This is a genomic window from Proteus sp. PR00208 (assembly GCF_016238545.1).
Lineage (GTDB): Bacteria > Pseudomonadota > Gammaproteobacteria > Enterobacterales > Enterobacteriaceae > Proteus.
The window spans coordinates 56,012-113,682 of sequence record NZ_JAEHQE010000009.1; the positions used below are offsets into that span (position 1 = coordinate 56,012).

The window sequence follows — 57,671 nt, forward strand, 5'->3', positions numbered from 1 at the left end:
GCAGAGTCAGGTGTCTAGCGACACTCATGACAGTTGGCAACAACAAAATATGTCAGATTCCTCTCAATTTAGTGGAGATGGTGCCGATAATCATCAAGGAAGCGAGGGTAATTCTCTGCAATTAGCCTCTGAAACGGCACTACAAAAGATAACCCTTACGCCTCAAGAATTAGCATCTGCTCGTGGTGGTGTTGATATTTTTGCCTAATACAAATGTATTGGGAGGACACCCTATGTCAATAAACGTAAGAGTTAATGGTTTTTTCCCTATCTGTTTCTGCAATTAAAAAACAGAAATAGCGGGATAATTAAGGTTGATTTAGATGGATATGGAAGTCCACAACAGTGAACACGTATCCACTACAAAACAGGAATTTAACTGTCCATGTCTAATTACAGCAATGAACGTAAAAGCTATAGCTTAATTCTGATCATCGTATTATTGGTGATCGCCATTATTGCAGCGGCATTCGGTGGATATAGTTGGTGGGCATTGAAGCATGCTAAATCAGGTTCAGCGGGCACAAATCAGGAAAAAGTTATACCAGCACCCGTTTTTATGTCATTAGAACCCTTTACGGTAAATTTAATTGATGACGAAGAACACTTAGACAGAGTGCTCTACATAGGGATCACATTAAGATTACATAATGAAGAAACTCGTAAACGTCTACATGATTATTTACCTGAGGTTCGTAGCCGCTTGTTATTACTGCTTTCTCGTCAACAGGCTAATAAGCTCGCGACAGACAATGGAAAACTCCAGCTAATGACGGATGTAAAAGAAACGCTGAGACCGACTCTCGTACCGGGAGAATCTGAACAGATCCTCTCCGATGTACTGTTTACCACGTTTATTCTGCGATAATCATTATGAGCGATAATATCCTTTCACAGGCAGAGATTGATGCTCTGCTGAATGATGACACATCAGGTGACGACGCCAAAAAAAGCGCGAACAGGGAACCTGCGATAGCGAAGGATCCGAATGAACCGGATATTCAGCCTTATGACCCCAACACGCAACGTCGTGTGGTTCGAGAACGTTTACAGTCGTTAGAAATTATTAACGAACGCTTTGCACGTCAATTCCGTATGGGGCTGTTTAACATGCTCCGTCGGAGTCCTGACATTACTGTTGGTGGCGTTAAAATTCACCCTTATCACGACTTTGCTCGTAACTTACCTGTGCCAACAAACCTTAACTTGGTGCATTTAAAGCCTTTACGAGGAACAGCATTATTTACCTTTGAACCCAATCTGGTTTATATCGCGGTAGATAACCTGTTCGGTGGTGATGGCCGTTTTCCAATCCCTGTGGAAGGACGTGAATTTACCAACACAGAGCAGCGGATCATCAACAAAATGTTGAAACTGGCACTTGATGCCTACCGTGATGCTTGGGATTCCATATTCAAAATTCAGGTGGAATATGTTCGTTCTGAAATGCAGGTGAAATTTACCAATATCACCTCATCACCGAATGACATTGTTGTTACAACACCTTTTCAGGTGGAAATTGGTTCAATGGTTGGGGAATTTAGTATTTGTATTCCATTTGCCATGATTGAACCATTACGTGAACGACTGATTAATCCACCAATTGAAAATGTTCGTCAAGAAGATGGGGTTTGGTTAGATAGTTTAGTCAACCAAGTTCAGCATTCAGAGCTAGAACTGGTCGCAAACTTTGCTGACATCCCACTGCGTTTATCAAAAGTGCTAACACTTAAAGCTGGGGATGTTATCCCAATTGATAGACCAGAAAGATTGATTGCACATGTTGATGGTGTGCCCGTATTAACAAGCCAATACGGTACAGTAAATGGGCAATATGCCCTTCGTGTTGAACACCTAATTAACCCTGTTTTAAACGCTCTGGATGAGGAACAAACCAATGAGTGATGCAAATCGCCCAACTGATAATTCACAATCGGCTGAGGATATGTGGGCTGATGCAATGGAACAGCAAACTGGGAAAAGCCAGGATAATAGTTCCGATCTATTTGAACATCTTTTACCTGAAGACGATACGCTGAACCATCTATCTGATATCAATTTGATTATGGATATTCCAGTCAAATTAACAGTAGAGTTAGGCCGTACCAAAATGACCATTAAAAAATTACTGAGCCTGTCACAAGGTTCTGTCGTTTCACTGGATGGTTTAGCTGGTGAGCCTCTTGATATTCTTATCAATGGCTATTTAATCGCTCAAGGTGAAGTTGTTGTTGTTTCTGATAAATACGGTATTCGCATTACCGATATCATTACGCCATCAGAACGTATGCGTCGTCTGAGCCGTTAATCTATGGAACAGCTTCCTTCCTTTTCCAGCCAAGGTGCGGTAAATACTACCGCACCCGCTACAACACAAACTGTTCAAACACCTACACAGCCGTTGCCTGTAGGTCAAAGTCTTGCTCAAGTTAGCACGGCACTTGCAGGCATTATCGTTCTTATTATTGTTGCTATGTGGTTATTTCGCCGTTTTGGCTTTACCCGTGGTTCATTTAAAGGAACGACAGCACAACTTAGCGTTAAAGCAAGTTGTTCATTAGGTGCAAAAGAACGTGTGGTGGTGGTTGAAGTAGAACAGGAATGGCTCGTATTAGGTGTAACTGCATCGCAGGTAAATCTGCTGCATAAATTACCCGTCCCTGATAAAGCCTCGCAGGAAGCGAACTCATCACCAACATCGCCATTGTTTACTCAAATATTACAAAAAACGCTAAAGCGAGATAAAGGCAACTCATAATGCATCAGTGTGTCACTTTTTTTAACGCATTAAAGCGTTGGCGTCTCTTCGCTAGTGTGCTGGTTTTAATCTTGTTACCTACCAGTGCGTTTGCCCAATTTCCGAGTGTTATTACACAGCCTTTACCGGGTGGTGGTCAAAGTTGGTCATTACCAGTACAAACATTAATCTTCATTACAGCGTTGGGGTTTATTCCTGCTATTTTGCTGATGATGACAAGTTTTACCCGCATTATTATTGTCCTTGGATTACTACGTAATGCTTTAGGTACACCTTCTGCACCACCAAACCAAGTGGTTCTTGGTTTGGCGTTATTTATGACCTTTTTCATTATGGCACCGGTTTTTGATAAAATTTATCAAGATGCCTATATGCCATTTACTGAAGATCAAATTACCTTCGAGCAAGCCTTAGAGAATGGCTCTAAACCTTTGCGTCAGTTTATGATGCAACAAACGCGTGAAACTGACTTAGCTCTGTTTGCTCGTCTTGCCGATGCGCCTGCGTTTGAAACTCGCGAAAGTGTACCAATGCGTATTTTGGTGCCTGCTTATATTACGAGTGAGTTAAAAACCGCCTTCCAAATCGGTTTTATGATTTTTATTCCTTTTCTTATTATCGACTTAGTTGTTGCCAGTGTATTAATGGCGCTAGGTATGATGATGGTGCCACCTGCCACAGTCTCATTGCCATTTAAACTCATGCTTTTTGTTTTAGTAGATGGTTGGCAATTAATACTAGGCTCGCTTGCACAAAGCTTTTTCAATTAGCGCAGAGGTAACCCCATGACACCAGAATCCGTCTTAGCACTAGGTACTGAAGCGATGAAAATCGCTTTATCACTAGCTGGCCCTCTTTTATTGTCCGCCCTAGTGACGGGTCTTGTGATCAGTATGCTTCAAGCTGCAACGCAGATAAACGAAATGACATTGTCGTTTATTCCAAAAATTCTTGCTGTATTAGCTGCTATTTTAGTTGCTGGTCCTTGGATGTTAAGTTTACTTGTCGATTATATGCATAACTTATTTACTGGCATTCCTGGGATGATTGGTTAATAGCAATGATAACCCTGACCAGTGAAATGCTTAACGGCTACATTAGTGATTTTTTCTGGCCATTTGTGCGTATACTCGCCCTTTTTAGCACTGCACCGCTATTTAGTGAAAAGCAGACACCTAAAAAATTTCGCATTGCGCTCGCCTTTTTAATTACCGCATTAGTTGCACCAGGCTTACCGCAAAGTAATGTCCCTTTATTCTCGCTTATTGCCTTTTGGGTACTGTTGCAACAAATTCTAATTGGCACAATTCTAGGGTTATCAATGCAGTTGGCGTTCGCTTCTGTTCGTCATGCAGGTGAAGTGATTGGTTTACAGATGGGGCTTTCATTCGCCACCTTCGTCGATCCATCAGGTGGCCCTAATATGCCTATTCTGGCACGTATTTTTAATATGCTAACAATGCTATTATTTATGGTATTTGATGGACATTTATGGCTATTGTCTATATTAGTTGATACGTTCTATGTTGTTCCTATTGGAAATCAGACGTTTAACTCATTAGGTATTCTCACTTTAGTTCAAAGTGGTGGCACAATCTTTATTAACGGTATGATGTTAGCCATGCCATTAATCACTCTACTTTTAGTACTCAACCTTTCATTAGGTATTCTAAACCGAATGACACCACAACTTTCAGTCTTTGTGGTTGGCTTCCCTCTTACGCTGACTATCGGTATGTTAGCATTATCCATGATTATGCCTGCATTACCTGTGTTTACAGAGCGTGTCTTTAGCGATACGTTTAATCGTATTACATTGATATTGCAACAGTTGGTTTCTTGAGATTTCGGATTATTAACTTTTAATTAGTTATTTTTCATCTCACTCATTAAAATTAATCTGTTTTCACTCTAGCCATCAATGGTCATTTATTCCACAATCCTTGTATATCATTATACCTGTCATCATTTTAGCGAAAAACGCCGTAAACCCTCGGTCAATGCGGGCGTTCAAACGATTATGGTTCATGCTCTTACAGAAAATGCAAAACAGTTTTATCTTCATAATGGTTTTAAAGCCTCTTCAATACAAAAAGACACTTTATTTCTAGCATTAAAGAAATGAACTCATCTGTTGTATTCAATAAAAAAAAACCCCTGATAAATAAATACCAGGGGTGATATCAAAATGTCTTAGAACCGAACTAAATAATTAGCGATACATTTTGAACATCGACATATCTTTCATGTCGTTAAAGACTTTATAAGAAGCTTGTAATACAGACTCTTCTTGGTAATAATCTGAAATTGCTTGTGTCCAGTCTAAATCACGCAATTCGCTTAAACGTTTTGCATTTCTTAAAGACGTATCCGCACCTAAATCATCTAAATTATCAAGCTCTTGAAGTTGTAAGCCTAATTTAGCTTCAACACTAGAAATATTATTTAGCGTTGCACGGTTAATACGGTTTGCCGCATCAATTTTATCTAATGCAGCATCACGCTCAGCTTGTGATTTACCTGTTAAAGGGTCACGCAATGCTGTAATCGCATCATCAAGGGCATTAAAAATGTCTGGCTCTGTCCCTTTACTACCTGAAGATTGTAATGTTTCGATCCCTGTAAAGTTAGTGACCATTTCAATATTACTATCTACTTTTTGGGTAATTTGCTTATCACCGCCTTGATAGGTGATTTTGCCTGTTGCATCAGCGACAAAAGGAGGTTTGTCTGATTGGAAGCCTGCAAAAATATAACGCCCCACACCATCTTTTGTATTACCAATACCCACTAGCTGGTCTTTTAAACCAGCTAATTGTTCAGCTAAAGACGAACGGTCTTCATCACTTAATGTTGCATCATTACCTGCTGCAACCAGTGTTTCTTGAATTTTGGTTGTAATATTCACCATTTGGCTTGCTAAGCTCATTTGCAAAGACATACTGTTTTTTGCAAATCCACGAGCTGTCGCATACTGCTGATTACGCGATTCAGATTGTTTAACCATCACCGCTTGAGAAGCCGCCATTGGATCATCTGATGGTTTTTCAACGCGACGACCACTGGAGATTTTATTTCCTTCAGTCATCCATTTGCTTTGCGAACTGGTGATATTGTCCACTCGCTGACTAAAAATTTGATTTGAACTTAAACGCACCGTGTTATTCCTTATTCTGATGAAGGCTTAGAGAACTTGCATAATCGCATCAAACATACTGTTTGCTGTTTGAATAACTTTCGCATTTGCCATGTAATATTCTTGAATGCGATACATCTCGCCATACTCTTCATCCAAGTTCACGCCAGAAACAGACTGTTGTTGTTCTACAATACTTTTAGTGATAGAAACCTGAGCATCAAAGTCAACTTGAGCGGTATTCACTTTATTACCGACCATACTGATCAATGAGCCATAACCACCAGCAATTGTTGTTTTACCATCAATAATTTTTTCATCGGGTAACTCAAACAGTTTTTTCATGTTTTCGTTATCGCTTGGGCCAGTATCTTTAGAACCTGCTGCCGCAATTTTGCTAGGATCAGTCAAAGCAACTTTCATACCAGCAATCACGTTACCCACAGATTGAACGACAATGGAATCGTCTTTTTGTGGTGTACCATTGACTTTGATACTCATCCCTTCGAATTCTAATTCGCCCGTTGCACCAACTTTAGATGCAACTTTACGACCACCCGGCTCTACCGTCACATTCCAATTGCTGCCGTCATATTTAACCGTATAATCAGCCGCTTTTACTTCTTTAGTGTCAGTATATTTCACATCAAAGGTGGCATTACCTTTGTTTTTGCCGTTTGGCATAACATGAGCGCCACCAAGGTCAAAGAATTTTCCACCTTTGTCGCCATTTAAATCAAAACCTTGCTCATGCTGTTTATTAAATTGATCGCCCAACACTAACGCTAATTGGTTTAATTGATTACGGCTTGGATCTAACACTTCTTCACGGCTACGATAAGCACCGCCGAGTTCGCCACCTTTAATACGTTTTGCATCCACTTCACGAACTTCATCAATACCGTTGCTATAACCAATAACAAGGCGTTCGCTGTTTTTATTAGATGGAATAGCAGAAACTTCATAAGCACGAGTACCAGACACTAATGGCAAACCATTAGCAAATGTGACGTTAACAAAACCACCGTCTTGTTGAGTCACTTGTACATCAACCAGTGTGTTTAGCTCTTGAACTAAACGGTCACGTTGGTCTAATAAATCATTAGGTTCAGCGCCATTAAAGCCTTTAGCACGACTGATTTCATTATTTAATTTTGCGATCTGTTTTGTATATTCATTGATATTTTTAGAGGTGTTAGTGACCTGACTATTAATATCTTTTTCTAGATCGCGCAATGATTGGTCTGCTTTAGCAAACATATTAACCATCGCTTCCGCTTTACCAATAACGGTTGTACGCGCAGGATTATCTTCTGCGTTATTGGTAACGTTAGGTAAGCTTGTAAAAAATTCGTCAATTGCGCTCGAAACGTCATTCCCTTTATCTGCTAACAAATCATTAATTTGTGAGATATTTTTGGTATAACTGTTTAAAGCACTTTGTTTTGCCATTGCACGGTTCATTTGGCCAGCAAGGAATTCGTTATATTCTCGATGAATACGGCTAACATTAACACCATTACCGATATAACCATTACCGGTCATTGTGCCACTGTTTTCATTAAAAACAGTCATTTGACGGTTGTACCATTTCACATTTTGGTTAGCGATATTATTACTCACAGTGCTCATCGCAGCTTGTGCCGCATTAAGTCCGCTCATCGCTGTATTAATTAAACTGTTGGACATTTGTCTATCCTTTTACGTTTAGTCATCACCCGTATGCACGGAGCATAGCTGGCAAGTTAAATGGATGCTCTGGTCTTTATTATCGGTTCTTCCCCTCTAAACTTGAGGGGAAAATGATTAAAATAGGTCGCTTAAATCGTGAGTATAAGTTTTAGCAACTTGCTCACCACTTCCTTTTAATTGACCAATAATTGAAACCAGTTTTTTGGCATAACCCGGATCGGTAGCATAGCCTGCTTCTTGGATACGGTAAGCCGCTTGTTCAGGAGTTTGAGCTTGAGGTACTTTAGCGTAGCGAGGACTTTCAGTGATCAATCTAAGGTAATCTTGAATAGCTTCAACATATGAGCCATAAACACGGAAATTGTCACGCATTTTAATCGAGTTACCATCGATCACTTCAGTTGTCATGATATTCGTAACAGGCCCTTTCCAGCTACTTCCTGCTTTAATACCAAACAGGTTATAACTCGGTTTACCGTCACCTGTTAGAATTTCACGCTTACCCCAACCTGATTCAAGTGCAGCCTGAGCAACAACTAAAAGATGGTGTACACCAGTACCTTCTGTGGCTTGTTTTGCAGGCCCTAACAGTTTTGAAGCAAAAGAAGCACTGCTTTCAGATAAGCCCTTAAGCTTGCCAATCGTACTTTCAACTGCATTTTGATAGGGCTGCATCGCACGATAAATTTGCCCCAATGCTTGCGTTGGCATGGATTGAAATATATCACTACCATCTAATGGCATAGGTGTTTTGCCCGCCATTTCACTTGGGTCTAGCGTGACTTTGGCAGAAAGTTGTTTTTCTATCATGTCAGCAAAGCCCAAGCCTTTTTGTGATAAGTCTTGAGCGATTTGTTGATCATAAAGAGAGGTGTACATCTTGGTACTTTCTGAGTTGAACATGCTTTCTTGAGGAATAGCATCACGCATGCTCTTTAACATCATTTGAACAAAAACACCTTCAAGTTGCTGCGCCACTTGGCGCAGCCCTTGCTGATCAGCATTTTGCCCAACCTGATATTTAAGTTTATTCAATGCATTACTGTCATATGCCGGCGCAGACATCGTCGGCATTGAAGAAAGCAGAGATAAATCTTTCATCAGATAATCTCCAGTCTCGCACGTAAGCAACCCGCGCTTTCCATTGCTTGCAAAATTGACATTAAATCTGTTGGTGTTGCACCAAGTGCATTTAATGTGCGGATCACTTCGTTTAAGCTTGCGCTTGCATTCACTTGTTGTAATGAACCACCTTGTTCACTCATATTTACGCTAGTATTACGCGTTACAACAGTGCTACCCCCTGCAAACGGAGTATTAGGTTGGCTTACATTAACTTGGCTATCAACCGTAACGGAAAGGTTGCCTTGAGCAATAGCACAGCTTCCTAATGTCACATCACGATTCATAACAACAGAACCTGTTCTTGCATTAATGATCACTTTCGCATCTGCAACAACACGTTTAATTTCAAGGTTTTGAACTTCAGCCAGAAAACGTACTTGTTCACTTTTACCAATAGGAACACGCAATTGAACTGTACGGGCATCTAAAGGAATAGCTGTACCTACACCGCGCAATTTATTAACGGTATCAGAGATGTGTTGTGCCAAAGTGAAGTTTTCTTCATTCAGTTGTAGGTTCAGCAGACCTGTTTGACCAAATTGCGAAGGCAGTTCACGTTCAATGATAGCTCCGCTGCTAATGCGTCCACCCGCTAACTGGTTCACTTTAACGCTATTACCACCCGCAGATGCCCCTGCTCCTCCGACAACAATATTGCCTTGTGCTAAAGCATAAATCTGATTATCGACACCTTTTAATGGTGTCATCAGCAACGTACCACCACGTAAGCTTTTGGCATTACCTAAGGATGAAACAACGACGTCGATTGATTGCCCTGTACGACCAAAAGGCGGTAATTTTGCAGTTACCATTACCGCTGCAACGTTTTTCAATTGCATATTGGTGCCAGGTGGTACTGTGATCCCCAATTGTGAGAGCATGTTATTCAGACTTTGCGTGGTAAACGGGGTTTGCATTGTTTGGTCACCCGTTCCATCTAATCCCACAACCAAACCATAACCAATCAGCGCATTTTCTCTTACCCCTTCAACAGAGGTGAGATCTCTGATCCGTTCGGCATGAGCGGAAAAACCGACACATGTCATCACGATAAAGAAAAGGCTCATCGCTATTTTTTTCATCTGGACCCTACTCATTAAAAAGGTGATACATTTAAGAAGAAGCGTTGTAGCCATCCCATAGACTGTGCTTCATTGATATAACCGTCTCCGATATATTCAATACGAGCATCAGCAACTTGGGTTGAATTTACGGTATTAGCACCACTGATTGTTCTTGGGTTCACAACACCTGAAAAACGGATAAATTCAGTACCTTGATTGATAGCAATTTGCTTTTCACCGATAACGTGCAGGTTTCCATTGGCAAGAAGCTGATCGACGGTAACAGTGATGGTGCCTTTAAAGGTATTGTTTGCATTTGCGCCACCTTTACCGCCAAAGTCACTGTTTCCCTCCATTCCCATATCAGCACGGCTATTACCAAACAATCCTTCCAAAAATCTTGGCGTGATCGAAGCAACGAATCCTGCTTTGCCATTACGGCTCGCATTTGCGGATGAGTTTTTGCTTGCACTCACGTTTTCTTGCAATGTAATCGTTAGCGTATCGCCAATATTTCGAGGACGTCTGTCTTCAAATAGAGGTTGATAGCCAAAATAAACAGGCTGAGCTGACTGAAAAATAGAGCCATTAGGTGCAGGTGCTGTTGGTGCCGTTGGAACCGCCGTTGTGTTACCTTCTACTAACGGTTTTTTGGGTATATGTGCGCATCCCGCCAGTGTCAGTACCAACAGGGCGGTACCTAAACGTTGATGACGACGCCATCTGACACTAAGCTTTCTTGCCCCAGAATTGTCAGTAATGACCTTTGTATCCATCTTCGATACTCTTTTAGTAATACGCCTGACAGGAACCCCTGTCAGGCTAATAAACAAACGAAATTAGAGTTGCGTTAGTTTCTGTAACATCTGATCAGATGTTGAAATCGCTTTACTGTTAATTTCATAAGCACGTTGAGTCTGGATCATATTGACCAGCTCTTCAGCTACGTTAACGTTAGAGGTTTCAACATATCCCTGATACAACAAGCCTGCGCCGTTGATACCTGGGGCATTCTCAGTAGGTGCGCCAGAACTTGCGGTTTCTAAGTACAAGTTTTCACCAACACTTTCTAATCCGCTGTCATTAATGAAGGTTGTTAGCGTCAATTGACCCACTTGTTGTGGTGCAGGTGAGCCTTCAATTTCAACACTGACAGTACCATCACGACCAATCATCACTTTTTTGGCGGTATCAGGTAAAATAATGGCTGGAACAACTTGGAAACCGCTAGTTGTCACTAATTGCCCATTTTGATCCATTTGAAAAGAACCATCACGAGTATAAGCATCTGTACCATCAGGTAACTGAACATGGAAAAAACCTTGTCCTTTAATCGCCACATCACGAGTACCGTTTGTTTGAGCCAAGTTACCTTGACTATGTAAACGCTCAGTAGCAACAGGACGAACACCTGTACCAATTTGTAAACCTGACGGTGCATTCGTCTGTTCTGATGTCATTGCACCCGGCTGGCGGATCGTTTGATACAGTAAATCTTCGAAAACCGCACGTTGGCGTTTAAAGCCATTGGTGCTGACGTTTGCGAGGTTGTTGGAAATCACATCCATGTTAGTTTGTTGTGCATCCAACCCAGTTTTAGCAATCCATAAAGAACGGATCATGGTTTTCCCCTTACACTATTTAACTCAGTGATAGCAATTGGTTAGCCTTTTGCGCATTTTCATCAGCGCTATGGATAACCTTCATTTGCATTTCGAAACGTCTTGCGTTTGCTATCATATCGACCATGGCTTCTGCTGGATTAACATTACTGCCTTCTAAAACACCAGCTAGCACCTTCACGCTATCATCCGCAGGTAATTCCTCACCGGCACGCGCAGCCCCTTTAGGGGATAAATGGAATAAACCATCATCGCCACGAACTAAGTCGTTTTGCTCTGGTTTTACCATTTTCAAACGACCAATTTGACCCAACATTTTCGGTGGATCAGTCGGTACATGCGCAGTCACAATACCGTTATTGGCAATACTGACGTTTGCTTGAGCAGGCACTTCAATCGCACCGTTATCGCCCATTAACAAACGCCCTTGTACCATTAACATGCCATCAGCGTTGCGTTGGATATTCCCGTTTCGGGTATACGCTTCTGTGCCATCTTCAAGTTGAACGGCCAAAAAGCCGTTATCACTTAAAGCAACGTCCATTGATCTGCCGGTATAGTTCATCGTTCCTTGACTCTGATCGCTACCTGGCGTTGAGGCTACCGTTAATGTACGAGTTGGTAAGGTATCGCCATTGACAGGTACGGCTCGCATTGCACTAAGCTGCGCTTTGAATCCCGGCGTTGATGCGTTTGCTAAGTTGTTCGCCACGACAGCTTGGTTTTCCATCGAATGTCTGGCGCCGCCCATCGCGGTATAAATCACATGATCCATAACAGATTATTTCCTGCGTTATTAGCGCAAGCTAACCAGAGTCTGCAGGATCTGATCCTGAGTCTTGATGGTTTGTGCGTTTGATTGATAGTTACGTTGAGCAACGATCATGTTGACTAACTCTTGGCTCATATCCACGTTAGACGCTTCTAATGCGTTATTGGTTAATTTGCCGAATACACCAGCGCCTGCAACACCCACGATTGGTGAACCTGAACCGTTAGTTTCAGACCACATGTTGTCGCCTTGTGAGCTTAAGCCGCCTGGGTTTGCAAAGTTAGCGAGTGCGATTTGACCAACAACTTGGCTTTGTTGGTTTGAGTAGGTCGCCATAATGGAGCCATCTTGCTCAATACGGAAATTGGTGAATTCACCCGCTTGGTAACCGTTTTGCGCTAATTTAGAAACGCTTGATTCAGCAACTTTTTGTTGGGTACTACCGGTGAAATCAAGTTCAATTTTGCCTACAGCAGAACCATTTAAAGAATCAATAGACATACTTGGTAATGCTGGTGGTGTTACACCCGCTGCGGTATAACTCTCTAATACACCTGACTTAGTATATTTTAAAGTCCCTAAATCTTGGTGAAGAGTTGGAGTACCACCAGCAGTCTTAGTTGATGTATCTTGTCCATAAACTTTCCATTCATTGTCATTCGTTTTTACAAAGAATAAGTTCAGATTATGTTCATTACCTAAGCTATCGTAAGTGGTAACGTTAGTACTAAAGTTATATGTATCACCATCTTTAGCATCAAATGGAGCTTTAGCGGGTTTATCTTCACCAGAGTTCAGGTTAACCGCCATATCAATTTTGTTGGTTGCGCTGGCATTCATCATATCGGTAGGAATAACGATAGGTGTTGGTGTTGCCCCTTTTTGAACAACGTTTTTACCATCAACAACTTGTACTGGATAACCTGTAATACGCATACCTTGCATATTAGTCAGGAAACCATTTTTATCTTTACCGAATTCGCCATTACGTGAATAGAAAACGCCACCGTTTTGGTCTTCAATGCGGAAAAAACCACCGCCAGAAATCGCTACGTCTGTTGGGCGGTTAGTGGTTGTGATACTACCGTCTTTAAAGTTTTGGCTAATGCCTGCCACTTTAACACCTAGACCTGCACCAGAGCCGGCGAAAACGTCAGCAAAAGAGACAGTTGCACCTTTGAAGCCATAGGTTGCGGAGTTAGAAATATTATTACCGATAGAATCTAAGTTAGCGGCTGCTGCGTTTAAACCACTTACTGCTTGTGAAAAGGACATGCGCCCTCCAAGTTGAATATGTGTTAGTTAAAGAACCTGACGAATTTCATCCAATGAAACGGTATTACCTAAGCCAACATCAAGGCGGGCACCACCATCCACCATGGACACACTATTCACCAGCGCATAATTCAGTGTCTTAACAGGGACCTGAGCATCATTAAGCGTGGCGTTAACGGTAAATTTATAACTGCCAGTTGGAACAGGATTGTCATCTTCATCAGTACAATCCCAAGAGAAGTTATAAACATCCGGTAGCATCTTTTTGTCCATTTGGATTGTACGAACGGTAGCACCACTGGCATTAGTGATGTTTATCGTAAGAGAATCGGTTGGACTGAGTAATTCAAAACCAAAAGGTGTTGAAAATAGGTGTTCATCGCTAGGCGCAGTTGGGTCAGTATCACCTGATTTATATATTCCCATTTGCTGGCGCGTTTTTTCATTTTGAGTATCAGGTGTTGGAATTGTGTCATCCCCATCACTGGGCTTTTCAGTTTCACCTTTACCGTCGGTTGGCTGAAAGACAACAATTTTATTCCCAGAGACCATAACACCACGGCCTACTAGAGAAGAAGCGCGCAACGCCTGACTTTGATCAATCTGTCCAACAATGTTATTCACTGTTTTATTCAGTGTTTCAATGCCTTCAACGGTTGAAATTTGAGCCAACTGGGAGGTTAACTCATTATTTTGCATTGGGTTTGTTGGATCTTGATTTTTCATCTGAGTGATGAGAAGTGTCAGGAAATTCCCTTTAATATCCTCACTACCACTTTTTTTCGTATGGTATGAAGAAGGTGTATCCCCGATAATGGTATTATCATAAGGTTCATTCATTGAGGAGGAAATACCCACAATTTATTCTCCCTATTGACCTATCATCAGTGTTTTTTGCATCAGCGATTTTGCCGTGTTCATCACTTCGACGTTAGCTTGGTAGCTTCTTGAAGCAGAAATGGTATTAATCATTTCACCCACAACATCAACATTCGGCATACGTACATACCCTTTTTCATCGGCAAAAGGATGTCCCGGCTGATATTCCATGCGAAATGGAGCAGGATCATCCACCACTTCAGTGACACGAACACCACCAACTTCTTGACCAGCAGGTGCGTTTACCTGAAAAACAACCTGTTTTGCACGATAAGGTTCACCATCTGGGCCCGCAACACTGTCGGCATTTGCCATATTGCTAGCGCTTACGTTTAAACGTTGAGATTGCGCTGAAAGTGCTGAACCTGAAATATCAAAAATACTAAATAAAGACATGCTCTTTACCCTACTGTTGCAATACAGACATCATGCTTTTAACTTGTGAATTAATAAATGTCACATCAGCCTGATACTTAAGGCTATTGTCAGCAAAATTACTACGTTCCATGTCCATATCCACGGTATTACCATCCATCGCAGTTTGATGAGGCACGCGATAGAGTAAGTCCGCTTCTAAGCGATAACCGGGTTTGATCGGGATATGGCGCTCTGATGTCATCGCCAATTGCATGCCATGACTACCAGTACGTCCGTTTTCAATGGTTTTCTTCAATTCAGAAGCAAAATCAATATCACGAGCCTGAAAGCCTGGGGTATCTGCGTTTGCGATATTCGCAGCGAGAATTTCTTGGCGTTTATTGCGTATTGAGAGCGCTTCTTGTTGAAAATGAAACGTATTTTCTAATTTATCGAGCATCTTCTATCCTTGGTGGCTAAGCCACTTACCTCAGCTGATAAAACAATTTCAGTTGACAGAATAAACGCTCAAAAAAAAGATGATTGGAGGAATAGGCGTAAATTGGATTGCTATTTATGCGTTTAAGGCGTGCAAAGTCGATGTACACTGTTATTGCTAAATAATGACAAACGCACAATTAGCATCAACTCTGTAAGGTGATACAAATTATGTTAGTTAGAACTCTTATCGGTCTATTTTCTTTTTTCTTTATGGTGAATGTGAGTATCGCGAAATCACTGCCTGAAGAACTGCAAGATTTCTTTGTCGCACTTCACCAACAAGACGATAAAGTGACTGTGACAGTTTTAACGCCAGAAGAGAAATGGCCTGTCTGCCAAACACAAGAGATCCAACGTCATGCTGGCTCTCGTAATTGGGGACGTCTTTCAATCCCAATTCAGTGCGATAAGCAACGTCGTTTTATTCAAATTGATGTTAGCGTTAATGGTGAATACTTAATCGCGAAAAAAGACATCAATCGTGATGATATTATTGAAACGTCTGCTATTAGTACGGCAACGGGCGAATTAGAAAAATTACCTTATGATGTATTACGTGATCCCGCATTAATTAAAAATGCGATCGCAATGCGACAAATATCCGCAGGAAAACCTTTAACCTCCACAATGGTTCGTCGCCCTTGGGCTATTTTGGCAGGACAAACCGTCACCGTATTTGCACAAGGCCCTCACTTTCAGATCCGTTATGAAGGCAAAGCTGTAAACAACGCGGTTGCCAACGAAACCATTCGAGTGAGAGTTAAATCAGGCCAAATTGTCACTGGCGAAGCACTTGAAAACGGCTCTGTACGCATCCCTCTTTAATGGATAAAAAAGCTGATAAGCAGAATAAGCCTATATTGAATTGCTTGTTACCCGTTTCAGTTATGGCAAGCCAAGGTAAACTCTCTTGCGCTACATTTTTCACTCTCAATAATTAAAGCTGTAGTTAGACAATAATTTAAAACATCGCATATAGATACTCTAAATAACTCAAGTTGTAGCTAGGCGACAAATGAACGAATCGCTAGGAGCATACATAAGTATGTGACTAGTGTGAGTGAATGCGGTCAACACCGCTACGGCTTGAAGTATGACGAGTAGTGTGACTAGTGCGAGTGAATGTAGCTAACAACGCTACAGCTTAAAGTATAACGAGTATCACGACTAAGATTAAAGTTTTTGATTTCACAGCCGATATAAAGAAACAAGATGATAGGCGAAAACACATAGGTTGTTTTACAATGGCTTCATCTGACTATTAATTGATGCCTAACAAAGGATTTTCCTATGAGTATTGAACGCGCAAATCCACTGCTTCCGATTAACGCAATTGCACAACGCAACCCGAGTGAAATCACTCAGGGCTCTCGTAAATCGGGAACAACTGAACAAAAAACTGCAACAGGCGACACTTCTGTAAAACTTAGTGAAGCGCAGAAAAAACTTGTTCAACCTGGAAATAAAGACATTAACGTTGAGAAAGTTGCTCACTTGAAAGAAGCAATTGCCAACGGAACATTAACCATGGACAGTGGTAAAATTGCGGATGCTCTTTTCCGTGAAGCTGCTGAAAGCATAACTCAATAATATTTTAATGATTATGATGGAAGAACTCCGCCAGACTTTAGATCTTCAATTATCACAGCTTAATACCATTGCGGGTATTTTACGTGCTGAACAACAGTTATTATGCGCAGGTAATATTGATATCAATGCCCTGCACGAAGTGACTGAACAGAAGAATTTTGTCTTGTCTGCTTTAGGTCATACAGACCAACAGCGTCATACGCTAAGCCAACAAGCCGGTGTAGAAAAACCTTATACAGGGTTGCCGTTCTTATCTGATTTATGGACACAGATAATAGACATCACGGCGGAGTTAAGATATTTAAATCAACATAACGGATTACTACTCGATCAACACATCTCTCGTAATAGTGATGCTATCCGTTTTTTGCAGAAGAACCACAGCCCAACCCTTTATGGTTCTGATGGGCAAGCACAGCGTTCAACTCTGGCTGGGCGTAAAATTCAGGTTTAGGTTTTTTCAATAATTATCAGAATTCACACGAAACGCTATCAATATTGATAGCGTTTTGCTTTTCCAATAAAACACCTCTCACTTTAAGCCACCAGCAGATCACACTAGCACTGTTATCTATCATCCTTTCGTGGCACATCATTTTCTTCTCTAAACATTGGCTTTTATTTGAGCCTTTATTACCACACCATTACAAACACAAAAAAGACCACTTAATAAAGTGGTCTTAAATTTAGATAATGACATATTAGCGAGAATGATTAATGAGGTTGTCCACCAATCATTGATGTCATACGAATATGGCGACCTTCACTGACTTCCATATTCGACAATACAGCTAATTGTGGCAGGCTACGGCGTAAGAAACGTGACAATAATGAACGTAACGCATGATTGACTAATAATACAGGAGCTCCACCTGACATCTCTTGGTGACGTACCGCATCCGCTGCTTGTTGTTCAATATTTTCAGCCAGTCCTGGCTCTAAACCGCCGCCACTTTGCATTGCTTGAACAAGAATACGCTCTAAGCTTGCATCTAACCCAATGACTTGGATTTCATCTTGATCGCCAAACCAGTGTTGTGTAATCGCACGACGAAGTGCAACACGAACAACCGCCGTTAATTCAGCCGGATCTTTTTGATCTGGTGCATGCTCTGCTAAGGCTTCTAATATGGTTCTCATATCACGAATAGGCACTTGTTCAGACAGCAGGTTTTGCAATACTTTGTGCAATACAGTGAGTGAAAGCATATCTGGGATCATATTTTCTGTCATTTTAGGGAGCTCTTTACTCACCCTATCAAACAGCATTTGTGCTTCTTGACGACCAAATAATTCCGATGCATATTTCGCTAATACATGGTTAAAATGTGTTGCAATAACGGTACTTGCAGCAACAACGGTATAGCCCTGAACCTGAGCTTGCTCTCTTAAGCTGTCATCAATCCAAACAGCAGGTAAACCAAATGCAGGCTCTTGAGTAATATCGCCCTCTAAAGAGCCAACGGCATTACCCGGATTGATTGCTAACCAACGACCTGGATGCGCTTCACCATGACCAATTTCAACCCCTTTCATTAAAATGCGATAAGAAGAAGGTCTTAATTCCATATTGTCTCGGATATGAACAACAGGAGGAAGATACCCCGTTTCCTGAGCAAACTTTTTACGGATACCACTAATTCGGCCTAACAACTCACCATTTTGGCGACTATCTACCATTGGAATTAAGCGATACCCTACTTCCATCGCTAATGGATCTTCAAGTTGTACATCTTCCCATGAAGCTTCAACAACACGATTTTGTTTTTCAACTTCTTCCATCTCTTTTTGTTGATGCACTTCAGGGTTAGCGTTGCGACGTAAGATATACCAACCTAATCCACCTAATGCTGCGGTGAAGAAAAGGAAAACAAAGTTAGGCATTCCTGGTACTAAACCTAACAGACCTAGCACACCTGCGGTTAACAGTAGAACACGAGGGTTGTCAAACAGTTGGGTAACCATCTGTTGCCCAACATCTTCATCTGTTGCAACACGAGTAACGATAACACCCGCTGCTGTTGAGATAATCAATGCAGGAATTTGAGCAACCAGACCATCACCGATGGTTAAAAGAGTATAAGTCGTTGCAGCATCGTTTAATGCCATCCCGTGTTGAGCGACACCGACAATAAGACCACCCACCACGTTAATCACAAGGATCATTAAGCCTGCGATGGCGTCACCACGAACGAACTTACTCGCACCATCCATTGAACCGTAAAAGTCGGATTCCAATGAAACTTCTTTACGGCGTTTTTTTGCTTCGTCTTCGTTGATAATGCCTGCATTCAGGTCAGCATCGATTGCCATCTGTTTACCCGGCATTCCATCTAACACAAAACGCGCACCTACTTCAGCAATACGTCCCGCACCCTTAGTGATAACCATAAAGTTAATCAAAATAAGGATGATAAAGACCACAATACCGATAGCAAAGTTACCGCCAACAAGGAAATGGCCAAAGGCTTCAACAACGCGTCCCGCAGCATCTGGCCCTGTATGTCCTTCCATTAAGATGATACGTGTTGAAGCCACGTTTAATGATAAACGTAACAACGTAGTAAACAGCAAAATAGTAGGGAAAGCAGCAAAGTCCAAAGTACGTCGAGTGAACATTGCGACCAACAGCACCATGATGGAGAGTGCGATGTTAAAGGTAAATAATAAATCCAATAGAAAAGGTGGCAATGGCAATACCATCATTGACAGTATCAACAAGATAAGCACTGGCCCTGCCAGTATCTGCCACTGAGAACTTTTCCAATTTCCCGGCAAGCGGAGTAATGAGGCCAAATTAGCCATGACGATTATCTTCTCCAGCAAAGTCCAGTGCGGGAGGCACTGGCAAGTTCATAGGTTGTTTAGGTTTTAAACCACCTTCGGTTTTCCATCGTTTCAGTTGATAAACCCATGCAAGCACCTCGGCAACCGCAGCATAAAGGGTTGAAGGTATTGCATGACCTATTTCACTGTGACGATATAACGCCCTAGCAAGCGGTGGCGCTTCTAGAAGCGGAATTCGATTTTCTGCACCAATCTCTTTAATTTTTAACGCAATAGCCCCTGCACCTTTTGCTAAAACTTTAGGTGCGGTCATTTTGTCGTTGTATTGCAGTGCAACAGCATAATGTGTTGGGTTCGTAACAATAACGTCTGCTTTCGGTACATCCGCCATCATTCGGCGACGAGACATCGCATGCTGTTGCTGACGGATACGCGCTTTAAGTTGCGGATCACCCTCTTGCTGTTTAAATTCATCTTTAATTTCTTGGCGCGTCATACGTAGCTTTTTCAAATGACTACGAATTTGAAAAATAATGTCGAATGCCACCATCGGTATCAGCATAAAAACCGTAATGTAGACGGCAAAAATCAGCAGTTGCATTGCATTGGCTAACGCACTAAGCGGTGGCAGTGTGATCAGATGGAGAATATCGTTCCAGTTGTGCCATAAAAAAACGGTTGCGGCGATCCCCACAAAAGTTGATTTCAGTATCGCTTTAAATAATTCAGCCAACGCATTCATTGAAAATATGCGTTTTAACCCAGAAATAGGGTTCCATTTTTTTGGATCAAACTTAATGGATTTACTGCTAAAGTTAATCCCGCCTAATAAGGCAGAGCCACCAATTGCCACGATCACTAACCCCAAAAACACGGGAGATAGCGCAAAAACAGCTTGTTTAATCAAGCTACCAAATCGAGGGATCAACAAATTCTCATTACCAATAAGGTGATGATTAAACGTAAATCCTTCTGTTAACATGGCATGTAGCCCACGGGTGATAAATCCACCACTCATCCACAGCAAACTCACGCCCCCCAAGATCATTAATACGGACGATAGCTCTTTAGAACGGACAATTTGTCCATCCTTTTTGGCTTTTTCCCGTTTATGGGGTGTGGGTTCCTCTGTTTTTTCGAGATCGCTATCTTCAGCCACAGTCTGTCCGATTTAGATATTGAGATTAAAAGCATGAATGAAATGACTCTAAGCATGACAAATTCAGAGGAAATTGATGGGCTGAACAATCGCAAATTTACGGGGCTTTTTGGGCTATGACGGTATGCACTGGAAAAACAACTCAATGATAAAAATGGAGATATAAGCAATATTGACGCTGATTATAAGGAAATCAGCAAAATTCACAGTAAAATTGAGTAATTTTGCTTTTGATGATTATTTCGACAATATCAAAAGCCGCTTAAAAAAAGCGGCTTACATTTTCTTCAATAGCGTGGGCTATTAAAGCATTATTACGTACTTTTTTATCCATAAAATACATCATCCTAAAAGAGCTGAGCATAGAGCGAATGCGTCCTGCATATCTCAACGTCCTTATCGCCCTAAAACTCATTAGAAGGTTAGAAACCTAAACTTTCCAGTAAATCATCAACTTGATCTTGATTTTTGATCACACCAGCGTTGTTTTTATTAACCTGTGGACCATTTAATAAAGAGTCAGTCTCTTTCTTCACATTAGACTTTTCAAGTTGCTCTGGTGGCAGGTTTTCCATTAGGACCATCACAAGTTGTTTTTCAATTTCTTGAACGACACTCATCATGCGCTTAATTACCTGGCCGGTCAGATCTTGGAAATCCTGTGCCATCATAATTTCCAATAACTGACTGTTAGTAAAAGCCGTACTCTCAGGGATATCCCGCAAATAATTGCGGGTATCTGTTACAAGAGAGCGTACATCTTTCAGCTCTTCTGGCTGTTCAAACCATTGGTCCCAACGTTCAGTAAGCTTAGTCGCATCGGCACTTAACGCATCCTGTTTAGGCTGCGCAGCTTCGACACAGTTCAATGTACGCTCAGCTGCCTGAGCGGTCATTTGAGCAACATAGTCCAGTCGTTCCCTAGCGTCAGGGATGGCTTCTGCTGCTTCGGCTATTGCTTTATCCAATCCTAATTCTCGCAAACTGTCGCGTAACATCCGCGTCAATTGTCCGATCCGGCTGATAATATCAGATGTCATTTCAATATTATCTTTCGGCATAATTGGATTCCCACTCATTGCGACTCCTTAGATGCCCAGTTTTTCAAAAATTTTATTTAGTTTTTCTTCAAGAATTGCTGCTGTAAAAGGTTTAACAACATATCCACTTGCACCAGCTTGCGCTGCTGCAATGATATTTTCTTTTTTAGCTTCAGCGGTCACCATGAGTACTGGTGTTGCTGCAAGTCCCGCATCACTACGAATATTTTTAAGAAGCTCTAGACCATCCATGTTTGGCATGTTCCAGTCTGTGATCACAAAATCGATTGCCGAATTGCGTAATTTAGCTAACGCGTCAGCACCATCTTCTGCTTCTTCTACATTCGTAAATCCTAATTCCTTTAGCAAATTACGAACTATGCGGCGCATTGTTGAAAAATCATCAACCACTAAAAATTTCAGATCCTTACTTGCCATTGAAAACTCCTTCAAAATATATCGGCAAATTACTGTGTTGCTTTTTAAACTGAACTTAATCAGATACGCAATGATTGTGTGCTACTGATTTTCATCAGAACAGCTTTACTCATTGCGCTTATGCTTTTCACCTCGTCTACTGCGCCTAATTCAACCGCAGCACGAGGCATACCAAAGACGACACAACTCGCTTCATCTTGTGCAAAGGTATAACTACCAGCGCGACGCATCTCTAATAAACCAGCAGCACCATCACTTCCCATTCCGGTTAAAATCACACCGATGGCATTACGTCCCGCATATTTTGCGACAGACCTAAATAGCACATCGACGGAAGGACGATGACGATTGACCGCAGGCTCTTTATTAATGTGGATCTGGTAGTTAGCACCATTACGACGAAGCTCCATGTGATAATCACCTGGCGCAATATAAGCATGCCCAGGTAATACACGTTCGCCATCTTCTGCTTCTTTTACACTAATTTGGCATAAACGATTTAATCGTTCTGCAAATGAGTGTGTAAACCCTGCGGGCATATGTTGCGTAATTAATATCGCAGGGCTGGTAATAGGTAATGGTTCTAGAAAATTACGAATAGCCTCTGTGCCACCAGTTGATGCGCCTACTGCAATCAACTTTTCACTCGAAATCATCGGTGTAAATGACAATGATTTAGAAGGCGGTGCTTGTACTTCTCGGCGATTAATTCGTGCCTGTGCAGCAGCACGAATTTTCTCGGCAATCAGTTCACTATAAGCCATCATACCTTCACGCAAACCAAGCTGTGGTTTAGTCACAAAATCAACTGCGCCCAGTTCTAACGCTTTTAACGTCACTTCTGAGCCTTTTGCTGTTAATGATGAGACCATAACGACAGGCATTGGTCTTAATCGCATCAGTTTTTCCAAGAAATCAATACCATCCATGCGTGGCATTTCAACGTCTAACGTTAATACCTGTGGGTTGTACTTTTTTATTAAGTCACGAGCCACTATAGGATCTGGTGCACAATCAACAACTTCCATATCGCTATGACTGTTGATGATTTCTCGCATGATTTGACGCATTAGCGCCGAATCATCAACACAGAGTACCGTTATTTTATTCATAACCTCTCCTTGCTGGTGTCAGCCCGTAAACGGTATGCCCATGCAAGTAGAAATCCTTGCTAAGCTGGCTTACATTTTCAGAATGTCCAACAAACAGCATTCCGTCTGGCTTAAGTAATGAGGTAAAGCGGTTAAGTAAGGTTTGTTGTGTCGCTTTGTCAAAATAGATCATGACATTACGACAAAAAATCGCATCAAAACTGCCTTCTAAATCCCATTGCTTATCGAGTAAATTCAAATACTGAAAAGAGACCATCTCGCTAATTTGCTGTCTAATTTTCACGTATCCTTCAAAATCGCCGACACCTTTGAGAAAATATTTTTTCAAATATTCATTATTTAATGTTTTAAGCTCTTCCTGTCGGTAAACACCTTTTCGTGCTTTATCCAACACATTAGTATCGATATCGCTGGCAATAATTTTGGTTTTATAAGGGTTATTTCCAAAAACATCGCGTAAAGTCATCGCAATTGAATAAGGTTCTTCTCCAGTAGATGCAGCTGCACACCATACTCGGTAGACGCCTCCTGCTCTTTTTCTGGCATGTTTTGCCAAAATAGGAAAATGATGCGCTTCCCTGAAAAATGCGGTGAGATTGGTTGTTAATGCATTTACAAACTCTTGCCATTCAGGGTTGCGTACATCACTTTTAAGAAACGCAAGATAGTCACCAAAGTTATTCATCCGTAATTCACGTAACCTCCTAGTGAGACGGTTATAAACCATCTCCCTTTTGTTGTTAGTCAGCACAATACCTGCCTTTTGATAAATCAATTGGCATATAGATTGGAACTGATCATCGGACAACATAAACCGTTGGGTAAAAATATCCAACGGTTGAGCAGCGATATCTGATAAGACTTCAGTAACATTACGTTTCATTGTTTTTTAATGGGTCTTTTTAAAAAATGATTTTTTATCTGCTTTTTTCAACCCATTACCTTCTAGGGATGAAGAGTTATTATCCTCATCCGTGTCAGGCAACTCGAATGCCGATACAGCATTAACAAGGTTATTAGCCTGATCTTCTAATGCTGCGGCAGCAGATGCTGATTGCTCCACCAAAGCAGCGTTTTGCTGTGTCACCTGATCCATCTGACTGACTGCATCAGCGACTTGGTGAATACCTCGGCTTTGTTCATCAGAAGCTGAGGCGATTTCTGCCATTAACTCAGTGACTTTATTTACTGATGTGACGAGTTCCTCCATTGTCTGCCCTGCATTATTAACGAGTTGAGAACCTTGAGAGACACGTAAAACAGATTCATCAATCAACAATTTAATTTCTTTTGCAGCATCAGCACTACGTTGAGCAAGGTTACGAACTTCTCCAGCAACAACAGAGAATCCACGTCCTTGTTCACCCGCGCGAGCAGCTTCAACCGCCGCGTTAAGTGCTAATATATTGGTTTGGAACGCAATACCATCAATCACACTGATAATAGCCCCTATCTTTTGAGAACTTTGTGTAATCGCATCCATGGTTTCAACAACACTATTCGTGATTTGGCCACCACGAATGGCTGTTTCAGAAGCAGACTCTGCGAGCTTGCTCGCTTGCAGGGCGTTATCAGCATTTTGTTTTACCGTTGCTGTTAACTCTTCCATGCTTGCCGCAGTTTCTTCTAACGAAGCAGCTTGTTGTTCAGTTCTTGAGGATAAATCCGTATTTCCTTTGGAAATTTCTTGAATACCAGAATACATAGCATGGCTGTTGTCTCGAACGATACGAATAGAACGCGCGAGCTCACCACGCATATCTCGTAGTCGTCTAAACACATCCCCTATTTCATCATCGGTGAAGACAAGAATTTCACGATTTAATTTACCGGTAGCAACATCATTAAAATAACGGCTTAAACTTGCGAAAGGCTTAATGATATTAAAACTTAGCCAGCGATGAGCGGCGAGTGATACAACAATAACCATCGCTATTGCACCGATAAACATCAAGATAGCAATAGTATAAGAGCGATGTCCCTGCTCTATAGATTCAGTAATTTCGCTCTGAACATAATTCATATAGGTATTAAATGAATTTTCCATCGCTGTTTGATAACGTTCCGTTGGTTGATCTAAAAAACCTTGGAAGTTATTGTTTTTTAACATGCTATGTAATTCAGTTAATGCACCATATAAAACGTGATAATCGTTTTTTACAGCTTCAACGATTTCTTTTTCTTCTGTTGGGATTGCCTCTTTATTTATCTCAGCAAGGAAATTTTGAAAATGAGTATTCGCCGTTTCCAAACGTGAAAGTGCAATTGATTCAATAGATTGAATATAATCCGTTGACTGTTCAGTTTTCACTGCAATAGCTACACGATTAATCGCATTACGTGTTTGTATTAAAGATGCCCAACTTAATCCTAATTCATCTCGCTTAGATGTATCTATATCTACTTTGGTGAGTTGTTCGTTATTCAAATGAACGATCCCTAGCGAAATACCACTAGAAATCACCTGCATAACGCAAAACATCATCAGTAATAAATAGAGACTGGTGGATATCTTTAATTTGCGAAACCTAAACATGCCTTCACCTCGTTTAAAGCGGTGGTTAAAAGCCACCGCTTGTCAGCCACTTGTTGTTGTTAGAAAGTTTCCCAGTTAGCGGGATCTTCAACACTGCTGCTCTTTTTCTTTTCTGAGGTTCCTGGTTTTATAAGTGGAGCAGCGGCTTTAACTACAGGGGTTGCATCCGATTCCTTTCTTTCTAGCGTTTTTTCTTCCTGACCCGGTAATTTGAAGATTGAAACTAAGCGGGTTAATGCAACTGCTTGATCTTCAAGACCAGCAGCAGCGGCTGCAGATTGTTCTACTAAAGAGGCGTTTTGCTGAGTGACACGATCCATTTCAGAAACCGCAAGGCCAACTTGTGAAATACCTCGGCTTTGCTCATCTGATGCAGAAGCGATTTCGCCCATGATGTCAGTAACACGCGTTACTGAATCCACGATACGCGTCATCGTCTCACCCGCACTTTCAACGAGTACAGAACCCGTTTCAGTACGATTTACAGAATCTTCAATCAGTGTTTTTATTTCTTTAGCAGCTTCTGCACTTCTCTGTGCAAGGTTACGAACTTCACCGGCAACTACCGCAAATCCGCGACCATGCTCACCGGCTCTTGCAGCTTCAACAGCTGCATTCAGTGCCAAAATATTGGTCTGGAATGCAATGCCATCGATAACAGCTGTGATATCGGTGATTTTCTGAGAACTTCCGGCTATGTCGTGCATCGTTTGCACCACATTAGCAACAACTTTTCCGCCTTGGCGGGCAATATCTGAGGCGTCATTAGCAAGGTTACTTGCTTGGCGAGCATTGTCCGCGTTCTGTTTCACGGTCGCCGTTAACTGTTCCATACTTGCAGCAGTTTCTTCTAACGAAGCCACTTGCTCTTCTGTACGAGCAGATAAGTCATTATTTCCAGCAGCAATTTCACTTGTACTGTTATAAATGTTTTCCGTACTTTGATAGACACCACGAACAGTTTGAATAAGCTCTTGTTGCATATGTTTTAAACCATTTGCTAACAAGCTCATTTCATTGCGACCATTCACTTCGATATTTGGACGTAAATCACCTTCAGAGAAGGTTTTAATACTTAATAGAAGTGAATTTAATGGTCTAATTAAGGCATTACGTAATGCAAACCAGCATAGAATTAATGCCGAGATAACGATAATAGCTAACACAACCATAGTAATGACAGTACGTTGATGAGAGGCTTCTAGTGCCACATTTAACTCTTCGTTAAATTTTTCATTGCGCATGACATATGCAAGATATTCTTTATAAAAAGCGTCTTGATAACCCGTGGTTGGTTGCTCAAAAAAGTCTTTTAAGTTTCTATCTTGAAGTAAAATTTCTAGTTGGTTTAATGCAGAGAAATATTCGATAAAACGCCCTTTTAAGCTACGAACATCATCTTCTGAGTGAACTTGATAAGCGGTAATATTCTTTTCAAATTCTTTAAATTTCTCGTCTGCACGAGACATATTTTTACGAGCAAGCCCCGTCAAATAGTCAACAGACAGAGAATCATCTACATTAAGATTTTTATCTTGTAATAAAAAACTAATCGCTGCACGATTAATATTATTACGCGCTTGTAGTAAGTTAGCCCAGCTTTCATCTAGACGCTCACGTTGATCCTGTATTGTTAGTGTTTTATTCAGGTCATTTCTTGTCTCAACAATATTTGAGTAAAAAACACCCCCAGATACAAACTGCAAAACACCAAACAACAGAAGAATGGATAATAATCCAGTCACTATTTTCATTCGGCTAAACATAGTTTCCCTTTTTATAATAAATGGTAATGAGCAAGTTATCGGCAGACTTAAGAGAAACTTTATAGGATTCATTTCGCCTTAGTCGCATTTTTGCTCCATTAGAAAGCGGTGGTAATACTGTTTTTAATTAAAATTATAAGTATAAAAAACTTTAAAGTTATTTCCGTCAGTAGAAAAATATTATAGCTAGGTGATAGCTACTTATAAGTTGATAAATAATAAAATAGAACTTAACTAAAATTATTAGTTCTTTTTTATCTTTTAATTTTACTTAAAGTTAATTTAATGCTTTAGCACTCGCTAATAAAATAAAAAAAGATAGAAATAGCTATTCCGGCAAAATTACCGGAACAGTATTTAGATTATTTTTAAAAAAAACAAAACTTATTTAGCTTGAATTGTTGCGCTATCGACTAATTCCATTTCTTCACTATTGAGTAATTTTTCAATATCCACAAGAATAAGCATTCTTTCATCTAAAGTACCTAAACCTGTTAAATACTCAGTAGACATTGTGACCGCAAACTCTGGCGCGGGGCAGATCTGCTCTGGTTTTAGCGTAAGAACATCAGAAACGCCATCAACAACAATTCCTACAATTCGATTTAATAAGTTAACCACAATAACAACAGTATTGTCATTATAAGTTACACTTTCTTGTGAAAATTTAATACGCAGATCAACTATCGGAACAATAACGCCCCGTAAATTAGTTACGCCTTTAATAAAGCTAGGTGAATTAGCAATACGTGTAACTTGGTCATATCCGCGAATTTCTTGAACCTTTAAAATATCAATTCCATATTCTTCATCGCCCAGCGTAAAAATTAGAAATCCTTGTCCAACAGTTTCACCGGATAATTTCTCGAAATGTTCCGAAGCCATAATCTTATTTTATCCTCACTATTAAATGACTGCGCTTGCAGTTGTATTCTTTTTCTTATTCGTCATTTGTGTATGACTTAAACGTTGCAATTCTGGTACATCAAGAATTAAAGCCACACTACCGTCGCCCATAATTGTTGCAGCAGATATACCAGGAACTTTTCGGTAATTGCTTTCTATATTTTTAACAACAACTTGATGCTGGCCAACTAATTGATCTACCAATAAAGCATAACGACGTCCGGCACTCTGAACAATAACCGCAATTGCTTGGGTAATATCAGTTTGAGCGCCTTCAATATTAAAAGTACGATGCAGTTCAATCAGTGGTAAATATTCCCCTCTGACCTGCAATAATTTCTCATCGCCAGCCAATGGATAAATATCGTCTTCTTCCGGTTGTAAAGAACTGACTACCGTTCCTAATGGTAAAATAAAGACTTCGTCATGAACTTTGACGGACATACCATCTAAAATTGCTAATGTCAGTGGAAGTAAAATACGAATGCGCGTTCCTTTACCCACTTCAAAACTGATTTGAATTTGACCACCCATCTCTTGGATATTTCGTTTTACAACATCCATACCCACACCGCGACCAGAAACATCTGTTACTACTTCTGCGGTAGAGAAACCGGGTGCAAAAATCAGCATAGCAATTTCTTCATTGCTCATATTTTCAGAAACAGCAAGCCCAGAGGAAATCGCTTTTTTCAAAATACGTTCGCGGTTTAATCCAGCACCATCATCAGTCACTTCAATACAAATATTACCGCCTTGATGTTCCGCAGACAGGGTTAATTGCCCCGCTTCCGGTTTACCCGCCGCAACACGATCAGCGGGCATTTCAATACCGTGATCAAGACTGTTACGCACTAAGTGAGTTAAAGGATCGATAATTTTTTCAATTAAGCTTTTATCAAGTTCTGTTGAGCTACCAATCATGTTTAGCTCAACTTTCTTATTCATTTTACCTGCAACATCACGCACAACTCGAGGGAAGCGACTGAAAACATACTCCATCGGCATCATACGAATTGACATAACAGATTCTTGTAAATCACGAGAATTACGCTGTAGCTGAGCAATACAACTTAGTAAATCACTATATATTGCTGGATCAAGACTACCACTGTGCTGTGCCAACATTGACTGAGTGATAACCAGCTCACCCACTAAGTTGATTAATTGGTCAACTTTTTCAACGGCAACACGAATACTGCTTGATTCTGTTTTCGGTGCAGCAGCGGCAACAGGTCTTTTCGTTGGTGCTGCCGATGCTGCTGGTGCTTTAGCAGGTTCTGCCGATGGCGTCACTTTTTCAGCAACGGTTTTTTGTACAGGCGCTGGTTGCTCAACTTGGATTTCAACATGAGCATCATCAACAGATGTTGTACTTTCTTCTGTAACTGTGTTTTTTTCTGCAACAGCCACTTTTTTAAACGAGATTTGTTCAGGTTCAATCACAAAACAAAGTACAGCGCTGATATCTTCTTCTGTTGCAGTGGTTTTCAATATTGCTTCAAGACCATGATGCTGTTTTTCAACTTGGCTAACTTCACCAAGATGTTTTAATTCATCAAGCATTAAATCAATATCTGTCTCTTTAAGATCAGACAAAATAATATGATGATAATAATGTCCATCAGCCGCCATCGTCGATGCGACTTCGACCATGGTTTCTACGGCTTCACTTTGCACATTTTCAGCGTCAGATGACAAAACAGGAGTTTCAGTCATTGTGGCCTGTGAGTCTGAAGCTTCAGATCCAGCAACAGCCTCAACGTGAGGAGCGGATTGTTCTTCTTTTACATCGAGAGCCAGCTGACGCAACTTCTCACAAATATAGTTAAATGTTTCCTCATCAGGTTCTTGTGAGTTTTTATGTGCATCCAATTGCTGTTGCATAATATCTTTCGCTTCCAGAAACAGGTTAATAATGTCGTCGGTGAGCGCCATCTCATGACGTCTTGCACTATCGAGCAAGTTTTCAAGCACATGAGTGGTCTGTTGAAGTTTAACGAAGCCAAATGTTGCAGCTCCTCCTTTTATGGAGTGTGCACTACGGAAAATCGCATTCATCTGTTCTTGATCTGGATTTGCAGGATCAAGTAACAGTAAATGCTGTTCCATATCAGCTAACAACTCATCTGCTTCATCAAAAAATGTTTGATAAAACTCAGTAATATCCATCGTTACTCATTCACCTTTACGCGATTACTAACAAATTAGGGTGCTGTTCCCTGCTTTGTAGTAATATTTGTCGATTGTGATGGCAAACTTTCCCCAGAAACTCCTGTTTCAACATTTTCCTTTTTTGATTCGGGAAGCTCAGATGCAGAATACACAGACGAACCCGTCTGTGTGTTTCCTGCTTTTTCTTGTGGGGTTTCTTGCCCTGAAAGTAGAGGTTCAATTTCTGAAGTCTCTGTTACTGTCGGTGCAACCCGCTCATTTTCTTGTACAATTTTTTGTTCTGCTTGCTTCGTTAAGACCAAAATACTGATCCGTCGGTTAGCAGGTGCAAAACCATCCTCTTTAACTAAATGAACTGTTGATGCCATACCTACAACACGCAACACTTTCCATTCACTCAATCCTGCACCAATTAATTCTCGACGAGAGGCATTCGCACGATCTGTTGATAGTTCCCAGTTACTATATTTTAAAGCGCCACTTGCATAAGGAATATCATCGGTATGACCTGATAAACTGATTTTGTATGGCGTGTCATTTAAAATAGGTGCTATTGCCGTCAAAATATCCTTCATATAAGGTTCAACGGTGGCACTACCGACTCTAAACATAGGTCGGCTTTCTTTATCTATAATCTGAATTCGTAACCCTTCATCCATCATGTCTATTAATAAATGAGGCTTCAGATCTTTTAACCGAGGATCATTTAAAATGACTTGCTCTAAACTGTCTTTTAAACGACGGAATTGTTGCTTTTCATTGAGCTGTTTATCTTCCTGGCCTTTTGGCAAAATATCACCTTCGTTATAGACAGGATCACGCCCTCCTCCAGGAATAGGATTGGTTGCATCCCCACTAAATCGCCCTTTCTCAATAGCAACTTTTAATGGCGTACGAAAATATTCGGCTACACGAGTTAATTCTTGAGGGCTAGCGATTGAAAGTAACCACATCACCAGAAAGAAAGCCATCATTGCAGTCATAAAGTCAGCATAAGCTATCTTCCATGCACCACCATGAGCGTTATGTTGTTTTCTCCCTCGCTTTTTAACTCGAATGATTTGTGAATTACTCTTCATGATTACTCTTCTTTCATTGCATCAGGATTTGCCTGCATCGGTGTCCGTACCTGACGTACATGTTCTTCCAATTCAACAAAAGAAGGTCTGTCTGCCAGAAAGAGGGTTTTACGTCCAAATTCAACTGCTATCTGTGGCGCATATCCATTCATGCTAGATAACAATGTTGTTTTGATACACTCCATCATTTTCATTTGTTGACTAGAGCGTTGTCTAATTCGAGAAGCTAATGGTGAAATAAAACCATAAGCTAATAAAATACCTAAGAAAGTACCAACCATTGCGTGTCCAATTAAAGCCCCCATTTCACCAGCAGGCCTATCCGCAGCACCTAACGCATTTACAACCCCCATAACGGCGGCAACGATACCAAATGCTGGTAATGAGTCACCCATAGTTGACAAACCTAAAGCGGGTACTTCACTTTCCTCTTCAAAGGTTGCGATCTCTTCATCCATCAGAGATTCAATCTCATAAGGGTTCATATTCCCTGTCACCATCAGGCGCATATAGTCCGTAATAAAGCTAAGCATATAAGCATCTTTCATAATGCGGGGATACTGAGAAAAAATATCACTTTGCTGTGGGTTTTCGATATCTCTCTCTAATGCCAACATCCCGTTTTGACGCGCTTTTGACAATAAACGAAACATCAGTGCCATTAAATCCATGTACATCGCTTTATTGTAATTTGTGCTACGAAGTAATTTTGGTAGGATCTTCATTGTTGATACAATTGCTCTACCATTATTACCTACAATAAAAGCACCGATGCCGGCACCAAAGATGATTAAAAACTCGGCTGGTTGATATAATGCGCCTAAACTACCTCCGACGAGGGTATACCCTCCGAGGACAGCACAAATCACCACGATATATCCTAAGAGTACTAACACGCGATATCCCTTTAGCTAATTTCGTTATAGAGAGAATGGCGAACATAGCAGCAAGAGATAGGAGGGGGAGAGGAAACGGCTCAGGTTATAGATAACTAAACTCTATAACCTGATATTTAACTTTCAATCTCGAATCACATTGCAAACTGTTCAAGACCATCCAACAGTTGTAAGTTAATATCGGCAGGATTGGCGGAAAGTTTACGTTTTTTTATTGCGCGAGAAGGTGGCTGGCAAAGACTACAAACATAATTGCTAGCTGGTTGGTGTGCGTGTGTAATAAATGAACCATTACATTTGGTACAAACAGAAAGTTGCAACATGCCACTTTCAACAAAGCGTACTAATGTCCATGCTCTTGTTAGTGCTAAAATAGGTTCTTGATCTTTAACAGGCGGACATTGTTCTAAGTATAAACGATAAGCTTTAACAACAGCCTCAACACCAACACAACCGCCATTTTTTAATAAAAAGCGATAAGCGTTATAAAACATTGAGGAATGGATATTTTGTTCCCATGTCATAAACCAATCCGTTGAAAATGGTAGCATTCCTTTTGGAGGGGGGCTCCCTCTTAATTCTTTGTATAATTTAATTAAACGCCCCCGACTTAATTGAGTTTCACTTTCAAGCATTTGCAAGCGGGCACCCAAGGTGATTAATTCCATTGCTAAGCGAATATCTTTCGCTTCTCGGACGATACTTTTCTCACTCATTGTTATGCCCGCTTCTTTGTCGCAGTAGTATCTTGTTCCGATAACTGACGAAACAAGTTAGAAGAAAGAAGAATACCAGTATGAATTTGTTGTAAATCATCCACTCTAGATTCTTTAGTGAGTTGTTCTATTGTTTCGCTGTCTTCAAACCGGAAATTACAGATTAGTTGGTTTGTTTCAGCCAACTTAACCAATTGAGGCAATGTAAGCTCTGCCAGCGCATCCGCCATCGCGTCACTAATCCCAAGCCGAAACATTGCGGAAGCCTTTTCTTGGTTAATTAACCTTTGCGCTAAAAGCAAATACGATAAATTTATGTCATAAATATGCTTAAGCAATTCAACCGTACTCATCTCTTTACATCCCGTCCGATTATATTGAACAAAGAGGATCTCTCTAATGAAAGATCCCGAGGAAATTAATATAAATGTAATATTAAATTTCCAGGCCCCATTTTATGAACATGACACGTAGTAACACTACCTTGTATTACTTAGTTACGGTCATTTTCAAAAGTAGCGAAAAAAACATTTAAATTAAAAGTAAACTTTAAATGCTCGCCAATATAGCTCGTTAAGAATAATCCTAACGCAACAACTTTACTCCTTAACGATTAAGTTATTCAACGGATAAAGTAGTCTAATTTAAATACTCTGTGAGTCACATCACAAAAAGATAATCATTATTATGGAATTAGTTCATTAACTATTCAAGTGATAAAAGTAATAAAACATGGTGTAAATTAATAAGCTAATCTACCCAAATTAAAATATTAATGATAATTTTTTATTTTATACGATCTATTAAACTTATAAATCTAAAAATACAGCATAAAAATTTGACAAATCCTAAATTGTAGATTTTTTTGATCACAGTAACATATATTGATATATCTCCTCCTCATCTTTATCTAAACAAGCCCCCCAAATTTAATAAATATTTCTATAGATATTATTTTTTTCATCATTTACGTAAACCTTCAGAAATGATCACTTTTTATTTACAATTTGTTTGAAAAACAACCCATTCTAATTATTTATAGTTATCCTAAATTTTTTTATTATTTCACGATAAAAATTATCCTTTAAAATCAATGTGATAACTTGATGTATTTATTAAGCAGAACGATAAGTCATATAAAATTAAATTCTTAGTTATGCATCTTCACCCTTAAATCATTGAATATTTATTTCCACATTATTAAAGTTTCAACTGTAATAATAAAATTTAATTAATGATTATTAAGCGCTATTTAACACTTAAATTACAGAACTCTTAATAAGAGTTTTATTGGCTGTAAATTAGTCACAAAGAAATAATATCCACATATAAGTAAGTTTTACTTATGAATCACAGTATATTTTATGAACAATATAAATTTAAAATTGCCACAATTTTAATATAAAAACAAAAGAATACTTTTTATTTAATTAAATAAAAAGACTGTTATTTAATTATCGATTCAAAATGGAATATAAAAATAATATAGCATTTAACTTAAGTTAAATTAAAAAAAACAATCATTTTTTTATAAAATAAAGTCACAATTTATTAGTATAAAAAATCAAATTAAAATCCGCTTATTTTTCTCTTTATATAGATATATATTAATAAAATAATCGACGATTAATTAAAAACATAATATCCAGTAAAAAATATAAATAAAAAAGCAGATTTATAATTTATATCTTATATAAATACACATCTTTTTTTATAAAAAAAGACATTTTATGAAATATAAATTTCGATTTCATAAAAAAAGATCCCAAGATCTCCAATATAAAGTGATTAATTCATAAAATAATAAGGCAAAATATAAATTCTGTTTTTCCTGTTATCAGCATTATCTCAACACAATAAACGGCTGTAATGACAAATATGACAACCTGAAGTTAACACTTGTACACATCAACTTTTTCAATGTAAAGACAGAAAAACAAATATGATCAAAATAACATCTCATTGACTATTCTATTAGCATTAGTGCGAACTAAAAAATATCAAATGTTACCTTTTAGCCCCAAAATAGTCCCTATCAGTAATTAGTTTTACTCTTACCAATGATGAGCATTGTTTCACGTTTCCTCTTATTATGTGGTTAGCCTCTTTTTTTTAACCTAGCTAGCACAAGTATCAAGACATTACAGAGCCAAAAGTGCTGACTTAGTAACAACACCATTACTTAACAAAAGTTGATGTTGATGGGCTTAGGAGAGTATAAAGATTTATATATCGGTATATCTTTACTTAAAGCGCTAAAATATATCTCTAAATATTCTTCTATTCTAACCACTAATTTTACTCATTTTATTACCTTTTTTATGAGTAATTTTGCGTTTAAAAAGACTTTTCCTCTCGATCAAAACCTAATAAAAATATTGGTGTATCTAAATAATCAAGACTTATATCTCATTTATTAGATTAGTCTTAAAAACCAATAACAGACCTTAGTATTCTATACACCTAAACTGTTCTAAATTTTTGGAAAAAAAGGTTTTGAAAATATTGTAACCGTATTTTTCAAAAGTAATAATTGAGATCATTCATGCGGTGAATGCAAATACTTTATGCATTGCTTTCAGTTCTATTGAAATGAGTTACATCGTTTTTAGTAAGTAAACATGAAATGATTGTTCACCCTTTTATACCAGCAATTTTTTAAATTAATGTACCTCTTATCGTTGTTTTTATCTTTTTTGGTAAATCGAAAAAGGTCAGTACCACAATTATCTTTTATATATATTTTTACAGCGAATACTAATGACACATCTATTTCATACTAAGATAATTCTCCTTCTGTAATAAGTAAGATTTACGTCCTTGACAAATTTATAAACAATATAATTTTGAAATTATTATTTTATTGGATGGAAAGAGTGGTGTGGTTTTTCTACTCTTATTATAAGATTACTTATTGGTATCAATTTTTCTACATGACTTTTACAAAAAATCCTACAATTTTTCAAAAGGTTTTCATTCATAATTGATTAGTGATTACAAACAACATACCACAGCAATTCATCAGCTTTACTGTAGCGGTCTAAACTCACCATTTTCCTGAATTCTTCCTCATTTTTTGAAAGTCTAATTTGATTAAATTAAAAATATTACTCAAAAAGTCACACTTAAATTAAATACAATAGAAAATATTGATAAAATTTTCGCCAAATACATTGAAATAATTTGAGAGTATAATTTAGGTATTAAAAAAAAATCCAATATAATCAATGGAAAACACCGCTTTTTTCCCAAAATTCTATACTGCACTAAGCCCCTTAATAACGATTTTTTGTCCTACAATACTCCTAAGTACCTCATTTAATAAGCAAACTATGGGGAGCAATCGCTTACTTGATTTTAGTTTTTCCTGTTTATTAAAAACAAAATAAACAGAGATAAATCAAATCAGTCTAAAAAGGGCGATTAATAAAGATGAGAAATAACGTCAAATACATCCAAACTCTGTTCAACATTTTTCATTCATAACTCATTATATACGGGTTAACCACAATACAAATAATTGTACATTAATCAATTTAGGTAAAAATGTTTGTTTTTATTAAAACGAAAATGAATATATTCCACCCTATTACGTATTTTAATTAGTTTTTTTGAGCACATTTTTCTATTTTTTATTCCATAAAGTAATAGTTACAAAAATAATAATTACATAAACAAAATACTTTATTTCTATATATCAGTAATAATACGTAACTCATGACTAAGATCTCATTATTCTCATCAGAGAAATGAGTTTTTGAATTAAGTATTATGCTAAGGCTCTTAATAACTTGAGGTTTAGATAGGCAAAAGTGAATGGTTTACTAAGAACAAACAAAAATATGTGACTGGTATGAATAAACATAATCGACGACACAACAGCTTGAAATATGACAGTTCTATTACTTACAAGTTACAAAGTTATATTCTTTATAACTTTTATCAATATTCATATTCCCTTTTGAAATAACTTTGTAATTTGATATCTATCTCGTCTTTATACGACAAAAAAAGCGCCCTATATTTAATATAGGGCGCCTCAAGTAGAAAGATATTATCTTGAAAAGATCCATCAAGCAGGATGCTCTGCCGCTATCTTCCAATTAATTGCGCTGACACTCTTTTCTAAACTTACTCTGCAAACAATCGCTTCTATCTCTTTTTGCTCGACAGGTGTTGCCAGCAATTCAGCACACACTTCTAGCTGACTAGGCATCAATGTATCAGCACTGCTTAAAGACTGTAATCGAACATGTAATCCATTTATTGCTTGTAAAATGAGTGTTCTAACCAAAACTTCATCTTCTTCATGACAAATAATTCGTATTGAGTAGCGTTGTTCTATATCTATTGCTTGATGTTGTGGCTGAGCGTTTATCCGCTGAGCTGCTTCTCGTAGTAAGATATTCGCACAAAGAATAAGAAGTGTTGCTATAGTTGCCAATTGATATAAACCTAAACCACATAACACGCCAATTCCTGCTGAACACCAAAGCGTTGCGGCAGTATTAAGTCCACGTATATTCATTCCTTCACGCATGATCACACCAGCACCAAGAAATCCAATACCTGAAACAACTTGAGCTGCGATCCGACCGGGACTATCTGGCGAAGTTTCTATTGAACTTAAAATAAAAACAGCGGCACCGGTTGCAACTAAAGCATTTGTTCTTAAACCAGCCATTCTTTGTCGCCATTGACGTTCGGCACCAATCAAAGCACCAAGACACATTGCAATCACGAGATTTAAAATATAAGGCGTCATCGTCATGTTTATTTCCTCTACATGATGATTAAAATCGATATGAAAATTTTGCTCTGATAGTTCAGAGTGTTGAAATTAATTCATCGCCTTAGGTGGAGGAAATAAAGAGAAAAAAATGTAGCACATGAAGTTACCCTTCTTATGTTAGCGACATAAGGGAAATTATTTGGGTAAGTACATAATAGGAATATATAAGAAAGGAATATTACAATGCACTGCCCACCAAAATGGTAAGCAGTTTTAGTGAAGAAAACAGCTTACCTATTATTTTGAATAAAATTATTCTCAGTTAATGGAGTTATCATTAACCTACAACTTTCTGTCTCCACTATGTTTTCTCCTAACTAAAATTTGGCAAAAGTATAAGTAGCTGATTTGAAAATGTAAATGAACCGTACCTAAACGTCAGTCACTTTTGCTGTATTGGTCTAACAAATGTTCCTTCACCGCCCTCTTTTTCATTAAAAAACCAAATTCCTTTTGGATATTCAGGGAGTGATACTAAATACATTATGCCTTCATTAAATTCTTCGATAAGTAGGATAGTTCCTTCACGATCGTCAATACCATCAGTTTTCACAACAACGTTATCATTAACCTGCATTTTCTCTCCTGATAAATATTATCATTCTCTTTTTCTTTATTTTACCCATAAAGAAAAAGCCTGCCACCATAAGGTGACAGGCTTGAAGAAAATTTTTAAAAGGCTTTAAATTACAGAGCTGTTACGTTAGCAGCTGCTGGACCTTTTGCACCGTTTTCAATTGTGAATTCTACGTTCTGACCTTCAGCCAGAGTTTTGAAACCGTTACCTTGAATGGCAGAAAAGTGAACGAATACGTCTTTGCTTCCGTCTGCTGGAGTAATAAAACCAAAGCCTTTAGACTCGTTGAACCACTTAACTTGACCTTTCATTTTGTCAGACATGTGACTTTCCTATATATCAATAAAACGTTGCCTTCTCGGCATCTACTGGCCTGAACTACCTATAACTTATGGGCACACATGAAGAAAACGGTCAAAAAGCGATGCTGTTTAAAACTCATTAACTTAGAATGTCAATCATAAATCAGGTCTGTATTGAGGCCTTACTCATTAACGCATGAGACAAGTTTAATAGCAATAGTTTTATGCGTCTAAAGATTAAAAAAATGCGAATTGCACATTAAAAATACAATTCTTCCTCTATTTTTATCACTGTGCATAAAATTTATTTGATATTTTATCTCTATTATTAACAATGACTAAGAATATTCTTAATGGTCTAACAATAACAGTTAATACCAGAATTTAAAAAAACTGTTCTACCCGCTTATCTTGTCCCCGTGATAATCTAGTAATAAGAAACAAGTTTGCAACATTCATCTCTGAAGGTGTTTACAATGAATGTATTAAAAGAAATCTTAGAGCGTGATTTAGACCGGATCAATACAGCAGAAAAAAGAGACGGGAAACCACATTTTAATAGTCAGTTTTTAAAAAACCATATCTGGTTATGTATCAGCATGGTTCTCTCTTATATATTGCTCGCTGCGTTATTAATTTATTCACCTTACTTTGGTGTTATCTCGCTCGTTCTCTTTACTGTCATGTTCTTAGTTATGGCAGGTATCTTGTTATTTGATATAAAACCTATCTATAAATTTGAAGATATTGGTGTTCTCGATTTGAGAGTTTGCTATAACGGTGAATGGTATACCTTTGAAAAACTCTCTGATGAAGCCATAAATGAAATTCACCAGCACCCTGCAATATCTAAACAAATAAAAGAAGATATTCGCGAGATTATTAATAAAAAACAAGAAATTCATTTTTACGATGTGTACCTGATGGCATTTGATCCCGTACAACAATCAATTTCAGCATCACAATTATCCCCTCAAACTTAATTGATTCTCCGTGTTACACACAAAAACACGGAGAATAACTTCTATTATTTAGCCACTTTGTTGATAAACCAACCAAACAGATATTTAATCCACTTTTAACGTTGACACTCTGATATATCATCGTTATTATGCGCCTCGTTCTCACGAGAACTCGCTTCCTCCATAGTTCAGTCGGTAGAACGGCGGACTGTTAATCCGTATGTCACTGGTTCAAGTCCAGTTGGAGGAGCCAAATTTAGAAAAGCCCGCGCTATTACAGTGCGGGCTTTTTGCTTTCTACATTCTTATCATCTAAATCAGCTACCTAAATCCAATCTGTATCGTTATCTTGCTTGATTAATAAATAGCTAATTTATATCTAGTACGATAAAGACCTAACCTGCTATTCCAACAATTTCGTGTTTTAGGTGTTTTTTATACGCTTCAACATCTTGCTCAATTTGCGGTTGTTTCACCACATCAAACATTCCGAAGGTTTTTAATCCTTCCATACCTAAAAATTGGTTCGCTTTATGGAATGGAAAATAGACAGCATCAATTCCTTTTCCTTCAAAGAACTGTTCTTGTTCTTCAAAAGATTCAAAAGGCGCATTCCAAGTTACAGAAAGAAGATACTTTTTGCCTTGTAATAATCCACCTGAACCATATTTTTTCGAAGGATCTTTTCGTGTACGACCATCATCAATATACATTTTGCCGTACCCAGCACTAAATACATCATCAATGTATTTTTTTAAGATCCAAGGGCCTTCCATCCACCATGCTGGCATTTGATAAATAATGACATCAGCCCATAAGTATTTATCAACTTCTTCGTTAGTATCATAACCATCATCAATGCGTGTTGATTGCACATTTATCTGATGTGAAGACAACAAATCTGTGGCGACTTGCGTTAAATGATCGTTGAGTTTCCCTTCAGAACCATCAAACTCTTTTGCAGCATTAATAATAAAAACGTTAGTCACTTCTAAACTCCTTGTATACACATATTTAATAAGCAAACTGTAACGCAATTACTCATCACTGCTTTAACTCATTCCTCCATTATTCTTGCCTAATAATCCAAAGATACCGTTTCAGTTTCTGATTCTTTTAATCGTTGAATATCTTTTAAGGGCGATAAACCAAATAATCGATGATATTCACGGCTAAATTGTGAGGGGCTTTCATAACCGACGATAAATGCTGCTTTAGAAACATCACTCATTTCAATCAGCATGATCCTTCTTGCTTCATTCAGCCGCAACCACTTTTGATACTGCAACGGCGTCATGCCAGTTCGTTTTTTAAAGTGAAAATGAAATGATGAGGTGCTCATACCCACTAACGTTGTAAGATCTTCAATCCGAATTGTTTCGTGATAATGTTGTTTAATCCAATCAAGCGCATGACTAATTTGCCGACACTGAGGATGTTGTGATGCTAATAGTTGCTGACGCGCACCATCATTCGATCTTAATAAGTAATAAAGGATCTCTTTTTGGATCAAAGGAGCAATAAAAGGTGCATCTTCTGGTGTATCTATTAGTTTTATAAGCCTTGTTACTGCTTGTAAGATTGGCGCGGTTGCTTGAACAATTTGTTGAGCGCTGATTTCGTTATTTTCTTGTAGTAATTCAAACTTATTTTCAGCCAGCAGCTCAGGTAATAGAGCGAGGTCTAATTTTAGTAACATTGCTAAAAAAGGTGTTTCTTTTGACGCTTCACAGACTTTAGCAAAAGTAGGTATATCTGATGATGTTAAAAGCATATTCATAGGACGATAACAGTTTGTCTCTAGCCCTATCGTTATTTGCTTTGCACCTTGTGCAGCAATAGCCAAACTGGGTTCATACATCCAGCCTTCAGACTCTGTAATAGAAGTATACCGACATAACGCTAAACCAGAAACAGAGGTATCCCATCCCCCTTCTTTATCTTTTGTATATAGAAGAAGTGTTTTTTTAAATTGCTCAAACTCTAATACCATCGGTACTGATAAATTCGTAGTATCCATCGTCTCGGGATCTTCAATTAGTCTTTGAATTCGTCAGATTGTATAACTAAACAGTATGAAAAACTTTCTTTTAAAAAAACGCTTTATCTTTTCTTTCCAATGTAAGACACATTTCAGCGAGTAGAAATGTAATTTCGAATATTATTTCTATTGATAACCATTTATTTTTTATACATTTTTGTCAAAAAAGAAACAATCTGATGCACTCTTGAGCAAACGGTTATTTTTTTCATTTTTTTACTTTACAAGGTGAGCGAGGATAGCTATTATTCGCCTCGTTCTCACGAGAACTCGCTTCCTCCATAGTTCAGTCGGTAGAACGGCGGACTGTTAATCCGTATGTCACTGGTTCAAGTCCAGTTGGAGGAGCCAAATTTAGAAAAGCCCACGCTATTACAGTGTGGGCTTTTTGCTTTCTACTCATCAGTTATTTTTATTCCTCTATTTCTTATTTATTTCCTTTGTATCCTCTACATATTCATCTTATGCATCTGTTATTTCTGTTCTGTGTTAACTCAAAATCATCAATAAAAAACACCTTTTTATAAAACTATTTCAATCAACATAGCTCTACTGACTGTTTTTTAAACGTAAAACCACCTTATTTGATTTAAAAACTATAAATTAGTTATTTTTTAGCCACTTAAACTATTATTTCACTTTTTTTACTTTACAAAGTTCATCACCCTCGCTATTATCCGTCTCGTTCTCACGAGAACTCGCTTCCTCCATAGTTCAGTCGGTAGAACGGCGGACTGTTAATCCGTATGTCACTGGTTCAAGTCCAGTTGGAGGAGCCAAATTTAGAAAAGCCCGCGCTATTACAGTGCGGGCTTTTTGCTTTCCACCTTCTCTATTATCAATACCTTTCTCATTTTTCTATCTATTTTATTTTTCAGAGCCCAACATGGTCTCAAATACGTTATCTCTTTATTTTTTATCTTTATTTTTAGTCTTCAGTGTGAAAAAAATAGCCATTTAAACGAGTTCACCACCTCATTATTAGATTATCTGTTTTAGAAACACACAATATGTTGTTTATCTATGCACTTAAACAAATATCGTCGATTGTCCTTTGACATATCAAATCACCCACTATATGATACACGCCACTTAATGATGTTCCTCCATAGTTCAGTCGGTAGAACGGCGGACTGTTAATCCGTATGTCACTGGTTCGAGTCCAGTTGGAGGAGCCATTTCTTTTTGTGTCACCCTCGTAACTTCTTGATTTTATTCTCTGTTTCACCTTACATAATTTCAAAAACATAATAAAAAAATACGATTAAATGGTAGCTATTTAATCGTTTTCGTATTAGCATTCGTTTCCGGCTTGACTATCTAGTCCAATCCAATCCTTGATCTTTCGATTTTCCTAAGACACACGGAGCCGGTATATGACCACTGCACAACCTATCACCCTCACTATTCGCCGTCCTGATGATTGGCATGTTCACTTTCGTGATGATGACATGCTAAAAACCGTTGTTCCTTATACCAGTCGCTATTTTGGCAGAGCTATTGTGATGCCAAACCTTGTTCCACCTGTTACAACGATTGAAGCGGCTCGCACTTACCGTGATCGCATCAAAGCGGCTATTCCTGCCAGCGATAACTTCGAACCGTTAATGACTTGCTATTTAACAGATAGCACATTGCCTTCAGAAGTAGAGCAAGGTTTCTTACAAGGTGTTTTTACTGCTTGTAAACTTTATCCTGCGAATGCAACAACTAACTCAAGTCATGGTGTATCCGATATCACAAAGATTTATCCAATCTTAAGTGTGATGGAAAAAATCGGAATGCCATTGCTGATCCACGGCGAAGTAACCGCCTCAAGCATTGATATTTTTGATAGAGAAGCACGTTTCATCGATAGCGTTATGTCTCCTGTACGCAAGCAATTTCCTGAGCTAAAAATTGTTTTTGAACATATTACAACTAAAGAAGCCGCTCAGTATGTATTAGAAGGAAATGAATTTCTCGGTGCTACCATTACTCCGCAACATTTGATGTTTAACCGCAATCATATGTTAGTTGGTGGTGTTAAACCTCACCTATATTGCTTGCCTATTCTTAAACGCAACGTTCATCAAGAAGCACTAAGAGAAGCAGTTGCATCAGGAAACTCTCGCTTTTTCTTAGGTACAGATTCAGCACCTCACTTACAGCACCGCAAAGAATCATCTTGTGGTTGTGCTGGGGTATTTAATGCACCAACCGCACTGGCAGCCTACGCAACCGTATTTAAAGAACTCAATGCATTACAACACCTTGAAGCCTTCTGTTCTCTAAATGGTCCGCGTTTTTATGGTTTACCCGTTAATGAAGGAACAATCACATTAACTGAAAAAACTGTTGAGGCTCCAGCACAAATCCTTTGTGGTAATGAAGCGCTTATTCCTTTCTTAGCGAATGAAAATATTCATTGGGATATCACTGTCGATTAATTCTCCCCCTTGATATTTATCTAAAATGCACCATATAACATTTGTTCGACTGTTAATGGTGCATTACTCTTTTATCAGAGCCAGTACACATTTTTTTGTTATAACCAAAATTTATCTTTTTAATCACGATAAATCTCGTATACTGAAAAGTAACCACTTTGTGTGGGAGCTTCTCTCTTAGTCAAAACCGGTTGTATGATTAGGAGGTATTATGAGTAGAAAAAATGAAGTTATTCAGACACATCCTGTTGTAGGCTGGGACATCAGTACCGTTGACATCTACGATGCCATGATGTTGCGTTTACATTATCTTCCTGAAAACGAACATCATCCAGAAAATGCAGTTGTAGATAAGACACTTTGGCTCACAACAGACATAGCTAAGCAGTTGATTCATATTCTTCAAGCTGGCATTGATAAAATTGAATCATCTGAAGATTCTGTTTCAGACAACACCAAACATTAATAAAAAGATCTAGAAAAGTTAGCGAACGTAAAACAGGAGTACTTGGTACTCCTGTTCTCATTTTATCTCCCTACAGTCCTCTATCACATATTATTTATATCAATATATAAACCAGCTCTTACTGCATGCAAATAATTGCCCATATTAATAAATCAACTTTCATTTAATGAAAAAATAATCATAACCTTTTTATTCGATATATCTTCAGAAAAATAATATATAAGCCGAATTGACATAAAATAAGGTTATCTTTATTTTAATAAATTAAAACAGCTACAAACAAGGAAGTTATTTGTGAAAGTATTAATTATTGATGAATGTTTTTTTACTCGTAATGGTATAAAACATTATTTTTCGAAGAGAAATCTAAGACATGAAATAATTGACATATCATCTATACAAGAAGCCAATAGTTATATTAATCACTCAATGCCAGATATTATATTTATTGATCTCACAAGATATTGTCGAGAAGTAGCACATTGCCCGCATTTGCAACTTTTTTTTATTTCAACAAGAAGCTGTCGGCTTTATCTTTATATTGATGCTAACTACCCAGACAAAGAAAGACCTATCGCATTGACAAATAACTGTTTTATCCTTCCGAAGAAGATACTTCCTTGGGTGCTTGAAAAGACATCTTTGTTCACTTCTCGATGCCAAGTTTACTTTCCGACCTATAAACATTCATTATGTTCTATTTTTAGTTCACAAGAACAAAAAATTATTAATTATTGGATGAATGAAATACCTAATCATCAAATTGCTAAAAAACTATCCATTAGTAGTAGTACAGTATATTCACACAAAAGGCATATTACCGAAAAAATTAATGTGAAAAATCGAATTGAATTATTTTTCATATATAATATTTTAAAATACATATATGAGAAATAATCCTAATACATTTCAATCAAAAAAAACAAACAGAAGAAAAAAGGAATCCAATTCCTATTATTACTCCCTGTAAATGAGGTGGCTAATATGCGTGTTGATCACCTTAAATTTATTATAATATTATGTATGTAGGATACATATGATATTAAAATAATTAAACTGATATAGCTCTATCTTATAAAAGATAAAGTAAAACTGATTTGTTATGCAATCACTTCACTCTTCTTTTAATAAAGAGTGAAGTGATTATTTAAAATACCAAATCGATAATTAAGCTATGCGCTCAATCTTAGCTGGTAAACCTTGACGCACAGATGCACCAGATACCCAATCTAACCATGTATTAGTGATTTGACGTGTTGGATCAGCAAACCCCAAATCATTAAGGTTGATACCGTTGCCAATGCCTTTATCCATCGGTAATGGTTGTTCATCTAAATAATGCTGACGAGAGCCTAACTCTTGATGCCCATATCCATGTTCAATCGCTAAAACGCCCGGCATTACGCCATCAAGTAAACTAATCTCAGCTTCCACTTGTCCACCGGGTGTAACAATGCGAACTTTATCACCATGATTAACCCCCCATTTTTTACCATCTTGAGGATTAATTGCGACTAAGTTACTCGGTTTTACCATTCTTAAACGCTGGATCATGCCTGTTGAACTACTCACCACATGAGACTTAAAGGACATTAATTTTAATGGCCACTGCTCTTCAGGATAATGCTGATGAATATCACTACCATCCGATAAACGTGGTGGATAATAAGTCGGGCAACCACTATAACGTTCACCTGTTATTGCATGATGGTTTTTAGCCACTTCTTCATTCCAGATTTGTAATGGTTTTTTCCACTGAGGTCCAGTTTCTTCACCATTCCACGCTTTGTCATAAGGGGCAAAACGACCGCCTCGTGTATAGATATAGGCAACTTGAAGAACTTCTTCATTTTTTAATGTTGATGTTATCGCAGGTAAAATACGGTCTACACCACTTAATAAAATATCTTCATTGGTTGCAGGGGCAACAGGTTTTTCCCCCATAAACGCCATATTAGCGGCAACGCGTAAATAGTAATCTTCTGCACTATTGATTGGATAGAAGTTACCCTCCATATCTTCGATTGCTTTCTCACCAAAGCCTGGCAAATCTAAGGCTTTTGCAACAGCAATACAGAATGCTTCCATTGAAATTGGCTGACCATCAGCTGTTTTTGCAACACGAGGTTCAACAATCGGCCAGCGTGCTGTACTTGCTTTAGTTTGAACACCAGACCAAGGCGCACTAAATCCCCAACTCTCAAAGTTATGTGTATCAGGAACAATATAGTCTGCCAGCGCTGTTGTTTCATTCATAAAAGCATCAATACCAATAATCAAAGGTAGGTGCTTCGGATCTTTCAAGCGCTCTTCCATCACTTGGCGAATACCCGCAATCCCATAAATAGGGTTGGTCATATTCGTTATCCATGCTTTTAATGAATAAGGATAACCTGCTAATGCAGAGCCTAGCTGCTCAGTTAATTGTCCAGCAGCAAACGGATACCAAGGTGCTTTTGCTGGATATGGGGATCCCCCTTTCTCTATACGCTCACGGTATTCATCAGATTTCTCATAGGCGGCTTTGCTGCGTGATAACACCATGCCTTTTGGTTTAACTTTACCTTTAAAGCTATCCATTTTGTAACATGGCCCATCGGTTGCACCATTAAACTTACCGCCACCAACAGATACTCCACCTTTAAGGTTTAAGTTACCTATTAGCGCATTCAGCATAATCACGCTCCATGCAGTATAGAAACCATTACCGCCCATCATACCGCCATGAGAGATAACCGCCGCTTTTCGTCCATAAGCGGTAAATTCACGACCTAATGCAGCGATTGTTGTTTCTGGTACTTTACAACGCTCACTATATTCTGCCAGTGTCATACGTTTAGCCGCTTCATCAAGTAATTGGAAACTTGATTTAACCGTAACGGTAGCACCCGTTTTTAATGTCACAGTATGCGTAGCAAACAATTGTGCTTTATTAACTTGGGTCGATGGAACTAATTCACCTTCAAGTGATAAAACCAAGGTTTGCTCTTCCCCTTCTGCAACATCATTAAAATGTGCAGTTGTCAGCATTTGTCCTGACAAAGGATGTTTTTCATCACTGATCACAAGGTGAGTCGCATTCGTCCAGCTCTTCTCACCCATATTTTTCATTGAAACTTCGCTTGGTACTGACAGATATTCTGCATTGTAGCGATTGTTTTCAATGATCCAGCGGATCATCCCCATAACTAAAGCGGCATCCGTTCCCGGTTGAACTGGAACCCAATGCCCATGATCGTTAGCTAATGTTGTTGTTAAAGGTAAAGCAGGGGCAACAACCACATAGTTAAACGAATCACGAATTCGTGCGTTAGCTAACTGACGACCTTGACGCTTAAATGGGTTACCTGATTGTGCTGGTGATGTTCCTAAAAATAGTGCAAATTCAACGTAATCCCAGTCAGGCTTAACGTGGGCGTTTTTATCTAAATCGTTCATTAACGCACCAGAGCCAGCACGGTACGCCAATCCACAATAAGAGCCATGAGCACCAAAGTTTTTACTACCAAATGAGTTTTGAGCAAAGCGACGAATAAACGTATCTCGACCATCATCACCCGCATTTGTCATTAATAATTGATTAGCTTTAGGGCCTAAAGCCGGTTGCTTTGGATCGATTAAAGTCTCTAAATCACGAATGGCGCGTAAGCCATCAACATGGCCTTCACCAAAGAGATCGCCACCTTCAACAATTTCTTGGATCAACTGCTCAAAACTAATGCGTTTCCATTTACCTTCACCGCGTTTACCCACGCGTTTCATCGGCTCAAGAATACGTGTTGGGCTATCAAGGCTTTCCATCATGGTTGCACCACGAGCACACGCCGTAGAGCGGTTTTCTAAACCACTTTCACCACCCATTTTTTCAAATGCTTCTTTAATTGGCATGTTATAGCCAAAATGATGATCATGAGAAAGTGGGTGATAAGGATTACCTGCAATACGTAAAACTTTATTATTGGCTCTATCAACACGGGCACGAACGCCGCATTGTGTCCAGCAACCAAAGCATTGCGTCATACAAACAGATTGATCTGTATTCGCTTGCCATTTTGCGTCTTTTACAACTTTACCTTCAGGTAATAACGAGTTTCCATTGATCCTATCAAGTGTCACTTTACCTGATGTGCCATCAACTAAACCATCTATGGCACGTTTAGCAACATCACGGTAGCTGGCAGCAAATGCGGCAATACCACCGATAACTAACCCACCTTTAAGCCATTGACGTCTTGTAAACTTAGCCATGCTGCACTCTCCTGACAACCCAACGAATACTTTCTCTAAATAAAATAGTTAACGCTATCCACAATCCAAATGTACCAACAATTGCCATCAATCCATCATTACCTAGCGTAAACTCATAAGGGTTTGTAATTATGTTATATTTTGGAATGTATTGAGCACCCATCAACATCAACCAGCGTAATACCCACGCAAGTCCCATTGATACAAATGCCATGATGGTAATAAACGCAACCGAACGTACTTGTTTTGCCATCAAAAGTCCCATCGCAACAGAGATACCCCATAGTACGATAACGCCCATGGCACTCCACCAGCCAAGGCTTCCCATTACTAATTGTTCTCTAATTGCCTGACCTGAAATCGTATCGCCTGCAACCCAAAAGCCCGTACATACTGCTAATAACATCAGTGAACTCACAAACCACATCGCTAATTCACGCTGATGTACAGGTTCACGACGTGTGCCTAATGCGAGTAATGTCGGTAGTACTTGCATTGCACTAAAGAACAACAGTATTGGTAACCAGTAGGTATACAACACAGGTCTTGCTTTTAAGATAGAAGCTTCGCGACCTGTATATAACAACAAACCAATCGCAGTTAATGAGCAAGCTAATGCTACCCAACGAGTTAATTTGTATTCACGCTTCCAGACTAAACGAACGACCATCGCAGCAAAGTAAAGCATGCTAAATACTGAGAACAATGGCAGTAATAGTGATCCCCATGCCATCCAAGACCACGGTGTTGGATAAGCATAGAAGTGCCACACGCGTGCTGTTTGGTGTAAATCTGCCGTTAAAGCAAGAGGTGCTGTAATGCCAGCTGTTACTGCAATAAAGACAGCAACCGCTTCTAAACGTTGATTACCTGCACCGCCTTTCCAGCACTGCCAGCACGCATAAAGCGTTGCACTACAAGCAATACCGATAAAAAAGAAATATTGCACAGCCCAAGGTAACCAAAAATATTCTTGAGGGATCGCGATGACTTCTTGAATTTGAGAAATTTGCGGGATCATGAGTGAACCTCCTGCTGCCATAATGCGGGTTGTCCTTGACCTGCTAACGGTTGTACAAATGCATCATCGAGGCCGAGATAGAAAACTTGTGGCAATGTACCGCTTTCTGGTTTTAATACTTTAAGCTCTTTTTCATGTGTACGTAGCATTTTGCTGATAGTGCTATTAGGATCTTTCATATCGCCGATAATACGAGCACCACCAACACAAGATTCAACGCACGCAGGCAATAATCCAACTTCGAGGCGATGTGCACAGAAAGTGCATTTATCTGCTGTTTGTGTTGAGTGATTAATAAAACGTGCGTCATAAGGACATGCTTGAACACAATAAGCACAACCAACACAACGTTCATTATCAACGACGACAATGCCGTCTTTACGTTGGAAAGTCGCTTGAACAGGACAAACTGGCACACAAGGTGGTTCATCACAATGGTTACACAATCTAGGCAGTAAGACGTTGGTTATCCCTTCTTGCCCCTTGATAGCAACCTGATATTGGTTTACTGTCGTCCTAAATTGTCCTTGAGGCGTCTGATTTTCGATGTTGCAGCTCACAGTACAGGACTGGCATCCTACACAACGGCGTAAATCAATCAGCATACCGTAGCGTTTATCTTCCGAGCCCTCACGACGCTCAGGTGATAATTTAATGCCGGCTTCAGCTAAAGGAACCAGTGAAGCACCCGCAGTAAGGACCCCTAATTGTTGTAAAAATTTTCGTTTTCCAAGATCCATATTTGTCTCCAGCATCACTCAATAACACAATCTCACTATGAGTGAAGGAAATAGAAATTAAAAAGTATGTGTTTTGTTATAAGTGCATTGTAAAAATTACTGAAGATAACACCTATTGTGGTTTACCACATACCAAGTGCGAACTTGATCCAAGACAATATTTAACATTAGATATTTATGACGATAAAACAGACAATTGGGATAAGAAACGCAGTAAGTATCGGGTTATTGCTGCTCTTTTTTGTACTTCCTCTACAAGCCACAGCAAAAGAGTGGACAATCGGTGTTTTAGCACTACGTGGTGATGCGTCCACTCAAAGACACTGGCATCCACTTGTTGATACATTAAATGAACAATTTCCGTCAGAAAACTTTGTGTTAATGCCATTAAATCTGGAGGAGATGAAATTAGCAGTTGCGAAGAAAAGTGTTGATTTCTTACTCACAAATCCTGCGCAATTTATTCAATTAGATAATGCATTTCCATTACGCTGGTTGCTCTCTTTACGTTCTGGCTATGAGCCTGATAACACGACACGAAATGTCATTGGTAGCCTAATTCTCGTCCGTAACGATAGCCCGATTACTTCTGCACATGAATTAATCGGAAAACGCGTTGGCGCCATTGCCCCTGATGCCTTTGGCGGCTATCTTTTAGGTTACAAAGCGCTACGAGAAGACGGAATTGATCCTGATAAAGATTTCACATTGCGTTTCACGGGTTTTCCGGCGGATGCTTTACTTTATCTATTACGAGATGAGGATATTAATGCGGCAATTATTCCCGTCTGTTTACTGGAAAATATGGATAGCGAAGGGCTTATTCGTAAAAGTGATTACCGCCCCTTGATTTCCTATCAAACCAATACGCCATGTTTAACCAGTACACCGCTCTACCCTAATTGGTCATTCGCAGCACTAGATACCGTACCTGATGAACTTGTTGATAAAGTCACTCGCGTTTTACTCACCGATGATAGTAAACCGATGAAATGGGGAGCCCCTGCTTCACATACACAAGTTGAAAAGCTATTAAGGGAAGTCAACCAACATCCTCGCCAAAGACAGCTTTGGCAAGATGCGCAAAGTTGGGCTATTCAGCACCAATTTATTATTGGTCTTTCATTGGCGGCTATCCTTTTTCTCATCCTAAACCAAGTCTGGATCAGCTATTTAGTTAGGCGTCGTAGTCGCCAACTGGAACACGCTCACAATCGATTAAGACAGCAAAAGGAAGAGTTAGAACACGCTCAACGCTTAAATATATTGGGAGAAATGGCATCAGGATTTGCTCATGAGCTTAATCAGCCACTTTCTGCTATTAAAAGCTATGCGCAAGGGAGCGTTATTCGCCTCAAAAGAGAGAATGAATCGCACCCATTGCTACCTGCATTGCAACAAATAGATAAGCAGGCGCAACGCGGCGCTGATATCATTAGAAATCTACGCTTATGGGTTGGAAAACAAACACCTAATACTGATACCATTTTGCTTTCTCATCAAAGTATTGCAGAGTGTATCCAACATATTTGGAAGCTTTTACGCGTAGAAGACAAATACCCACAGGTTTCACTGATCACCCATATTGATGAACATGATACCCTGTGTTTACCCGAAACATTATTAGAGCAAATTTTATCGAATTTAATCACCAACAGTCTCCAAGCTGGCGCTAACGAACTAAAAATTAGCACCCATAAGGCTCCTGATAGGTTACTTATAGTCATTGAAGATGATGCAGGTGGAATGAGCCACAGCCAACTTGAACAGCCCTTTTCCCCATTCCAAACAACAAAAACGGAAGGACTTGGGTTAGGTTTGGTGATTTGCCAACGTTTATTGCTTTCTCAAGGTGCTGATATTCATATTGAAAACCAAAAGAATGAACAAAATAAAGTTGGAATAAAAATCACACTTATTTTCCCTAACAAAAATAAATAACGGAGAAAAAATGCCAACAATTCATCTTGTTGATGATGATCTTGCTGTCACTGATGCTTGTCAGTTTTTATTAGAAAGCTTAGGTTATTCAGCCCATGTCTGGAATGATAGTGAGTTCTTTATCAACAATGTCAATCTCTATCAGCAAGGTGTTGTATTGTTAGATATGAGAATGCCAAAACCCGATGGCAGGCAAGTCCACCAGCATTTAATTGATAAGCACAGCACCCTTTCTGTGATTTTTTTAACTGGTCATGGCGATATCCCCATGGCAGTTGAAGAGATCAAAAAAGGAGCTATCGACTTTCTACAAAAACCCGTTGATAGCAATGCGTTGTTATCTGCTTTAGATGCAGCATTTCTTGAAACCAATACGCGTTTTACCGCACATGATATTCGTCGCCGTTATGCTTCATTAACCCCAAGAGAAAAAGACATTGCCTATTATGTTATTCAAGGATTAATGAACCGAGAAATTGCGGAAGTTGCTTGTGTTTCAATAAGAACTGTCGAAGTTCATCGAGCAAAAGTGATGGACAAAATGGCAGCTAAAAATATTGCCGAATTGGTGACGGCATTACAAGGTATCGAAATAATTTCACCTAATTTATGACAAAATTTCTTATCTGCGCTAAAAAGTGTCACAATATAAGATATTCATTGGAAAAATAGTAAATAGATAGGCTTATGATAAAGTCACCTCCATTTAAAAAATCATTTTTGCATCCTAAATATTGGCTGACTTGGTTCGGGATCGGATTACTCTATATTCTGGTTCTCCTTCCTTATCCTGTCATTTATTGGCTAGGTACGCGCCTAGGCCGTTTTTCGAAAGTTTTTTTAAAAAAACGTGTCCAAATAGCGGAACGTAATCTTGAACTCTGTTTTCCACAGATGCCAAAAAGTGAACGAGAAGCCTTAGTTAATAAAAATTTTGAATCTGTTGGTATGGGATTATTCGAAACGGGTATGGCGTGGTTTTGGCCAGAGTGGCGTGTCAAACGTTGGTTTAAAGTCAGTGGGCTTGAAAATATCAAAAAGGTTAAAGACTCAGGACAAGGGATCTTACTTATTGGGATCCATTTTCTGACACTAGAGCTTGGTGCTAGGATTTTTGGTATTTGTAATCCTGGCGTTGGTGTTTATCGCCCTAACGATAATCCCGTTATGGACTGGCTACAAACATGGGGTCGATTACGTTCTAATAAATTTATGATTGACAGAAAAGATGTCAAAGGCATGATCCGTAGTTTAAAAGCAGGTGAAATTATTTGGTATGCACCTGACCATGATTATGGTCCTCGTAAAAGTGTTTTTGTGCCTTTGTTTGCAGTTGATAAAGCGGCAACAACAACGGGAACTTATATTCTGGCAAAAACGAGCAAGCCCGCATTAATTCCATTTACCCCAAAACGCTTACCTGAAGGCAAGGGTTATGAATTAATTATATCGCCACCTGTTGCTGATTTTCCTACTGATAATGAGGAAAATACCGCGAGAGCGATGAATAAAGTCGTTGAACAAGAGATTTTACGCGCGCCAGACCAATATATGTGGTTACATCGTCGCTTTAAAACTCGCCCAGAAGGTGACGCTTCCTTATATAACGAAATAAAGAAAGTACACTAACGACAAAGTGGCTGTTTTGAAATAAAACAGCCACTTTGTTATATTGCAATACACTGAAATAACAATAATAAAATCAATAACAGCATAAGCTGTAAACTCCTGCAAAACACATTATAAGAGCAAGACCTATCGCACTTATTCTGTATCATGGCTATATTCTTATTCATCATAAAATAAGAAAACCGACTCGTTGTTGCCACGCCCAACATCGCTACGGTTATTGTCAGCCTATTTTCTTGGTTTACTCTCTCGTTCTCGGCTAAAGGAGTAACATGGATCTCAAGCCCCGAAATAACTCTTGGAAACGTAATCTCTATATTGTCTGGTTTGGCTGTTTTTTAACTGGCGCTGGTTTTAGTTTGATCATGCCCTTTCTTCCTTTATATGTAGAAGAACTGGGTATAACCGATCACGAAGAGCTTAATCTTTGGACAGGTGTTGCATTTAGTATTACTTTCCTTTTTTCTGCCATTGCAGCACCTTTTTGGGGGAAATTATCAGATAGAAAAGGTCGAAAATTAATGCTGTTACGTTCTGCCCTTGGTATGGCAATTGTGATGGTATTAATTGGGTTTGCTCAAAATATATGGCAATTATTAGTATTGCGAGCCTTGCTGGGTGTATTAGGTGGCTTTGTTCCGAATGCAAATGCGTTAATTGCCACTCAGGTTCCAGTTAAAAAAAGCGGCTGGGCATTAGGAACACTTTCAACAGGTGCAGTAAGTGGCGCATTAATAGGTCCTTTAATTGGCGGTATGCTTGCCGATCTCTATGGTTTACGTCCTGTCTTCTTTATTACTTCTGCCGTTTTATTTATTTGCTTTTTAGTCACCCTCTTTTTTGTCAGTGAAAACTTTACACCTGTTTCTAAAAAAGACGCACTGACCACCAAACAGGTATTCTCATCACTTAAAAATAAAAGACTCGTTGTATGCCTATTTTTCACTACGATGATCATTCAAGTAGCAACAGGCTCCGTTACGCCTATTTTGACACTTTATATTCGTGAATTAACAGGTTCAGTTAGCAACCTTGCCTTTATCAGTGGTGTTGTCGCCTCTGTACCTGGTATTGCTGCACTTATTAGCGCACCTCGTTTTGGTAAATTAGGTGACCGAATTGGTCCTGATAAAGTCCTTCTTTTTACCCTCGGACTCTCTATTTTTATGTTAATTCCAATGGCACTGGTCAGTAGTTATTGGGAACTTGGCGCGCTACGTTTTTTACTTGGTGCGGTCAACGCAGCCATGTTACCTGCGGTACAAACGCTTATTCTCTATAACATTACCCCTGCTATTGCGGGTCGAATTTTCAGCTATAACCAAGCACTAAGAGATGTTGGAAATGTTACGGGACCGTTAATGGGGGCTTTTGTCGCTGCAAGCTATGGATTTAGAGCTGTTTTTTATTTCACCGCAGCCGTTGTCTTTTTTAATCTAATTTATTCTTGGTTAAGCTTTAGAACACCACAAGAAAAGTAGTCAAAAAATCTACAAATTAGATTAGTTAATAGTTTTTTTTCTTCAAAAAATTACACTTTTACATTTAAAGGCTTAATTGTTATTTTTTTTATTCTATTTTTTGTAATTTATTGTTTATTAAGAACATTCTCACCCCCTACTTGTTAAGACCTATAAAATTTTCTTGTCCTCTTTTTTCAAAAAATTGCAAGGTTAACTATTGCAAAATGAGATTTTTATCGACTTTTGCACCAAAAAATGGTTTATAAAGTATTAAATATACTTTTAGTCACTAAATTCTGACAAAAGTATGTTAAAAATATATTAATTAAATGCAGTGGGTATTGATAACAGAATGAAATAATTTTGTTTCACCACTAGCTGATATTTTGTTCTTTTTACTTGCAAACGACCTGTAGAGGTTTTTTTGGGAATTTAAGATGCAATCTACTCACTCAAAATCTAGCCGAACTTTCTTTGGCCACCCATATCCATTAAGCTCCCTTTTCTTCACCGAAATGTGGGAACGCTTTTCTTTCTATGGTATTCGCCCATTATTAATTCTATTTATGGCGGCAACCGTTTATGAGGGTGGCATGGAAATCCCCAGAGAGCAGGCATCTGCTATTGTGGGTATTTTCGCAGGCGGTGTTTATTTAACATCGCTACCAGGAGGTTGGCTGGCTGATAACTGGTTAGGTCAGCGCCTAGCTGTATGGTATGGCTCTATCTTTATTGCATTAGGGCACCTATCCATCGCACTTTCAGCGTTTTGGTCACAAGATCTGTTCTTTATCGGTTTATTACTGATTGTATTGGGTACAGGGCTATTTAAAACCTGCGTAACTGTGATGGTAGGAACCTTATATAAAAGGGATGATACTCGCCGTGATGGTGGATTCTCCTTATTTTATATGGGTATCAATATGGGCTCATTTATTGCACCACTCATCACGGGTTTCTTAGTGCGTGATTATGGCTGGCATTGGGGCTTTGGTATCGGTGGGATTGGTATGCTTGTTGCGTTACTGATTTTCCGCTTTTACGCAGTACCGACCATGCGTCGCTTTGATAGCGAAGTCGGTTTAGATTCAAGTTGGGATCGCCCAACCGTCGTTCGTCGTAATGTCGGTCAATGGATCTTAGCGTTATCTGTCGTTCTTATAGCAATTGTTGGCCTTATTATTTCTGGTGTTATTCCTTTTAACCCAGTTGTTGTGGCTAACTTTATGGTCTATGTAATTTCAGGTAGTGTTATCGCTTATTTTATCTATTTATTCCTATTTGCTGGATTAAGTAGTAGTGACCGTTCTCGCTTATTTGTTTGTTTCCTCTTATTAGTTTCAGCAGCCCTTTTCTGGTCTGCATTCGAACAAAAACCAACATCATTTAACTTATTTGCCAACGACTATACTGACTTAAACTTTATGGGTTTCGAGATCCCAGCAGTTTGGTTCCAGTCTGTTAACGCCCTGTTTATTATTATTCTTGCACCTGTATTTAGCTGGTTATGGCCAATGATGGCACGTAAGAATATGAATTTAAGCAGTATGACTAAGTTTGTGATTGGTATTTTATTTGCAGCGGGTGGCTTTACCGTCATGATGTTTGCATCTGAAAGCGTTATTGCAACAGGACAAGGCGTTTCACCTCTTTGGTTAATTGGCAGTATCTTATTACTG

General features: G+C 38.9%; 53 protein-coding genes, 4 tRNA genes and 1 pseudogene (2 of these 58 running past the window's edge). 25 read left to right on the top strand and 33 right to left on the bottom strand.

All coding sequences use genetic code 11. The features are described from left to right. The 9 genes and pseudogenes from JEP36_RS08320 to JEP36_RS17775 all read left to right on the top strand — a co-directional run. Window positions 1-208, top strand: partial view of a flagellar hook-length control protein FliK gene (locus JEP36_RS08320; RefSeq protein ID WP_198630078.1) — the final stretch only. Its footprint begins 1,196 nt before the window's first position; only the last 208 of its 1,404 coding nucleotides appear in the window; its start codon lies off the left edge, out of view; the stop codon is at window positions 206-208. Between the two features lie 177 nt (window positions 209-385). Further along, the gene (gene fliL, locus JEP36_RS08325) at window positions 386-868 is read left to right on the top strand and encodes a flagellar basal body-associated protein FliL (protein ID WP_109373788.1); all 483 of its coding nucleotides are present in this window, start codon (window positions 386-388) and stop codon (window positions 866-868) included. A 5-nt stretch (window positions 869-873) separates the two neighbouring features. Then, window positions 874-1,905: a flagellar motor switch protein FliM gene (gene fliM, locus JEP36_RS08330; RefSeq protein ID WP_109373789.1), complete on the top strand. Its 1,032-nt coding sequence runs from the start codon at window positions 874-876 to the stop codon at window positions 1,903-1,905. Continuing rightward, window positions 1,898-2,308, top strand: coding sequence for a flagellar motor switch protein FliN (gene fliN / locus JEP36_RS08335; protein ID WP_006533153.1), 411 nt, complete (start codon window positions 1,898-1,900; stop codon window positions 2,306-2,308). Before fliM ends, fliN begins: the two co-directional genes overlap by 8 nt. Window positions 2,309-2,311: 3 nt before the next feature. Continuing rightward, window positions 2,312-2,758: a flagellar biosynthetic protein FliO gene (gene fliO, locus JEP36_RS08340; RefSeq protein WP_198630079.1), complete on the top strand. Its 447-nt coding sequence runs from the start codon at window positions 2,312-2,314 to the stop codon at window positions 2,756-2,758. Then, on the top strand, window positions 2,758-3,528 hold the full coding sequence (gene fliP, locus JEP36_RS08345; RefSeq protein ID WP_232797659.1) for a flagellar type III secretion system pore protein FliP: 771 nt from the start codon (window positions 2,758-2,760) through the stop codon (window positions 3,526-3,528). Before fliO ends, fliP begins: the two co-directional genes overlap by 1 nt. A 15-nt stretch (window positions 3,529-3,543) precedes the next feature. Further along, complete coding sequence (gene fliQ, locus JEP36_RS08350) at window positions 3,544-3,813, top strand: flagellar biosynthesis protein FliQ (RefSeq protein WP_069367481.1); 270 nt, start codon at window positions 3,544-3,546, stop codon at window positions 3,811-3,813. Window positions 3,814-3,818: 5 nt separating this feature from the next. After that, on the top strand, window positions 3,819-4,601 hold the full coding sequence (gene fliR, locus JEP36_RS08355; protein ID WP_098942426.1) for a flagellar biosynthetic protein FliR: 783 nt from the start codon (window positions 3,819-3,821) through the stop codon (window positions 4,599-4,601). Window positions 4,602-4,757: 156 nt separating this feature from the next. Beyond that, window positions 4,758-4,883 (top strand): annotated as a pseudogene (locus tag JEP36_RS17775) (GNAT family N-acetyltransferase); the annotation flags it as partial. Window positions 4,884-4,970: 87 nt separating this feature from the next. Here JEP36_RS17775 and flgL read toward each other — a convergent pair. From flgL to flgB, 11 genes are all read right to left on the bottom strand, one after another. Beyond that, window positions 4,971-5,915, bottom strand: coding sequence for a flagellar hook-associated protein FlgL (gene flgL, locus JEP36_RS08360; protein ID WP_198619832.1), 945 nt, complete (start codon window positions 5,913-5,915; stop codon window positions 4,971-4,973). A gap of 27 nt (window positions 5,916-5,942) precedes the next feature. Further along, window positions 5,943-7,583, bottom strand: coding sequence for a flagellar hook-associated protein FlgK (gene flgK, locus JEP36_RS08365; RefSeq protein WP_198630080.1), 1,641 nt, complete (start codon window positions 7,581-7,583; stop codon window positions 5,943-5,945). A gap of 117 nt (window positions 7,584-7,700) precedes the next feature. Continuing rightward, window positions 7,701-8,687, bottom strand: a complete 987-nt coding sequence (flgJ, locus tag JEP36_RS08370; RefSeq protein WP_109373795.1) for a flagellar assembly peptidoglycan hydrolase FlgJ — start codon at window positions 8,685-8,687, stop codon at window positions 7,701-7,703. After that, complete coding sequence (locus JEP36_RS08375; protein WP_099075765.1) at window positions 8,687-9,793, bottom strand: flagellar basal body P-ring protein FlgI; 1,107 nt, start codon at window positions 9,791-9,793, stop codon at window positions 8,687-8,689. The genes flgJ and JEP36_RS08375 overlap by 1 nt, the downstream gene beginning before the upstream one ends. Window positions 9,794-9,807: 14 nt before the next feature. Next, window positions 9,808-10,551 (bottom strand): flagellar basal body L-ring protein FlgH, encoded by a 744-nt coding sequence (locus JEP36_RS08380; protein WP_198630081.1) that lies wholly within the window; start codon window positions 10,549-10,551, stop codon window positions 9,808-9,810. Between the two features lie 63 nt (window positions 10,552-10,614). Continuing rightward, window positions 10,615-11,397: a flagellar basal-body rod protein FlgG gene (gene flgG / locus JEP36_RS08385; RefSeq protein WP_109373796.1), complete on the bottom strand. Its 783-nt coding sequence runs from the start codon at window positions 11,395-11,397 to the stop codon at window positions 10,615-10,617. Window positions 11,398-11,416: 19 nt separating this feature from the next. Further along, window positions 11,417-12,172 carry a flagellar basal body rod protein FlgF gene (locus JEP36_RS08390; RefSeq protein ID WP_198626598.1) on the bottom strand — a complete coding sequence of 252 codons (756 nt, stop codon included), beginning with the start codon at window positions 12,170-12,172 and terminating at the stop codon, window positions 11,417-11,419. A 21-nt stretch (window positions 12,173-12,193) separates the two neighbouring features. Then, a complete protein-coding gene (gene flgE / locus JEP36_RS08395; protein WP_198619829.1) occupies window positions 12,194-13,444 on the bottom strand; it encodes a flagellar hook protein FlgE in 1,251 nt (416 codons plus the stop codon). A 27-nt stretch (window positions 13,445-13,471) separates the two neighbouring features. Further along, complete coding sequence (locus JEP36_RS08400) at window positions 13,472-14,302, bottom strand: flagellar hook assembly protein FlgD (RefSeq protein ID WP_196534223.1); 831 nt, start codon at window positions 14,300-14,302, stop codon at window positions 13,472-13,474. Window positions 14,303-14,314: 12 nt separating this feature from the next. Further along, window positions 14,315-14,719, bottom strand: a complete 405-nt coding sequence (flgC, locus tag JEP36_RS08405) for a flagellar basal body rod protein FlgC (RefSeq protein WP_006533173.1) — start codon at window positions 14,717-14,719, stop codon at window positions 14,315-14,317. A gap of 10 nt (window positions 14,720-14,729) precedes the next feature. After that, window positions 14,730-15,140, bottom strand: coding sequence for a flagellar basal body rod protein FlgB (gene flgB / locus JEP36_RS08410; RefSeq protein WP_072068529.1), 411 nt, complete (start codon window positions 15,138-15,140; stop codon window positions 14,730-14,732). Window positions 15,141-15,349: 209 nt separating this feature from the next. On the opposite strand from flgB, the gene flgA reads away from it, so the two are divergent. The 3 genes from flgA to JEP36_RS08425 all read left to right on the top strand — a co-directional run bounded on the left by flgA (window position 15,350) and on the right by JEP36_RS08425 (window position 17,225). Next, the gene (gene flgA / locus JEP36_RS08415; RefSeq protein ID WP_198619827.1) at window positions 15,350-16,006 is read left to right on the top strand and encodes a flagellar basal body P-ring formation chaperone FlgA; all 657 of its coding nucleotides are present in this window, start codon (window positions 15,350-15,352) and stop codon (window positions 16,004-16,006) included. Window positions 16,007-16,471: 465 nt separating this feature from the next. Next, complete coding sequence (gene flgM, locus JEP36_RS08420) at window positions 16,472-16,771, top strand: flagellar biosynthesis anti-sigma factor FlgM (protein ID WP_109396479.1); 300 nt, start codon at window positions 16,472-16,474, stop codon at window positions 16,769-16,771. Between the two features lie 13 nt (window positions 16,772-16,784). Then, on the top strand, window positions 16,785-17,225 hold the full coding sequence (locus JEP36_RS08425) for a flagella synthesis protein FlgN (protein WP_109373857.1): 441 nt from the start codon (window positions 16,785-16,787) through the stop codon (window positions 17,223-17,225). A gap of 260 nt (window positions 17,226-17,485) precedes the next feature. Here JEP36_RS08425 and flhA read toward each other — a convergent pair whose 3' ends face one another. From flhA to cspE, 17 genes are all read right to left on the bottom strand, one after another. Next, window positions 17,486-19,576, bottom strand: coding sequence for a flagellar biosynthesis protein FlhA (flhA, locus tag JEP36_RS08430; protein ID WP_198619826.1), 2,091 nt, complete (start codon window positions 19,574-19,576; stop codon window positions 17,486-17,488). Continuing rightward, window positions 19,569-20,717 (bottom strand): flagellar biosynthesis protein FlhB, encoded by a 1,149-nt coding sequence (gene flhB / locus JEP36_RS08435; protein ID WP_198619825.1) that lies wholly within the window; start codon window positions 20,715-20,717, stop codon window positions 19,569-19,571. Before flhB ends, flhA begins: the two co-directional genes overlap by 8 nt. 422 nt (window positions 20,718-21,139) lie before the next feature. Beyond that, window positions 21,140-21,796 carry a protein phosphatase CheZ gene (gene cheZ / locus JEP36_RS08440; protein WP_023581808.1) on the bottom strand — a complete coding sequence of 219 codons (657 nt, stop codon included), beginning with the start codon at window positions 21,794-21,796 and terminating at the stop codon, window positions 21,140-21,142. A 9-nt stretch (window positions 21,797-21,805) separates the two neighbouring features. After that, complete coding sequence (gene cheY / locus JEP36_RS08445) at window positions 21,806-22,195, bottom strand: chemotaxis response regulator CheY (RefSeq protein WP_023581807.1); 390 nt, start codon at window positions 22,193-22,195, stop codon at window positions 21,806-21,808. A 59-nt stretch (window positions 22,196-22,254) separates the two neighbouring features. Further along, on the bottom strand, window positions 22,255-23,307 hold the full coding sequence (locus JEP36_RS08450; protein WP_109373805.1) for a protein-glutamate methylesterase/protein-glutamine glutaminase: 1,053 nt from the start codon (window positions 23,305-23,307) through the stop codon (window positions 22,255-22,257). Beyond that, on the bottom strand, window positions 23,300-24,190 hold the full coding sequence (gene cheR, locus JEP36_RS08455; protein ID WP_109373806.1) for a protein-glutamate O-methyltransferase CheR: 891 nt from the start codon (window positions 24,188-24,190) through the stop codon (window positions 23,300-23,302). The genes JEP36_RS08450 and cheR overlap by 8 nt, the downstream gene beginning before the upstream one ends. Window positions 24,191-24,196: 6 nt before the next feature. Continuing rightward, a complete protein-coding gene (locus JEP36_RS08460; protein ID WP_198619824.1) occupies window positions 24,197-25,843 on the bottom strand; it encodes a methyl-accepting chemotaxis protein in 1,647 nt (548 codons plus the stop codon). Window positions 25,844-25,902: 59 nt separating this feature from the next. Next, on the bottom strand, window positions 25,903-27,609 hold the full coding sequence (locus JEP36_RS08465) for a methyl-accepting chemotaxis protein (RefSeq protein WP_160230501.1): 1,707 nt from the start codon (window positions 27,607-27,609) through the stop codon (window positions 25,903-25,905). 384 nt (window positions 27,610-27,993) lie between these two features. Further along, on the bottom strand, window positions 27,994-28,494 hold the full coding sequence (gene cheW, locus JEP36_RS08470; RefSeq protein WP_023581802.1) for a chemotaxis protein CheW: 501 nt from the start codon (window positions 28,492-28,494) through the stop codon (window positions 27,994-27,996). A gap of 21 nt (window positions 28,495-28,515) precedes the next feature. Continuing rightward, window positions 28,516-30,687: a chemotaxis protein CheA gene (gene cheA / locus JEP36_RS08475; RefSeq protein WP_198619823.1), complete on the bottom strand. Its 2,172-nt coding sequence runs from the start codon at window positions 30,685-30,687 to the stop codon at window positions 28,516-28,518. Window positions 30,688-30,722: 35 nt separating this feature from the next. Continuing rightward, window positions 30,723-31,769 carry a flagellar motor protein MotB gene (motB, locus tag JEP36_RS08480; protein ID WP_198630082.1) on the bottom strand — a complete coding sequence of 349 codons (1,047 nt, stop codon included), beginning with the start codon at window positions 31,767-31,769 and terminating at the stop codon, window positions 30,723-30,725. Window positions 31,770-31,771: 2 nt separating this feature from the next. Then, window positions 31,772-32,665, bottom strand: a complete 894-nt coding sequence (gene motA, locus JEP36_RS08485; RefSeq protein ID WP_196571556.1) for a flagellar motor stator protein MotA — start codon at window positions 32,663-32,665, stop codon at window positions 31,772-31,774. Window positions 32,666-32,799: 134 nt separating this feature from the next. Further along, window positions 32,800-33,381, bottom strand: a complete 582-nt coding sequence (flhC, locus tag JEP36_RS08490; protein ID WP_006533207.1) for a flagellar transcriptional regulator FlhC — start codon at window positions 33,379-33,381, stop codon at window positions 32,800-32,802. A 2-nt stretch (window positions 33,382-33,383) separates the two neighbouring features. After that, the gene (flhD, locus tag JEP36_RS08495) at window positions 33,384-33,734 is read right to left on the bottom strand and encodes a flagellar transcriptional regulator FlhD (RefSeq protein ID WP_072063484.1); all 351 of its coding nucleotides are present in this window, start codon (window positions 33,732-33,734) and stop codon (window positions 33,384-33,386) included. A 3,719-nt stretch (window positions 33,735-37,453) separates the two neighbouring features. Continuing rightward, window positions 37,454-38,152, bottom strand: coding sequence for an MgtC family protein (locus JEP36_RS08500; RefSeq protein ID WP_072068540.1), 699 nt, complete (start codon window positions 38,150-38,152; stop codon window positions 37,454-37,456). A 403-nt stretch (window positions 38,153-38,555) separates the two neighbouring features. Continuing rightward, complete coding sequence (dsrB, locus tag JEP36_RS08505) at window positions 38,556-38,750, bottom strand: protein DsrB (RefSeq protein WP_099075784.1); 195 nt, start codon at window positions 38,748-38,750, stop codon at window positions 38,556-38,558. A gap of 110 nt (window positions 38,751-38,860) precedes the next feature. Further along, the gene (cspE, locus tag JEP36_RS08510; RefSeq protein WP_004243573.1) at window positions 38,861-39,073 is read right to left on the bottom strand and encodes a transcription antiterminator/RNA stability regulator CspE; all 213 of its coding nucleotides are present in this window, start codon (window positions 39,071-39,073) and stop codon (window positions 38,861-38,863) included. A 455-nt stretch (window positions 39,074-39,528) separates the two neighbouring features. Here cspE and JEP36_RS08515 point away from each other — a divergent pair, with 455 nt between their 5' ends. Then, window positions 39,529-40,035, top strand: a complete 507-nt coding sequence (locus tag JEP36_RS08515) for a YlaC family protein (RefSeq protein ID WP_198619821.1) — start codon at window positions 39,529-39,531, stop codon at window positions 40,033-40,035. Between the two features lie 156 nt (window positions 40,036-40,191). After that, window positions 40,192-40,267, top strand: a tRNA-Asn gene (locus JEP36_RS08520). A gap of 142 nt (window positions 40,268-40,409) precedes the next feature. Here JEP36_RS08520 and JEP36_RS08525 read toward each other — a convergent pair. Then, window positions 40,410-41,003 (bottom strand): NAD(P)H-dependent oxidoreductase, encoded by a 594-nt coding sequence (locus JEP36_RS08525; protein ID WP_198619820.1) that lies wholly within the window; start codon window positions 41,001-41,003, stop codon window positions 40,410-40,412. Window positions 41,004-41,092: 89 nt separating this feature from the next. Continuing rightward, window positions 41,093-42,034, bottom strand: coding sequence for an AraC family transcriptional regulator (locus tag JEP36_RS08530; protein ID WP_232805435.1), 942 nt, complete (start codon window positions 42,032-42,034; stop codon window positions 41,093-41,095). Window positions 42,035-42,330: 296 nt separating this feature from the next. On the opposite strand from JEP36_RS08530, the gene JEP36_RS08535 reads away from it, so the two are divergent. From JEP36_RS08535 to JEP36_RS17850, 6 genes are all read left to right on the top strand, one after another. Beyond that, window positions 42,331-42,406 (top strand) — tRNA-Asn (locus JEP36_RS08535). A gap of 352 nt (window positions 42,407-42,758) precedes the next feature. After that, window positions 42,759-42,834, top strand: a tRNA-Asn gene (locus JEP36_RS08540). A gap of 323 nt (window positions 42,835-43,157) precedes the next feature. Then, window positions 43,158-43,233: transfer RNA gene (locus JEP36_RS08545), tRNA-Asn, on the top strand. A 198-nt stretch (window positions 43,234-43,431) separates the two neighbouring features. Then, window positions 43,432-44,484, top strand: a complete 1,053-nt coding sequence (gene pyrC / locus JEP36_RS08550) for a dihydroorotase (RefSeq protein ID WP_198619819.1) — start codon at window positions 43,432-43,434, stop codon at window positions 44,482-44,484. Between the two features lie 211 nt (window positions 44,485-44,695). Further along, window positions 44,696-44,950, top strand: a complete 255-nt coding sequence (gene bssS, locus JEP36_RS08555) for a biofilm formation regulator BssS (RefSeq protein ID WP_064720401.1) — start codon at window positions 44,696-44,698, stop codon at window positions 44,948-44,950. A 294-nt stretch (window positions 44,951-45,244) separates the two neighbouring features. Continuing rightward, entirely contained in the window at window positions 45,245-45,847 is a 603-nt protein-coding gene (locus JEP36_RS17850; protein WP_198619818.1) for a response regulator transcription factor, read from the top strand. A 270-nt stretch (window positions 45,848-46,117) separates the two neighbouring features. Here the strand turns inward: JEP36_RS17850 and ttrA are convergent, their stop codons facing one another. From ttrA to ttrB, 3 genes are read right to left on the bottom strand one after another with little or no spacing between them, the layout of a single operon-like run. Further along, window positions 46,118-49,198, bottom strand: a complete 3,081-nt coding sequence (gene ttrA, locus JEP36_RS08565) for a tetrathionate reductase subunit TtrA (protein WP_198619817.1) — start codon at window positions 49,196-49,198, stop codon at window positions 46,118-46,120. Continuing rightward, window positions 49,191-50,219 carry a tetrathionate reductase subunit TtrC gene (gene ttrC / locus JEP36_RS08570; protein WP_198625768.1) on the bottom strand — a complete coding sequence of 343 codons (1,029 nt, stop codon included), beginning with the start codon at window positions 50,217-50,219 and terminating at the stop codon, window positions 49,191-49,193. The genes ttrA and ttrC overlap by 8 nt, the downstream gene beginning before the upstream one ends. Further along, complete coding sequence (ttrB, locus tag JEP36_RS08575; protein ID WP_072068548.1) at window positions 50,216-50,959, bottom strand: tetrathionate reductase subunit TtrB; 744 nt, start codon at window positions 50,957-50,959, stop codon at window positions 50,216-50,218. Before ttrB ends, ttrC begins: the two co-directional genes overlap by 4 nt. Window positions 50,960-51,136: 177 nt before the next feature. Here ttrB and ttrS point away from each other — a divergent pair, with 177 nt between their 5' ends. The 5 genes from ttrS to JEP36_RS08600 form a co-directional block, all read left to right on the top strand. Next, window positions 51,137-52,900, top strand: coding sequence for a tetrathionate respiration histidine kinase TtrS (gene ttrS / locus JEP36_RS08580; protein ID WP_198630083.1), 1,764 nt, complete (start codon window positions 51,137-51,139; stop codon window positions 52,898-52,900). 10 nt (window positions 52,901-52,910) lie between these two features. Beyond that, a complete protein-coding gene (gene ttrR, locus JEP36_RS08585; protein ID WP_075673842.1) occupies window positions 52,911-53,513 on the top strand; it encodes a tetrathionate respiration response regulator TtrR in 603 nt (200 codons plus the stop codon). Window positions 53,514-53,587: 74 nt separating this feature from the next. Continuing rightward, window positions 53,588-54,529, top strand: coding sequence for a Kdo(2)-lipid IV(A) acyltransferase (locus tag JEP36_RS08590; protein WP_198625769.1), 942 nt, complete (start codon window positions 53,588-53,590; stop codon window positions 54,527-54,529). Window positions 54,530-54,801: 272 nt separating this feature from the next. Continuing rightward, window positions 54,802-56,010, top strand: coding sequence for a multidrug efflux MFS transporter MdtG (gene mdtG, locus JEP36_RS08595; protein ID WP_100160056.1), 1,209 nt, complete (start codon window positions 54,802-54,804; stop codon window positions 56,008-56,010). A gap of 419 nt (window positions 56,011-56,429) precedes the next feature. Further along, on the top strand, window positions 56,430-57,671 hold the 5' portion of the coding sequence (locus tag JEP36_RS08600; protein WP_099075795.1) for a peptide MFS transporter. 294 nt of this gene lie beyond the right edge of the window; only the first 1,242 of its 1,536 coding nucleotides appear in the window; its start codon is at window positions 56,430-56,432; its stop codon lies beyond the right edge, outside the window.

Coding starts and splice junctions, on each gene's coding strand:
- flgE (WP_198619829.1), bottom strand. CDS start 13,444: ATGTCCTTTTCACAAGCAGTAAGTGGTTTAAACGCAGCAGCCGCTAAC.
- ttrR (WP_075673842.1), top strand. CDS start 52,911: ATGCCAACAATTCATCTTGTTGATGATGATCTTGCTGTCACTGATGCT.
- JEP36_RS08375 (WP_099075765.1), bottom strand. CDS start 9,793: ATGAAAAAAATAGCGATGAGCCTTTTCTTTATCGTGATGACATGTGTC.
- dsrB (WP_099075784.1), bottom strand. CDS start 38,750: ATGCAGGTTAATGATAACGTTGTTGTGAAAACTGATGGTATTGACGAT.
- mdtG (WP_100160056.1), top strand. CDS start 54,802: ATGGATCTCAAGCCCCGAAATAACTCTTGGAAACGTAATCTCTATATT.
- fliN (WP_006533153.1), top strand. CDS start 1,898: ATGAGTGATGCAAATCGCCCAACTGATAATTCACAATCGGCTGAGGAT.
- fliL (WP_109373788.1), top strand. CDS start 386: ATGTCTAATTACAGCAATGAACGTAAAAGCTATAGCTTAATTCTGATC.
- fliQ (WP_069367481.1), top strand. CDS start 3,544: ATGACACCAGAATCCGTCTTAGCACTAGGTACTGAAGCGATGAAAATC.
- ttrB (WP_072068548.1), bottom strand. CDS start 50,959: ATGGATCTTGGAAAACGAAAATTTTTACAACAATTAGGGGTCCTTACT.
- pyrC (WP_198619819.1), top strand. CDS start 43,432: ATGACCACTGCACAACCTATCACCCTCACTATTCGCCGTCCTGATGAT.
- JEP36_RS08450 (WP_109373805.1), bottom strand. CDS start 23,307: ATGAATAAAATAACGGTACTCTGTGTTGATGATTCGGCGCTAATGCGT.
- JEP36_RS08380 (WP_198630081.1), bottom strand. CDS start 10,551: ATGGATACAAAGGTCATTACTGACAATTCTGGGGCAAGAAAGCTTAGT.
- flgC (WP_006533173.1), bottom strand. CDS start 14,719: ATGTCTTTATTTAGTATTTTTGATATTTCAGGTTCAGCACTTTCAGCG.
- JEP36_RS08390 (WP_198626598.1), bottom strand. CDS start 12,172: ATGGATCATGTGATTTATACCGCGATGGGCGGCGCCAGACATTCGATG.
- flgJ (WP_109373795.1), bottom strand. CDS start 8,687: ATGAAAGATTTATCTCTGCTTTCTTCAATGCCGACGATGTCTGCGCCG.
- JEP36_RS08590 (WP_198625769.1), top strand. CDS start 53,588: ATGATAAAGTCACCTCCATTTAAAAAATCATTTTTGCATCCTAAATAT.
- flhA (WP_198619826.1), bottom strand. CDS start 19,576: ATGGCTAATTTGGCCTCATTACTCCGCTTGCCGGGAAATTGGAAAAGT.
- flgG (WP_109373796.1), bottom strand. CDS start 11,397: ATGATCCGTTCTTTATGGATTGCTAAAACTGGGTTGGATGCACAACAA.
- JEP36_RS08515 (WP_198619821.1), top strand. CDS start 39,529: ATGAATGTATTAAAAGAAATCTTAGAGCGTGATTTAGACCGGATCAAT.
- cheR (WP_109373806.1), bottom strand. CDS start 24,190: ATGAAACGTAATGTTACTGAAGTCTTATCAGATATCGCTGCTCAACCG.
- motB (WP_198630082.1), bottom strand. CDS start 31,769: ATGAAGAGTAATTCACAAATCATTCGAGTTAAAAAGCGAGGGAGAAAA.
- flgB (WP_072068529.1), bottom strand. CDS start 15,140: ATGCTCGATAAATTAGAAAATACGTTTCATTTTCAACAAGAAGCGCTC.
- fliM (WP_109373789.1), top strand. CDS start 874: ATGAGCGATAATATCCTTTCACAGGCAGAGATTGATGCTCTGCTGAAT.
- cheW (WP_023581802.1), bottom strand. CDS start 28,494: ATGGCTTCGGAACATTTCGAGAAATTATCCGGTGAAACTGTTGGACAA.
- JEP36_RS08500 (WP_072068540.1), bottom strand. CDS start 38,152: ATGACGATGACGCCTTATATTTTAAATCTCGTGATTGCAATGTGTCTT.
- ttrS (WP_198630083.1), top strand. CDS start 51,137: ATGACGATAAAACAGACAATTGGGATAAGAAACGCAGTAAGTATCGGG.
- ttrC (WP_198625768.1), bottom strand. CDS start 50,219: ATGATCCCGCAAATTTCTCAAATTCAAGAAGTCATCGCGATCCCTCAA.
- fliR (WP_098942426.1), top strand. CDS start 3,819: ATGATAACCCTGACCAGTGAAATGCTTAACGGCTACATTAGTGATTTT.
- bssS (WP_064720401.1), top strand. CDS start 44,696: ATGAGTAGAAAAAATGAAGTTATTCAGACACATCCTGTTGTAGGCTGG.
- flhD (WP_072063484.1), bottom strand. CDS start 33,734: ATGAGTACGGTTGAATTGCTTAAGCATATTTATGACATAAATTTATCG.
- flgK (WP_198630080.1), bottom strand. CDS start 7,583: ATGTCCAACAGTTTAATTAATACAGCGATGAGCGGACTTAATGCGGCA.
- fliO (WP_198630079.1), top strand. CDS start 2,312: ATGGAACAGCTTCCTTCCTTTTCCAGCCAAGGTGCGGTAAATACTACC.
- fliP (WP_232797659.1), top strand. CDS start 2,758: ATGCATCAGTGTGTCACTTTTTTTAACGCATTAAAGCGTTGGCGTCTC.
- cheY (WP_023581807.1), bottom strand. CDS start 22,195: ATGGCAAGTAAGGATCTGAAATTTTTAGTGGTTGATGATTTTTCAACA.
- JEP36_RS08460 (WP_198619824.1), bottom strand. CDS start 25,843: ATGTTTAGGTTTCGCAAATTAAAGATATCCACCAGTCTCTATTTATTA.
- flgM (WP_109396479.1), top strand. CDS start 16,472: ATGAGTATTGAACGCGCAAATCCACTGCTTCCGATTAACGCAATTGCA.
- flgA (WP_198619827.1), top strand. CDS start 15,350: ATGTTAGTTAGAACTCTTATCGGTCTATTTTCTTTTTTCTTTATGGTG.
- JEP36_RS08425 (WP_109373857.1), top strand. CDS start 16,785: ATGATGGAAGAACTCCGCCAGACTTTAGATCTTCAATTATCACAGCTT.
- cheZ (WP_023581808.1), bottom strand. CDS start 21,796: ATGAGTGGGAATCCAATTATGCCGAAAGATAATATTGAAATGACATCT.
- JEP36_RS08530 (WP_232805435.1), bottom strand. CDS start 42,034: ATGGATACTACGAATTTATCAGTACCGATGGTATTAGAGTTTGAGCAA.
- JEP36_RS08465 (WP_160230501.1), bottom strand. CDS start 27,609: ATGTTTAGCCGAATGAAAATAGTGACTGGATTATTATCCATTCTTCTG.
- ttrA (WP_198619817.1), bottom strand. CDS start 49,198: ATGGCTAAGTTTACAAGACGTCAATGGCTTAAAGGTGGGTTAGTTATC.
- flhC (WP_006533207.1), bottom strand. CDS start 33,381: ATGAGTGAGAAAAGTATCGTCCGAGAAGCGAAAGATATTCGCTTAGCA.
- cspE (WP_004243573.1), bottom strand. CDS start 39,073: ATGTCTGACAAAATGAAAGGTCAAGTTAAGTGGTTCAACGAGTCTAAA.
- cheA (WP_198619823.1), bottom strand. CDS start 30,687: ATGGATATTACTGAGTTTTATCAAACATTTTTTGATGAAGCAGATGAG.